The following is a 56,959-nucleotide window of genomic DNA, read 5'->3' on the forward strand; positions in this document are numbered from 1 at the left end:
CGCCAGAAAGTCGTCGGGCAGCAACGGGGTGGTCAGCCGCCCGGCACCCTGCCAGACGGGCCGCGCCAGGTGCCGCAGCGCACCGACCATTCCGCATCCCCTTCCTCGTCACTCTCCGATCACCTACGCTCACGCAGCCGTGGCCGACCGGCAACCCGGGTTGCTCCTTCCCCGACAGGCGTCACGGTGGCGCTACCCGCGGACTCCGGCGGCCGATCCCCGGCATGCGTTGTGGCGCAGGTCCGCGGTCCATTCCTCCACTGCGAGTGCTGAGCCTGCGGATCAGGGCGGTTCCGGCTCAGTGCGGCCGGGCCGCGGCCATGGCGGGGATCGCTGCCATGGTGAGCCGTCTCCGTGGGTCCCGACTCCCTCGGCCCGAGGGCAAGGGCCGTCGCGCTCAGTGGTGGGAGTGCGGCGGTGGTGCTCAGGCCCCGCCGTCCGTCTCCCACGCGTCCTCCGCGCTTCGGGCGTCGGTGACGTCGCCGGTCGCCTCCTCGTCGGTCATCAGCCGGTCGGCCGTGCGCGCGTCGCCGACGGTCGCCGCGGCGGACATCAGTCGCGCGGCGGGGGCCGCATGCCGGTGGCGGTGTGCGCCTACGGTCACCGGGTGTGGCCGTCTCCTGCGGCGGGCTGCCGGTCCTCAGCCGTCACCGGCGGCGCCGGGCACGCCTCGGGCAGCCCGTACCGCGCTGGTAGATGTCGGGGATGCCGTCGGCGTCCTCGTCGAGGTGCTCCGCCTCCCACAGCCTGCGGTAGATGCTGTTACGGCGTTTGACCAGCAGCGCGGCCATGCCGGCGGCGAGCAGTGAGCCGAGCAGTACGGCGGCCTTGATCCGCTCGGTGTAGGCCGGGTCAGCGAAGGAGACCTCGCCGATGAGCAGGGCGACCGTGAACCCGATTCCGGCGAGAACCGCGAGGGCGAAGACGTCGGCCCAGGCCAGGTCGGGGTTGAGCCGGGCCCGGGTGTACCGGGCGGCGAGGTAGGTTCCCGCGAAGATCCCCACGGCCTTGCCGACGACCAGGCCAAGCACCACGCCCAGCGGCTCGGGACGGGTGAACACCTGGCCCAGCACGGGAACGGAGATGCTCACCCCGGCGGCGAACAGGGCGAACAGGGGGACGGCGACACCGGCTGATACCGGACGCAGCAGGTGCTCGGTGCGCTCCCCGGGCGAGGCGTCCTCCCCCGTACTCTGGTCGTGGGCGCAGCGAAGGATCAGTCCCATCGCCACCCCGGCCACGGTGGCGTGCACCCCGCCGTTGTACATCAGCGCCCAGATGACCACAGCCAAGGGCACGTACCACCACCATCCGCGCACCCTGAACCGTTGCAGCAGGTAGAAGACGACCAGCCCGCCGACAGCCCCTCCGAGGGCTGCCGGGTTCAGGCGGCTGGTGAAGAACAACGCGATGACCAGGATCGCGCCCAGGTCGTCGACGACCGCCAGGGTGAGCAGGAAGGCCCGCAATGCGGTCGGCATGTGGGTGCTGAGCACGGCGAGGACCGCGAGTGCGAAGGCGATGTCGGTCGCCATCGGCACCGCCCAGCCGTCGGCACGGCCGCCACCGGCAGCGGCCGTGGCCAGGTAGATCGCCGCGGGCACCACCATGCCGCACACCGCGGCGACCATGGGCAGGACCGCGGTGGCCGGGGTGCGCAGCTGGCCGGCCACGAGTTCGCGTTTGAGCTCGATCCCCGCGACCAGGAAGAAGACGGTGAGCAGTCCGTCGGAGGTCCAGTGCTGCACCGACAGATCCAGCCCGAGTGCCGCTACCCCGAAGTGGACGTTGCGCAGCGCCTCGTAGCTCCCGCGCCACGGGGTGTTCGCCCACACCAGTGCCACCAGGGCGGCGATCAGCAGCACCAGGCCGCCGACCGTCTCCGTTCGCAGGGCCCGGGCCACCTGTACGCGTTCCGGCCAGGGCAGCAGTCCGAGGAAGACCGAAGGCTCGCGCGGGGCAGCAGGCATCGGGAGGACCTCCGGGCCGCGGGCAACGGGCTAGGCACGAGCCCTCCGGTGCCGACCGGACGTCCCGGTGCGATCGTGCCCTTATGGTGCATTCGTCACATCTCATCCACCGTAGCCCGCCCACAGCCGCCCGGTGCGGGACCACCAGGGGACTGCGCGAGGCGGCACCGGAGCTGTCGTCGGCGCGCCGCACCCGGGTCATCCCTGAACGGGCCGAATCCCGGGAGGAGCTGGCCGACGCCTGATCCGCACAGTCCAGGGTCCTCCCGGTCGGAGATCACCTCCGGCGGCCACCGTGGTGTCTCCCGCCAGCCGGAATCGGGCGCGGTTGCGCGTGCATATCCCACGGCTGCGGAGCAGCACGCCGGCCTCGGCGGCCACTTCTGTGCCCCATCGCGCCCAGTGGCCCTCGCCCCGTTCAAGGAACCACTCAGGGTGTGTTGACAGGGCGGGCCTCACGCAAGAGCAGCCTGCATCACCTCAAGGAGCTGCCGACTCGTTCCGCCCTGCTGCTCCTCGGCGGCGACAAGGCGGGAAACTGGGAGCGCTGGTACCGCGGCAACATTCCTGCTGCTGAACAGCTCTACCGCGACTACACCGGCGGCACGGAAGGATCAGGAGTAGGCATGCCCAAGAAGGCCCCGCAGGACTGGGAGACCCTGGGGCAGGAGCTGTACTCGGCCGGTGTGGAACCCACCGAGGTGAAAGCTGGTTCGCGCCGTCTGCCGGCGGGAGCCCATGGGCATCAACTCGCCGAGGCGCGCAAGCAGTGCGGGCAGGCCCAGAGGGACGTGGCTGCCCGCATGGGTGTGAGCATCGCTCGTGTATCCCAGATGGAGCACGGTGAGGGCGCTACTTTCGATGTCATCGCACGTCACATCGAGGCGCTCCGCGGCAGGTTGGACCTGGTTGCCGACTTCGGTGATCAAACGCTGCGGATGCCGGCAAGCGGTGATCAGGGCCACGCGGCGGCATAGCCGGCCCGAAGGCTTTGGGGTGGTGCCATACAGCGCACCGCCGGAAGCGTTCTTACGGGAACAGCAGGCTGAGGGCTCTCCTTATGTGATCTCGCACTGCTCGGCGTGATCGGGGCCGACCTGGCCGTGTTCGTTACGACCACGCGGTTCAGCCGTCCTTCCGAGAAGTTTGCGCTGCAGCACAAAATCATCGCCGTGCACCGGGATCACCTCGGGCTGTGGAACAACGGGGCCTCCTTGCCGTCCCTGAGCGAGGTGAACGGCCAAGGACAGGGCGACTCCCGTCACCGAGCGCGCTGGAAGCAGACGTATGGGAAGTGACCGGCCTCGTGGGGCGAGGCCGCATCACGCTCCTCAGATCCCACTGCGAAATCGGACGCCGACGGCTGTTCTGGCGTGTGCCCTACGCCGGTGTGTCTGCCGCTGGTGCTCGCCCGACTATGTAGGAAAGCTCGCCGCGATACGTCGTGCCCAGTGCGCTGACGACCCCGATCGTCGGCCCTGGCCCATCCTTCATGCGACTCACGTAGTTCTCCGGAATCAGCACACGATCGCCTACTTCAAGGCGACCGCTCCCACGCCAGCGGTAGGCGTATCTACCGACGCTCACGACCTGGTCGCCAGCGATCTCATACACACGCGTGGCATCGTCGAGGCGCTGCTCGAGTTCCTTGACCCGCCGCTCCAGCCACTCGATCTTGAGCTGTGCCGAGCTGGACCCGGACTTGCAACCTTGCTCGTATCCCTCGCGCCAACCCCGCTGATGCGCCGCCGCGACTGCGCGATCCTCGTCTGTCGCATGCGTGCCGCATGCCACGTCTGATCCGTAGATCCGCACCCGGCACGGCTTGCCAGAACGGGTCGGCCGACCGCACGTCCGCTGTTCCGGTGTGCTCACCGCACTGCTCCCCTCAGTCGGCTGGTGCGACGAAGCTAGCCCTTCACCCAAGCCAGGCGCGTGCGATCACGCCAAATGAGACCAGGAACCAGTGGGTCGGAGCCGACTCACAGGCCCGTGACGGGCTGACCGGTGAGTGCTTGGGCGATCTGCCAGAGCTGGCCACCACGTGACGCCTTCACGAGAACAACGTCGCCGGGGCGGAGGATGGACTGCAGGTAAGCGGCGGCGGTGGCATTGTCCCGACCATCGCGATGTTCGGCACGCCCGCCGCGCCCGCCGCGAGGGCGAGTTGCTTGGCAAGGTCTCCGCCGACTGCCACGACGAGATCGACGCCGTTCTCGGCTGCCATGCGCCCGACCTCGCGATGGGCGTCCACGGCCTCGTCTCCCAGCTCCAGCATCTCTCCGAGTACGGCGATCCTCCGGCCGCCTGCGGCCTCGGTCGTGTCGCCGTCTGCCTCGGTCATCAGGACTCTCCGTTGTGAATCAGGGGCGCGAAGGTGATCGCGCGGCCGGTGTAGGAAGGGGACACGCGGCTGAGGGGGACGCGATCGTGCGTCTGGCCCCAGGCTGACGGGTCCCGGATGAAGACCGTCGGGTCGGAGCCGTCCTCGTAGCCACGAAGGATGACGAGGTGACCGCCCCTACGGCCGTCATCGGGGAACTGCTCGGTCACCGACACGATGACCGGTGCGTCCTCGAGTCGGGTGACAAGGTCTTCGACGGGCACGGGCTCCGCTGCCGAGGGGACTCCGAGATCGGTCGCCAGGCCCGCGATCCCCGCGTGGAGTGCTCCACGCGGGGTCAGAACCTCATGCTTGACCGCGAGTTTCAGGAGCTCCGTGACCGTGGGTGCCTCGCTCCGGTAGGCGAGGAGGATCGCTCGCAGCGATGCCAGGCCGCACGCCCGGTTGGACCATTCGGTCCTGTCCCCGAGCGCCCATCCTCCGTGGAGATCCCACTCGGCGGGAGCGATGAGCTGACGGCACATGGGGACATCGTGGACTCGCGGCACAGCGGCGGGCTCCTACGGCGAGACGGCAGCCTCCCGAGTCGGTGTGGTGCTGGAGAACGCGGGAGTGGGCAGGGGGACATCGTATGGCGGGCGGACCAGGGCCTCATGGAGCATCGCCAACACGACGTCCGTGTGCGTGAGTCCGACCATCGCCGCCCCCACCGCGAAGTTGCTGTCACGGGACATGCCCGGTGTGGTGTTGACCTCCAGCACGTACGGCTCGCTGTCCTCAGAGCTACCGCTACATGAAGAGCGATGACCTTCGGCAGGTGGCCGAAGCGGGACCCGTGGTGGTCACGGCCCTTCGCGAGGCACTGGGCGATCTGGTGCCTGCCTAGAGCGAACGGCGGGGCGCGGTCGTCCACATCAATCGATTGACGCACCTGGATCAGGCGAAGAGCAACGTCGCCCACGGGCGGGCGGGAACCACGCCACCGTGGTGGGAACAGGCACCTTGTCGTCCGATGGACGTGGAAGGCCAGCCGTCACGGCAGTGCGCGGCCGAAGGCATCACCACCTGGCTGACTTCCGAAGGGGCCTGCTCTATACGAGAGGCTTGGTCTATGTAGAGGCCGCCGAAGCACTCCCGGTGGTCGAGGACGACTCGGGCGGCCTGCCCGGCGAGATCGCGTTTCTCGGCGTACGCGGTGGCTATGTCCAGCTCGGTGGCCGACGTGGCGCTGAGATCTCCGAAGTCGTCCGGGAAATCGAGGCCGAGCTGCAGGTTGAGGATGCTCGGGTCTGTGGCAGGCACAAGGGGGATCCGCACCGCCTGCGCCTTGCTGCTCAGCGTGCGCGCTTGGGCCCGGAGCGGGTTGCATGCGGCCTCGTGCTGTTCGTCTTTCCATGAGCCCCACGCGCAGGAGCCCAGGCCGGCCACCAGTGCCAGGGTGACGAGCGCGAGGCCGACGCGGATCCTCCGCCGCTCCCGTTCGGCCCGCTGCCTGGCGTTCTCGGCTCGGGCCTCAGCCTCTGCCACTGTCGCTTCGCGCTCGGCCCGTGTGGCGTGATGGCGGCAGCCGCGGCCGATCTCTTGGGGGAGCTTGCACGGCGTCCCCTTCTGGATGGGGCGCCCGCACCGGGGCGCCGGGCGGCGTCTTCAAGAGCGGCTGTACCTAGTGGACATGTCGCGCATTGTGAACCACCGGCTCGAACCGCCGGGGTGGAACAGGCGAAACAGGGCCCGCGCAGCCGGGGCTCGACTTCATCCAACAAGTCGCCCTTTGCATAAGCGACTCGGCCAGGTCACCGAAAATGCGTCTCATAATTCGAGACGCGCCTGGCGTTGCGGTGCCTGAGTTGGCGCCCGAAGGTCCCTGGGTGGCCCCTTGACCTCGACTTAGGGCACACGGAGGGCACGCCACCCCCAAATTGGCCTAGACAATAAACAAACCCCAGGCCGCGGACCTGGGGTTTCTCTCTGGAGCGGGTGACGAGAATCGAACTCGCGCTCTCAGCTTGGGAAGCTGATGTTCTACCATTAAACTACACCCGCGTAAGACACCGACCAAGGTCGGCGTCGGAATGCTCGCCCACTGTACCTCATCGCTGGCCCCCGGTGCTCAAACCGTGGGGCCTGTGGCTTGTTCCGGGGGAGGGATGTGGCTGCGGGGGAACGGAGTTGGGGCGTACGGTGGTGGGGTGGGAGAGGGGTTGGGCGGGTCCGGAGTGCCGCCTGGAGGGGCATCCCTTTCGTCCCGTAATGTGGCCTTCCTCGTCAGGGCACCAAGCCAGACGCGGCTCTTTGGGGAAGGGACTTCAGGACTTGATGGAGCGCACCGTCGTCCGTTGTGCCGATGGGCACGTGTTCACCACCGCTTCGCTTCCGATGCAGCAGGCCGAGCGCCTCGGCCCGGGGCGGCTCGTCCGCTGTCCGCGATGTGCGCGGTTGCGCATTGTCGTACCGGTGAGCCTCGAGAAGCAGTAGCGGTATCCGTTCAGCAGTGGCGCGCGGAGTCGTCACGATTGTCGTGGCTCCGCGCGCCTTGCGTATCCTCGGGGCGTGCTTCTCTCAGACAAGGACATCCGGGCCGAGATCGACGCCGGGCGGGTGCGGATCGATCCCTACGACGAATCCATGGTGCAGCCGTCGAGCGTCGATGTGCGGCTGGACCGGTACTTCCGGGTGTTCGAGAATCACCGGTACCCCCACATCGACCCTTCCATCGAGCAGGCCGATCTGACGCGGCTCGTGGAGCCGGAGGGGGACGAGCCGTTCATTCTCCATCCCGGGGAGTTCGTGCTCGCCTCGACGTTCGAGGTGATCACGCTGCCTGATGATCTTGCCTCCCGGCTGGAGGGGAAGAGCTCGCTCGGGCGGCTCGGGCTCGTGACGCACTCCACCGCCGGTTTCATCGATCCGGGGTTCTCCGGGCATGTGACGCTGGAGCTGTCCAATCTCGCGACGCTGCCCATCAAGCTGTGGCCGGGCATGAAGATCGGGCAGCTGTGCCTGTTCCGGCTCAGCTCGCCGGCCGAGTTCCCGTACGGGAGTGAGCGGTACGGGTCGCGGTACCAGGGGCAGCGGGGACCCACTGCCTCGCGGTCCTTCATCAATTTCCATCGGACGCAGGTGTGAGCCCGGCATGAGCGACGTACGAGAGAACCTCAGCTACGAGCAGTTCGGGGTTGCCGTGCGCGAGCTTGCGCAGGCCATCGCCGATGACGGGTACGAGCCCGACGTGGTGCTGTCGATCGCGCGGGGTGGTGTGTTCGTCGCCGGCGGGCTCGCCTACGCCCTCGACTGCAAGAACATTCATCTCGTGAACGTCGAGTTCTACACGGGAGTGGGGACCACGCTCGAGATGCCCGTCATGCTCGCGCCCGTCCCCAACGTCGTCGACTTCTCCGACAAGAAGGTCCTCATCGCCGACGACGTCGCCGACACCGGCAAGACGCTCAAACTGGTGCGGGACTTCTGTCTCGACGCGGTCGCCGAGGTGCGGTCCGCCGTCATCTATGAGAAGTCCCACTCGCTGGTGCAGTGCGAGTACGTGTGGAAGCGGACCGACGAGTGGATCAACTTCCCGTGGTCCGTTCAGCAGCCCGTGGTGAAGCGCGCCGGGCAGGTGCTCGACGCCTGAGCAGCAGCGTCATAGTCACTCATAGTCATCAGTTGTAGTCATATGACAGGGCCCCGGCTGCGCCCAGCGCGCCGGGGCCCTGTCATGTCGTGCCGGTCCTCAGAACGTGCCCAGCTTCACGATCGACAGCAACGCGATCAGCTGGATCGCGGACGCGCCCAGGGCCTTCGGCCACGGCAGGTCGTGGGAGCGACTGACCATGAGGGTGAGGAGGGCGCCGCCGGCGACCCAGGTGGCCCAGCCCAGGATCTGGACGAACGGGGCGTCGCCGCCCATGAACATCGCGACGACCAGGCGGGGGGCGTCCGAGAGGGACATGATGAGCATGGAGAGGCCGACCGTCGGCTGCCAGGCGCCGTCGCCGCCGAGCTGGCGGGCCAGGGTGTGCGTGACCACGCCCAGGACGAAGGCGCTGATCACCATGGCCACGGCCGTCGTCAGGACGATCGGTATCGCGTTGGAGAGGGTGGCGTTGATCGCGTCCTCGCGGGCGCCGTCGAAGCCGAAGACCGCGAGCAGGCCGTAGAGGAAGCTCACGACGAGGGCGGGGACCCACATCGTGTAGTCGCGCATCCGGAGGAAGGTCTGGTTGGGGGCGAGGACGATGCCCCTCAGCAGGTCCTTCCAGTGCAGACGCGGGCCGATCGGGGCGGCCGGGGCCGAGCCGGCGCGGTAGGTGTCGCCCTGGCTGTAGGGGTCCTCGCCGATGGAGAACGCCTGGGTGTGGCCGGGGTTGTTGGCGGCGTACGGGTCCGGGGCGCCGTGCCGGTGGCCGTCGTCGCCGAAGTACTCCGGTTCGCCGCCGCCCTGAGGGCCGTAGCCGCCGTTCGACTGCGGCCACTGGCCGCCGCCGTAGCTCTGCTGCCCCGGGTGCGGGTGCCGCTGCGGCGCCGGGGGATAGCCGTACGACGGTCCCTGCGGCGCCTGCTGTCCGTACGGGGGGTGTTGCGGTCGCGTGTGCGGGGCGCGGTTGTCCCGGCCGCCGCGTCCGATCCTGAATCCAGCCACGTCATCGAACGTACCTGGTCCCGGAGATCCGCGTGCCGGGCCCGGGGGTGCGGGCCCGGCTTTGCGGCCGAGCTGTGACATCCCTTACGGGGAGCACCGCGGGATACCGGCGCCTGCCCCTAAGGGGCGTCCCTCAGGGGCAGTTGGCCGGTCACTGCAGAATGCCCTGGCCCAGTCGCGGGTAGCCGGTCGCCGGGACGCCCACCGACGCCGGTCCCCAGCTCGTGGCGCCCTTCGTCGTCACGCCCGACGACGATCCGCGCAGGCTCCATATGCCGCCGTCCGCGTCGTTCTCGCCGTCGGCGCCGGCGAACAGGTCCGCGCGGCCGTCGCCGTTGACGTCGGTGAGGCGGACCGTCCAGCCGAAGCGGTCGGCGGTCTCTGCGGTGCCGGGGACGCCGGCGGTGTTCTGGGTGAGGGACTGGGCGCCGGTCGTGGTCAGGCCGTCCGGCGCGCCGCGCAGCACGGTGACGCTGCCGGCGAGCTTCGCGGTGCCGATGGTCTCGAAGTTGGCGGAGACCGCCAGGTCGGCGTAGCCGTCGCCGTTGATGTCGTCGACGGAGAGCCAGTGTCCGAACCAGTCGTCCGGCTCGTCGGCGCCCGGTACGCCAGGCGTGTCCTGGGTGATGGTCTGGGCGGGCTGGGTGCGCGTGCCGCTGCTGCTGCCGAGGTACACGTTGACGGAGCCGCCGTCGCCCTCCCGGACGGAGCCGGGGGGCGCGCCGGTGACGATGTCGTCGTAGCCGTCGCCGTTGAGGTCGCCCACGGCGGCGGCCGTCTGCCAGCTGTCGCTGCGCAGGACGGTCTGCCTGACCGGGCCGGAGGACGAGCCCAGGTAGACGTGGGTGGCGTCGTAGTACGTGTACGGGTCCTCGATCAGGTACGTGCCGGTGATGACGAGGTCGTCGGTGCCGTCGCCGTTGACGTCGCCGGAGGTGAGCGCCTCGGCGCCGTGGGTCAGGCCCGGGTAGAGGTCCGGGGTGAGCTTGACACTGGACGCGGGGGCGACGTTCTTGCCGATGCCGTGGTGGATCCAGATGTCCTTGCCCGTGCTGCCGACGGCGAGCTCGCTGCGCCCGTTCCCGTCGAAGTCGCCGACGGCCAGGGACATGCCGTAGGAGTCGTGCGAGGAGCGGGCCGGGTCGGCGATCGACTGGCCGCCGGACAGGCCGCTGCGGCCGCCCCAGACGACCACGACCGCGCCGCCGTCCTTGTCGCCGTCGACGTCCTCGTCCTCGGCGCCGATCACCAGGTCGGCGTAGCCGTCGTTGTTGAGGTCGCCGGAGGTGAGCCGCTTGCCGAAGTTGTCGTCCGTCTCGGCCGATCCGGGGATGCCCGCGGTGTTCTGCGAGATCACCGTGCGGCGGCTGGTGCTGATGCCGGTCGCGGAGCCGTACTGGACGACGACGGCGCCGGCGCGCGTCACTGCGCCGACGGTCGCGTAGGGAGCGGCGGTCACCAGGTCGCGGTAGCCGTCGCCGTTGAAGTCGTCGGCGTGCCGGGCGGGCGCGGCAGCGGCCGGGGTGGTGGGCAGGGCGGTGAGCAGGCCGGTGGTGAGGGTGGCGGCCAGGAGGAGGGTGCGCTTGCGCAAGGTAGGGCTCCGCAGGACTGGGGGAGGGGCCGGGCCTCGGTCGCCAAGGCCCGGCCGCTGGGTCGTACGGGGGGTCAGTCGGCGAAGTTCGCGCCGAAGTACGGTGTGCCGGTCGTCGAGACGCCCGAGGTGCTCGGGGAGACGGTGCGGGAACCGGACGTGGTGATCTTCGTGCCGGTGGACGGCAGGTAGGTCACCGCGCCGTTGCCGGCGTTCTCGGTGGAGCCGACGACGAGGTCGGCGCGGCCGTCGCCGGTGACGTCGTCGAGCTTGACGTCCTGGCCGAAGTAGTCGTCGTTCTCGTCGCTGCCGGGGACACCGGCGGTGCTCTGGGCGAAGGACTGGGCGCCGGAGCCGGTGTTCAGGCCGGTGGCGCTGCCGTAGAGGACGGTCACCGTGCCGGTGTTCACGGCGCTGCCGATGTTCTCGCCGGCGACGCCGATGGCCAGGTCGAGGTAGCCGTCGCCGTTGATGTCGCCCAGGTCGAGTTCGTAGCCGAAGAAGTCGTTGCCCTCGGCGGTGCCGGGCACGTTGCCGGTGTCCTGGGTGATGCCGGTGGCGTCGGTGGTCAGGGGGCCGCCGTCCGAGCCGTGGGTGACCCAGACCTTGCCGCCCTTGCCGGAGTCGGGGACCGGGGTGCCGTCCTCGGTGGTGGTGTTCCAGTACGCGCCGCTGACCACGTCGCCGTAGCCGTCGGCGTCGATGTCGCCGATCGCGGTGATCACGCCGGGCTTGAGGGTCCTGGCCCCGGAGATGCTCAGGCCGCTCGCGGTGCCGGGGACGTAGTAGTTGCGGTTCCAGCCGTACTCGGAGGAGTTCTCGTAGCCGTCGACCACGAGGTCGGTCTCCGGGCCGCCGTTGATGTTGCCGGCGGTCAGGTTGAGCGGGCCGCCCGCGTCGGTGCCCATGATCGGGGGCTTGATCGTGTAGCGGCCGCCGGGCGTGCCGGAGGAGCTGAAGCCGCCCTTGAGGACGTAGATCGTGGCGGTGTTGCTGCCGACGGCCAGGTCGGCCCTGCCGTCGCCGTCGAAGTCGCCCGCGGCGAGGTTCTTGCCCCAGTAGTCGTGGGACGTGGGGGCCGGGTCGGCGACGGTGACGCCCTTGCCGGTGATGCCGGACGCCGAGCCCCAGAGGATGGCCAGAGAGCCGCCGTCCTTGTCGCTGCCGACGTCCTCGGCCGGGGAGCCGACGGCGACGTCGTCGTAGCCGTCGCCGTTGAAGTCCGCGTAGGCGGTCTCGGCGCCGAAGGCGTCGCCGGCCTCCGCGCTGCCGGGGGTGCCGGTGGCGTTCTGGCTGATGGTGGAGCGCTTCGCGGACGAGACGCCGGTGGACGTGCCGTAGAGGACGACCAGCTGGCCGGCCGCCTGCTTGCCACTGACGTAGGCGCCGCTGGCGGAGAAGGCGACATCGCCCTTGCCGTCGCCGTTGAAGTCGGCCTGCGGGACGTGCGTGGAGTCCGCGGCCGTCGCCGTCGCCGCGGAGAACGTGAGCAGACCGCCCGTCAGCGCGGCCGCGGTGGCCGTCGCGAGGGCGAGTCGCAGGGTGTGCTGCATGCGGGGTCTCCTGCTGCATGCGGGGATGCCTGGCGGGCATCCGCAGTCAATGAGGTGCGGACCGTCTGCGTTTGCCGGGAGTTTCACTGGGGTTCACGTGACGGGCGCCGATCAAGAGACCTGCGTGGACGGGCAAGGGTTGTACGTGAGTTCGGTCACTTTTGAGCCGGCTGTGAGGGAGTGAACGCAGGCCCATCCGGCGCCGGATGGGCCTGCCTTGCCTGGGTCCTAGCCCGCCAGGTCCACGCCGAACGCCCCGCCCTGGGCCGTCGACAGGCCGAGCTTGGTCGGGGAGAAGGTGAAGGAGCCCGTGGCCGCCGCCTTCGGCAGGAACCAGGCCGCGCCCGCCGGGCTGTTCTCGCCGACACCGATGGCGGTGAGGTCGGCGCGGCCGTCGCGGTTCACGTCGGAGGCGAGGAGTGTGGCGCCGAAGCCGTCGCCCCACTCGTTCGTGCCGGGGACACCGGAGCTGTCCTGCGTGAGGCGGACCGCCCCCGTCGTGGTCAGGCCCGACGACGAGCCCTTCAGCAGCGTGATCGAGCCCGGGTCGGCGTCGCCCGGCGCGCCGACCGCCAGGTCGCCGTAGCCGTTCTTGTCGAAGTCGCCGATCGCCAGCGCCCGGCCGAACTCGTCGCCGTACGCGGAGGAGTCGGGGACCCCCGCGGTGTTCTGGGTGAGGGAGACCCGCCGGGTCGAGCTCGGGCCCGAGCCGGTGCCGTAGATGACGTGGATCTTGCCGCCGGTGGAGGCGGACGGCTCGGTGTCGGGGTCGGCCGGGTTGCCGAGGACGATGTCGCCGTAGCCGTCCTTGTCCAGGTCGCCGATGGCCGCCGTCGAGGCCGTGCGCAGGCTCGCCGCCTTGCTCAGGCCGCTCGAGGTGCCGCGGTAGTAGGCGGCGGTGGCAAGGGGCTGGTCCCCGGTGGGCTTGAGGCCGGTGACCACGAGGTCGGCCTTGGTGTCGCCGCTGACGCGGCCGGCGGTCAGGAGGGGCCGGTCGATGCCCGGTGCGTACGACGAGACCGCGCCCGTCGTGCCGGACTTGGTGAACGGGCCGCGGATCAGCCGGATCCGGTACGGGGAGGTGCCCGAGTCGCTCTGCGCGGAGATCGCGAGGTCCGGCTTTCCGTCGCCGGTGAAGTCGGCGGCGGCGATGCTCAGGCCGAAGTAACTGCCGTACAGCGGCTGGGGGTTCTTCACCGTCGTACCGCCCGACAGCCCGCTCGCGGAGCCCCAGACCACGACGACCGTGCCGGCGTGCTCCTGTTCGCCCGCCTTCTCGTACTGCGCGCCGACGATCAGGTCGCAGTAGCCGTCACGGTTGAGGTCGGCGGCGGCGACCTGGTCGCCGAACTGGTCGTCCTTCTCGGCGGTGCCCGGGATGCCGGCCGTGTTCTGGCTGATGACCGTGCGCTTGGCCGGGTCCGGCCCGCTCGCCGTGCCGTAGACCACGGCCACCTGCCCGGCCCACGCCTTGCCGGAGACGGCAGCGGCCGGGGCGGCGATGGCCACGTCCCGGTAGCCGTCGCCGTTGAAGTCGCCCTGGAGACCGGAGGGGGCGGCGGAGGCGGGGGTGGTGGTCAGAGGGGTCAGGGCCGCGGTGAGGAGAGCCGCGGCCAGGAGGCTCGTGCGCGTGCGCAAGGGGGCTCCAAGGGTCGGTGGAATCCGAGTGCGTGAGGGGTCGCGATCGGGAGACTCCTGGGACAGGGCGTGGGTTGTACGGGTGTTCGGTGAACTCTTGGGGTGGGTGGGGAAGTCGCCGGGAACCGGGCTCGGAAACAGCGACGCTCCCACGCCGCCGAGGGCGTGGGAGCGTCGGCCGTAGGGATCGGGTCGGTTACTTCACCGGCTCCGGTTCCGATTCCGTCTCCGCGTCGGACGAACCCTCCGGGGCGGCCGGGGTCTTCACCGACTCCAGCAGCAGCTGGGCGACGTCGACGACCTGGATGGACTCCTTCGCCTGGCCGTCGTTCTTCTTGCCGTTGACCGAGTCGGTCAGCATCACCAGGCAGAACGGGCACGCCGTCGACACGATGTCGGGGTTGAGCGAAAGCGCCTCATCGACACGCTCGTTGTTGATGCGCTTGCCGATCCGCTCCTCCATCCACATTCGCGCACCACCGGCGCCACAGCAGAAGCCGCGCTCCTTGTGGCGGTGCATCTCCTGCTGGCGCAGGCCCGGGACGGCGGTCATGATCTCGCGCGGAGGCGTGTAGATCTTGTTGTGCCGGCCCAGGTAGCAGGGGTCGTGGTACGTGATGAGGCCCTCGACCGGCGTGACCGGGATCAGCTTGCCCTCGTCGACGAGGTGCTGGAGCAGCTGGGTGTGGTGGATGACCTCGTAGTCGCCGCCGAGCTGCGGGTACTCGTTGCCGAGGGTGTTGAGGCAGTGGGGGCAGGTCGCGACGATCTTCTTCGCCGACTTCGGCTTCCGGGTCGACTCGTCCTCGTCGTCCTCGCCGAACGCCATGTTCAGCGCCGCCACGTTCTCCATGCCGAGCTCCTGGAACAGCGGCTCGTTGCCGAGGCGCCGTGCCGAGTCACCCGTGCACTTCTCGTCCCCACCCATGATCGCGAACTTCACGCCCGCCATGTGGAGCAGCTCCGCGAAGGCCTTCGTGGTCTTCTTGGCGCGGTCCTCGAGGGCGCCCGCGCAGCCGACCCAGTACAGGTACTCGACCTCGGACAGGTCCTCGATGTCCTTGCCGACGACCGGCACCTCGAAGTCGACTTCCTTCGTCCACTCCAGGCGCTGCTTCTTGGCCAGGCCCCAGGGGTTGCCCTTCTTCTCCAGGTTCTTGAGCATCGTGCCCGCCTCGGACGGGAACGCGCTCTCGATCATCACCTGGTAGCGGCGCATGTCGACGATGTGGTCGATGTGCTCGATGTCCACCGGGCACTGCTCGACGCAGGCGCCGCAGGTGGTGCAGGACCACAGGACGTCCGGGTCGATGACGCCGTTCTCCTCGACGGTGCCGATCAGCGGACGCTCGGCCTCCGCGAGGGCGGCCGCGGGGACGTCCTTGAGCTGCTCCTCGGACGCCTTCTCCTCGCCCTCCATCGTCTTGCCGCCACCGGCCAGCAGGTACGGCGCCTTGGCGTGTGCGTGGTCGCGCAGCGACATGATCAGCAGCTTCGGCGAGAGCGGCTTGCCGGTGTTCCAGGCGGGGCACTGCGACTGGCAGCGGCCGCACTCGGTGCAGGTGGAGAAGTCCAGCAGGCCCTTCCAGGAGAACTGCTCGACCTGGGAGACACCGAAGACGTCGTCCTCGCCGGGGTCGGTGAAGTCGATCGGCTTGCCGCCCGACGTCATCGGCTGAAGCGCGCCGAGCGCCGTCTCACCGGTGGCGTTGCGCTTGAACCAGATGTTCGGGAAGGCCAGGAAGCGGTGCCAGGCCACGCCCATGTTGGTGTTCAGCGAGACCACGATCATCCAGATGAACGAGGTGCTGATCTTCACCATCGCGACGAAGTAGACCAGGTTCTGCAGCGCGGTGACGCTCAGGCCCTTGAAGGCCAGGACCAGCGGGTACGAGGCGAAGTACGCGGCCTCGTAGTGCTCCACGTGGTGGATCGCACCCTCCAGGCCGCGCAGCACGTAGATCGCGAGGCCGATGGTGAGGATGACGTACTCGACGAAGTACGCCTGGCCGGACTTGGAGCCTGCGAAGCGCGACTTGCGGCCCGCTCGGGACGGCAGGCTCAGCAGGCGGATGACCATCAGGACGGCGATGCCCAGGACGGTCATCACGCCGATGAACTCGATGTACAGCTCGAACGGCAGGAACCCGCCGATGATCGGCAGCGTCCAGTCGGCCTGGAAGAGCTGGCCGAAGGCCTGGGCGAGGGTCGGCGGCAGCGTCAGGAAGCCGACCGCCACGAACCAGTGGGCGACGCCGACGATGCCCCACCGGTTCATCCGCGTATGGCCGAGGAACTCCCGCACCAGCGTCACGCTGCGCGCGTAGGGGTTGTCGGTCCGGCTGCCGGCCGGGACCGGCTGGCCCAGTCTGAAGTACCGGACGAACTGGCCGATGGCGCGCGCGAGCAGCGCAACGCCGACCACGGTCAGGACCAGCGACACGATGATCGCGGCGAGTTGCATTGGGGGCTCCTCGGGCCTGCGAGGGGGGAGATCAGTTGATTACTAAGCGGTAACTTATGCAGTCCGTCTGAGACTACCCATTTCCTCGGTCGCACTGTAGCCAGGGGCTCGGTGATCTGCGTCGCTGAGGCATACCTGACCGTATGGGACACGGCGCGTCGGACTGATCTCAGTATTCCTCGCACATCATGACATTCCGTTTACCTGGGGGCTGTGCTCTACGGGGCTGACGGTGAGGGTCACCGGACGGGTGAACGCAACCTCGGTCCGCCCCGCTGCGTCTCTGCAGGTCACCGGGCAGTTGCGCGTAAGGAACGGATAAGAGTTGAGTCGGATCGACTCAGGTCTGTTGACCCGGCGGCGGGCGTCATGCACACTTGAGTCCGTTCCACTCAAGTCAGCTGGAGGAATCAACCATGGCACGTGCGGTCGGCATCGACCTGGGCACGACTAACTCCGTCGTCAGCGTTCTGGAGGGCGGCGAGCCCACCGTCATCACCAACGCCGAGGGTGCCAGGACCACGCCGTCCGTCGTCGCCTTCGCCAAGAACGGCGAGGTGCTGGTCGGCGAGGTGGCCAAGCGGCAGGCCGTGACCAACGTCGACAGGACCATCCGGTCGGTCAAGCGCCACATGGGCACCGACTGGAAGATCAACCTCGACGGCAAGGACTTCAACCCGCAGCAGATCAGCGCCTTCGTGCTGCAGAAGCTGAAGCGGGACGCCGAGGCCTACCTGGGCGAGAAGGTGACCGACGCGGTCATCACCGTCCCGGCCTACTTCAACGACGCCGAGCGCCAGGCCACCAAGGAGGCCGGTGAGATCGCCGGTCTGAACGTGCTGCGCATCGTCAACGAGCCGACGGCCGCCGCCCTGGCGTACGGCCTCGACAAGGACGACCAGACCATCCTCGTCTTCGACCTCGGTGGCGGCACCTTCGACGTGTCCCTCCTGGAGATCGGCGACGGCGTGGTCGAGGTGAAGGCCACCAACGGTGACAACCACCTCGGTGGTGACGACTGGGACCAGCGCGTCGTCGACTACCTGGTCAAGCAGTTCCAGTCCGGCCACGGCGTGGACCTGAGCAAGGACAAGATGGCGCTGCAGCGCCTGCGTGAGGCCGCGGAGAAGGCCAAGATCGAGCTGTCCTCGTCCACCGAGACCTCGATCAACCTGCCCTACATCACCGCCTCCGCCGAGGGCCCGCTGCACCTCGACGAGAAGCTGACCCGCGCCCAGTTCCAGCAGCTGACCGCGGACCTGCTGGAGCGCTGCAAGACGCCGTTCCACAATGTCATCAAGGACGCCGGCATCCAGCTGAGCGAGATCGACCACGTCGTCCTCGTCGGTGGCTCCACCCGTATGCCCGCCGTCGCCGAGCTCGTCAAGGAGCTGACCGGCGGCAAGGAGGCCAACAAGGGCGTGAACCCGGACGAGGTCGTCGCCATCGGTGCCTCGCTCCAGGCCGGTGTCCTCAAGGGCGAGGTCAAGGACGTCCTGCTGCTGGACGTGACCCCGCTGTCCCTCGGTATCGAGACCAAGGGCGGCATCATGACCAAGCTGATCGAGCGCAACACGACGATCCCGACGAAGCGTTCGGAGATCTTCACCACGGCCGAGGACAACCAGCCGTCGGTGCAGATCCAGGTCTACCAGGGCGAGCGCGAGATCGCGGCGTACAACAAGAAGCTCGGCATGTTCGAGCTGACCGGTCTGCCCCCGGCGCCGCGCGGCGTCCCGCAGATCGAGGTCTCCTTCGACATCGACGCCAACGGCATCATGCACGTCACGGCGAAGGACCTCGGCACCGGCAAGGAGCAGAAGATGACCGTCACCGGCGGCTCCTCGCTCCCGAAGGACGAGGTCGACCGGATGCGCCAGGAGGCCGAGCAGTACGCGGAGGAGGACCACCGCCGCCGCGAGGCCGCCGAGACCCGCAACCAGGGCGAGCAGCTCGTCTACCAGACCGAGAAGTTCCTCAAGGACAACGAGGACAAGGTCCCCGGCGACGTCAAGACCGAGGTCGAGGCCGCCGTCGAGGAGCTGAAGACCGCGCTGAAGGGCGAGGACACCGCCGAGATCCGCACGGCCACCGAGAAGGTCGCCGCGGTCTCCCAGAAGGTGGGCCAGGCCATGTACGCCGACGCCAATGCCGCGCAGGCCGCGGGCGGCCCCGAGGGTGCCACCGCCGGTGGGGCCAAGCCGGCCGACGACGACGTCGTGGACGCCGAGATCGTGGACGACGAGCGTAAGGACGGTGCCGCGTGACGGAGGAGACCCCGGGCTTTGAAGAGAAGCCCGACGTCCCCTCCGGCGCCACTCCTGACGACGCCGAGCCGCAGGCCGCTCCCGCAGAGGGGGCGGCCCCGGCCGGGGACGCAAGCGCAGATGCCGGTCTGCTGGCCCAGCTGGACCAGGTGCGCACCGCGCTCAACGAGCGCACCGCGGACCTCCAGCGGCTCCAGGCCGAGTACCAGAACTACCGCCGCCGGGTCGAGCGCGACCGGATCACGGTCAAGGAGATCGCCGTCGCGAACCTCCTGACCGAGCTCCTGCCCGTGCTCGACGACATCGGACGCGCGCGGGAACACGGCGAGCTGGTCGGCGGCTTCAAGTCCGTCGCCGAGTCGCTGGAGACCGTGGCGGCCAAGATGGGCCTGCAGCAGTTCGGCAAGGAGGGCGAGCCCTTCGACCCGACGATCCACGAGGCCCTGATGCACAGCTACGCGCCGGACGTCACGGAGACGACCTGCGTCGCGATCCTCCAGCCGGGGTATCGCATCGGCGAGCGCACCATCCGCCCCGCGCGGGTGGCCGTCGCCGAGCCGCAGCCGGGCGCGCAGACGGTAAAGGCCGAGGAACCGGCCGAGGGCGACGACAAGGAGAACGGTGGCCCGGACGAGGGCTGACGTTGAACTGACGAGGAAGGAGGGACGTCGGGGATGAGCACCAAGGACTTCATCGAGAAGGACTACTACAAGGTCCTCGGCGTCCCCAAGGACGCCACCGAGGCCGAGATCAAGAAGGCGTACCGCAAGCTCGCCCGCGAGTACCACCCGGACGCCAACAAGGGAAACGCCAAGGCCGAGGAGCGCTTCAAGGAGATCTCCGAGGCGAACGACATCCTCGGCGACCCCAAGAAGCGCAAGGAGTACGACGAGGCCCGCACCCTGTTCGGCAACGGCGGCTTCCGCCCGGGCCCCGGCGCGGGCGGCGGCTCGTTCAACTTCGACCTGGGCGACCTCTTCGGAGGCGGTACCCAGGGCGGGGGCGGGGCCGGCGGCTTCGGCGGCGGACTCGGTGACGTCTTCGGGGGCCTGTTCAATCGGGGCGGCACGACCGGGACGCGGACGCATCCGCGCCGCGGCCAGGACATCGAGTCCGAGGTCACCCTCAGCTTCACCGAGGCGATCGAGGGCGCGACGGTGCCGCTCAGGATGTCCTCCCAGGCACCGTGCAAGGCCTGCTCGGGCACCGGCGACGCGAACGGCACACCACGCGTGTGCCCGACGTGCGTCGGCACCGGCCAGGTGGCGCGCGGCTCGGGCGGCGGCTTCTCCCTGACCGACCCGTGCCCGGACTGCAAGGGCCGCGGCCTGATCGCGGAGAACCCCTGCGAGGTCTGCAAGGGCAGCGGCCGCGCGAAGTCGTCCCGCACCATGCAGGTCCGCATCCCCGCCGGGGTGTCGGACGGCCAGCGCATCCGCCTGCGGGGCAAGGGCGCACCGGGCGAGCGGGGCGGCCCGGCGGGCGACCTGTATGTCGTCGTGCACGTCGACGCCCACCCGGTGTTCGGCCGCAAGGGCGACAACCTGACCGTGACCGTCCCGGTGACGTTCGCCGAGGCGGCACTCGGCGGCGAGGTCCGGGTCCCCACCCTGGGCGGCCCGCCGGTCACCCTGAAACTGCCGCCCGGTACGCCCAACGGCCGCACCATGCGGGCCCGGGGCAAGGGCGCGGTCCGCAAGGACGGCACCCGCGGCGACCTCCTGGTCACCGTCGAGGTGAGTGTCCCGAAGGACCTGACGGGGAAGGCTCGTGACGCACTCGAGGCGTATCGCGAGGCGACCGCGGGCGAGGATCCGCGGGCGGAGTTGTTCCAGGCCGCGAAGGGAGCATGAGTCAGATGGACGGCCGTCGACGCAACCCGTATGAACTGACCGAGGAGACCCCGGTCTACGTCATCTCGGTGGCGGCCCAGCTGTCCGGCCTGCACCCGCAGACACTGCGCCAGTACGACCGCCTGGGCCTGGTGTCTCCGGACCGCACGGCCGGCCGGGGCCGCCGCTACTCGGCCCGCGACATCGAACTGCTGCGCACCGTTCAGCAGTTGTCGCAGGACGAGGGCATCAACCTGGCCGGCATCAAGCGCATCATCGAACTGGAGAACCAGGTCGCGGCCCTCCAGTCCCGGGTGGCCGAGCTGGAGGCCGCCCTCGACGGTGCCGCCGCGGCGATGCAGCAGCGCGAGGCCGCGGTGCACGCCTCGTACCGGCGCGACCTGGTGCCGTACCAGGAGGTGCAGCAGACCAGCGCGTTGGTGGTGTGGCGGCCGAAGAAGGCCAAGGACTAGGCACATACGTGTGAGGAAGGGCCCGGAGATCTCCGTGATCTCCGGGCCCTTCGCCGTCCGTGGTGCCGTCAGTAGCTGACGGCGACGTCCTCGGACGCCTCCGACTCCGTGCCGTCCGCGTACACCACGGTGAGGCGGTAGTACACCGTGGTGGCGGCGGGCATCGTGCGGTCCAGCCAGTACCCGGTGGAGGAGTTGTCCTCGGGCTCGGTGCCGATCAGCTCGTACGCACCGGTGGTGCGGTTCCAGCGGTAGATGTTGAAGCCGGTGACCGGGCTGTCGGCGGCGTTGGTGTCGGCGCCCAGGGCCCAGGCGAGCCAGCCGTCCGACGCCGCGCTGAAGTACGCCACCGGCGCCCCCGCCGCGGCCGGGACGGTCGGCCTCAGGTCCAGTTCCGTCAGGTCGACCACGGGTGCCTCGACGCCCGGGGTGAGCTGGTTGCCGTACTGGTCGACGGCGACGACGCTGTAGCGCACCTGCTCGCCGTCGGCGGGGGTGCGGTCGTGATGGCTCGTCGCCGTGATCTGCCACGGCTTGAAGTCGGCCGGGTGCTCCAGCGGTTCGTAGACCCACTCGCCGTCGACGAGCGTGCCCCGGTACACCAGGTAGTGGTCGAAGCCGGGCTCGTCGCTCGCGTCGTCCCAGGACAGGGCGACGCCGTCCTCCTTCGCAACCGCGCTCAGTCCGGTCACCGCGGCGGGCGCGGTGGTGTTCCCGGCCGGGGTGACGACGACGTCCTGCGAGACCGGCCCCCAGTTCCCAGCGGCGTCCACGGCATGCACCCAGTAGTAGTACGTCGTACCGGGCTGCGGGGCCGGGTCGAGGGCGGCGGTGCCCTTGACACCCGTGGCGACTTCCCAGGCGGCGGACCCTGCGGACCGCGGCTTGAGCGACCGGAAGACCTTGTAGCCGACGAAGTCGTCCCCGCTGCTCACCTCGGAGGCGTCCCAGCTGATCGTGACGCCCGCCTCGTCCTCCGTGGCACGGGCGTTCAGGGCGGTCTCCACAGGGGGCGTCCGGTCGAGCGTCTCGAACGCGGCCGGCTTCGAGGGCGCGGACTCCAGGCCGTGTGTGTCGACGGCGGTGACGACGTAGTAGTACCAGTCGCCGGTCTGCGGTACGTTCTCGCCCCAGCCGGCGCCGAGCACCGGATCACTGCCGCTGACGAGGTTCTCCGGGGTAACGGCCACGGGCGTCCGGGTCGACCGGTACACGCGGTAACCGGCCAGGTCCGGCTCGGTGTTCCCGTTCCAGTACAGGTGCACCTTCGAGACGGTGCCGATGGCCCAGTTCTCCTCCACACCGGTCGGCGCGGCGGGTGCCATGGTGTCGACGGTGGTGACGGACTGGCCGGCGGTGCCGGCCGACTCGTTGCCCGCCTTGTCATAGGCGCGGACCTCGTAGTAGTAGATCGCGCCGTTCTTGGCGAGGGTCTCCGTGAACGAGGTGCCCGCCGTGGTGGTGCGCTTCGACCAGGTGCTGCTGCCCTTGAGCCGACGGTAGACGCGGTAGCCGGCGAGGTCCATCTCCTTGTTCTTCGCCCAAGTGGCCTTCGCGGCACCGGTGGTCTTGTCGTACGTGACCGAAGCGCCGGTCGGGGCGAGGGGCTTGACCTTGTCGACGGTGGCGGAGGTGCGCGGGGCGTAGGTGAACTTGACTTTGGCGGCGCCGGTCCAGTTCACGTAGTCGATGCGCAGGGTGTGCTTGCCGGAGGGGATGGTGAGGTTGACGCTCTTGGAGCGGGCGGTGTCACCGGTGCCCTTCCAGAGGTCGATCTTGCGGGCGTTGGCTGCCCCGGGGTCCAGGTAGACGCGGACGCCGTCGGTGGCGGAGACGGTGAACGTGAAGGGGCCGCCGGAGCCGAAGTCGCGGGTCACCGACCAGCGGACACCGAAGTTGTTCGACGGCACGCCGGAGACCGGGCTGCCGGACCAGCTCTGGCTGATGGTGCTGTCGCAGTCCGTTTTCTTTGGTGTGCCCGAGAAGCTGGTGTTCGCGAAGAACTGCCGCTTGAACACGGGCGAGGTGCAGGTGGTCGCGGCGGATGCGGGCACGGCGACAGCGGTGAGCAGGCCGCCCGCGGTGGCGAGCACGACCGCGGTTGCTGCCGCGGCGGTCGTGCGTCTGGCTGGGTTCATTCGGTCCTCTGGTCGCATCAGGAGTGGCGGAAAACAGCCCTCGCGATCACGACTCGCGGGGAAAGCGGTTGGTTGTACGGATCTTCGTCCACGCTCCAGCTCCCCGTGGATGGAGGGGTAGTGAGGGGCGTCGGGAGGGCGTTTCGCGGCGTGTTCACGGGCTAAGCGGAACGTGATGTTGTCATCTCGTTAAGTAGTTTCGCTTGACGCTGGGGGGCGCCGACGCGTTGGCTTTCCAGTCATCCGGGCCGCAGTGTCGCGGCCATGTCCGGAAGGCAGTAGAAGTGAGCTCCCGTATGCGTCGTCGTATCGCCATATCCGTGGTCGCATCGTCGTTGACCCTGTCGCTGGCAGGCTGTGGCGTGCTGGGCGCGACGGGCGACAGCGCCGACGCGAGCCCGACCAAGGGCAACGACGTCACGGTGGGCCTGCTGCTCCCGGAGAAGGCCAACACGCGCTACGACAAGTTCGACTACCCCATCATCAAGGAGCGGGTCGCCGCCCTCACCAAGAACAAGGGCAAGGTCCAGTACGCCAACGCCGACGCGAGCGCGACCAGGCAGGCGGACCAGCTCCAGCAGATGATCGACGACCAGGTCGATGTCATCCTGCTGGACGCCGTCGATGCGCACGCCATCGCGAGCAGCGTCGAAAAGGCCAAGGAAGCGGGCATTCCGGTCATTGCCTACGACCGGCTCGCCGAGGGTCCCATCGACGCGTACATCTCCTTCGACAACGAACTCGTCGGCGAGGTCCAGGGCCGCTCTCTCCTCGAGGCGCTCGGCAGCGACATCGACACCTCCGACAAGATCGTCATGATGAACGGTTCGCCCACCGACCCCAACGCCAAGCAGTTCAAGCAGGGCGCGCTGTCCGAGCTGAACGGCAACGTGACCATCGCCCAGTCCTTCGACACCAAGGACTGGAAGCCGGAGAACGCCCAGGCCAACATGGCCGAGGCCATCGAGGCGATCGGCAGGGACAACATCGCCGCCGTCTACGCCGCCAACGACGGCATGGCCGGCGGCGTCATCGAGGCCCTGGAGGACGCCGGCGTGACCGAGCTGCCGCCGATCACCGGGCAGGACGCCGAGCTCGTGGCCGTGCAGCGGATCGTCACCGGTGAGCAGTTCATGAGCGTGTACAAGTCCTACCCGCAGGAGGCCGAGGCCGCCGCCGAGATGGCCGTGGCCAAGGTCCAGGGCAAGGACATCCAGTTCGACGCCCTCACCCGCGACAGGGTCGACAGCCCCACGGACAAGGACATCCCCGCCCAGCTCGTCACCGTCACCGCCCTGACCCAGGAGAACATCAAGGACACGGTCGTCGCGGACGGCATCTACAAGGTCTCGGAGATCTGCACCGCCGAGTACAAGGCGGCGTGCACGGCCATCGGGCTCAAGTAGCCCTGCACAGTCCTGCACAGAAGGGGGCTCGCGTCGTCGGCGCGAGCCCCCTTCGGCGGTTGCAGGTTGTTGCAACGGAACAGCCTGGGGTGGGGGGCGAATCCGGCCATACCGGTGGTTTCCCTCGGTCATCGGGGAGTGAGCCGTGTTGCGGAGCAGGTCCCGTCCGCGCATAGTTGCGCTGCGGAAGACGCTGGAACCGGGGGTGGGATGGGCCATGGCCGGGCACGGGACGGACGAGCATCCACATGGTGCTGACCGACTGTGCGAGGCCGGGGATCGTGTGTATTCCCGGGCCGTGCGGCGGGGACGCGTGTCGCGCCGCGATGCCGACGCGGTGCCCTGCTTGCTGGAACTCGCCCTGCTGCACCCCGACCCCGACGACATGGACTGGCTGGTGCCGACCTCGCCGCAGGAGGTCATGACCCGGCTGCTGCGCGGGGTGTACGACGAGATCAGCGCCAGCCAGCGGCGGATGGGCTCGGCGGTCACGGCCTTCGAGTGGTACGCCGGTCTCGGCGGGCGCACGTCCACGGCGGGAGCCGGCGAGGGCACCGCCATCCGGGTCCTGGACGGCTCCTCCCGCATCCAGGCGGCCCTGGACAAGGCGACCGAGGAGTGCACGACGGAGGTCCTCACCGTCCAGCCGGGCGGCATCCGGCGCGAGCACGAGCTCTCCGAGGGTCTGCACCGGGCGCTCGCGCTGCGCGGCCGGGGTGTGCGCATGCGCGACCTGTACAACCATGTGGCCCGGCACGGGCAGGGTCTGCTGAACTACCTCGACCTGATGGGCGACGCGGTTCAGGCGCGCACCCTGGACGAGGTCATCGACCGGCTGATCCTCTTCGACCGCACGGTCGCCTTCATCCCCGCGAACGCCGACCGCACGATGGCGCTGGAGCTGCGTCACCCCGCGCTCGTCGAGTACCTGGTGACGGTCTTCGACCGCCTGTGGCGCCTCGCGATCCCCCTGACCGCCCCCCTCCCCGACACCGGCATCGAGGGCATCTCCCACCGCGAGCAGTCCATCGCGGCACTCCTGGCGGAGGGCCACCAGGATGCGGTGATCGCGGAGCGGCTGGGGATCAGCGTCCGTACCTGCCGGGCACACATCGCGCGGCTGTCGGAGACGCTGGGGGCGGCGAGCCGGACGCAGCTGGGCGTACGGATAGCCCAGGTCGGCCTCGACGGCCCCGCCCGGCCCCTGTCCGCCGCCGAACTCACCCTGCCTGATCAAGGATCCCCGACTGCCCGATGAGATAGCCGAGTTGGGCCCGGCTTTCGCTGCCGAGGGTGGTGGCGAGTTTGGCGATGTGGACGCGGGCGGTGCGGACGTTCATGCCGAGGCGGTCGGCTATGACGGCGTCCGTATGGCCCTCGACGAGGAGACCAGCGATGGCACGTTGGCGGGGCGTGATGCCGTTGACGGACGGGCGCTGGACTGGTTGGGGGTACATCGGGGTGGCCAGGCGCCAGAGGCGGTCGAAGGTGGTGACGAAGTACGAGATCAGCGCCGGCTGGCGGACTTCCAGGGCGTGGGTGCCGTCCTCGTTGGCGGGGAGGAAGGCGACGGTCCGGTCCACGACGATCAGGCGGTCGGTGACCTCGTCGAGCGTGCGGGCCTCGGCGTCGCCCCTGAGCTGCTCATAGCGGGCGAGGACGATCGGTATGTGGCGCTGCGTGTGCTGGTAGAGAGTGCGGATTCGGCCGCCGCGGTCCAGCAGTGCCTGATCGCGGGTCATGGCGACGCTCTGCGCGCGCTGGCCCCGCGGATTGCTGTAGTTGATGTTCGGCTGGACGCAGAGGACTTCCTGCGTCGCCTCTGCCATGGCCTCGGTGATGGCCTGGTTGATCTCTTCGGTGCCGCTGAGAACCCTGATGCTCGGGATGTCGGCCGCCGCCGGGCGTCGGTCGTCCATCCGCAACAGAGGCTCGAACACCTCGGTCAGCCGGGCCTCGTGTCGGCGCTCCTCGGCGATGCGCTCCGCCGAGCCGCGCAGCAGCCGGTGCAGGGCCGTGGTCGGCGCCACCGCCGCCAGCAGGCCGATGTCCTCAACGACCGGCCGCAGCAGACCGAAGGCGACCAGACAGGGCGCCCCCTCGGCGTCTGCGGCGGCCACGTGCCCTTCGCGCAGGGCACGGGCGTACAGTTCCGTGCCCGCCTCGCACAGGTCCTCCACGCCGTGCTCCGGATGGGCCGGTGCCGTCACGTGTACGCCTCCCCCTGTCGCATCAGTTCTCCTGTTTCAGGATCCCCGACTGCGCTATGAGGTAGCCGAGCTGGGCGCGGCTGCCGCTGCCCAGGGCCGAGGCCAGCTTGGCTATGTGGGCTCGGCAGGTGCGCACGTTCATGCCCAGGCGGCGGGCTATCGCCTCGTCGACGTGGCCTTCCACGAGAAGCTTGGCGATGGAGTGCTGGATGTCGGTGATGCCGTCGGGGGCGGTTTCGTAGGGGGCGCCGGCGCTCAGCGGGACGGCGCGGTTCCACATGAACTCGAAGACCTTGATCAGGTAGCGGACGAGCCCCGGGTGCCGAAGCTCCAATGCGACCTGCCGGTCGTCGCGGACCGGGATGAAGGCGACGGTCTCGTCGCAGATGATGAGCCGCTCGACCAACTCGTCGATCGTGCGGTACTCCGCCTTCCCATCGGCGAACTGCTCCATGTAGGCCAGCCGCTCCGGACTGTGCCGTGCAGTGTGCTGGTAGAGGGTCCGGATCCGCACTCCCCGCTCGATGAGCGGCCGGTCGCGTTCCAATCCCTCGATGAGCCTGTTTTCGGGACGTCGGCCACGGCTCGGCTGGACCGTGAGCACTTCCACCTGGCACTGGGCCGTGGCCAGGTCGAGCGCGGAGTTGATGCGATCGAGGCCCTCGAGGACCGTGATTGAGTGCGCGGGCGTGACCTGCTGGGCGCTGAGGGCCATGAACGGCTCGAAGGCGTCTGCCAGCTCGATCGACATGCGCCTGCGCTCGGTGATCTCGCGCTCAAGGGGATTGAGCCGCTGGGCCAGGGCGACCGACGGCGGAAGGGGTACTAGCCAGTCCGGGTCGTCCGGATCAGGGCGGAGAAGGGCGAACTCCATCAGGCAGGGAGCGGATTCCACATCTGTGCGGGCGATACGTCCAGTACGGAGAGCGTTGGCGTAAAGCTGACCGCCTTCGTCGCACAGCTCGGTCACCGCATGGGGATGCGTCGCCTTAGTCCCATTTGTTGTCAAATCTCCACCCCCCAGGGTCCTGAACATGCAGGAACATGATGCATCGATTGTGTGGCCATGACGTGCCTGAATGAGCCATCGTCTTATCGGACGGGGGAAGAGGGGACCTTCAAGTGAGGACGAAGCCGACTATGCGTAAGAGAATGCTTCGCTCGGTGCTTGTCGCCGCCTTCTCCGCCGTTGTGGCCTTCGGAACGCTGAGTGGCCTCTCGAGCGTGAAGAGTGATGCGTCGGCGGACGGTGTGCGGTCAGCGTCAGCAGTGTCCAGTGTGACGTCCGGCGGTGGGGACACCACCGCGTTCCCGGCTGACACCGTCTGGGACTGACATGACTACTCCACCCGACGACCGCTCCTTCCGCCGCGAAATGGCCACCGCCTACCGCTCCGGCTGGCACTTCATCGACCTGGCCACCGCCATCCCCCACAACGGTGACTCGCTGATGGTGACCGTCTTCGGCGAGCCCGTGGTGGTGACCCGGGACGATGACGGCGACGTGCGGGCGTACCGGTGTCTGCGACGGCCTCGGGGGGCGCCGCAGCCCGTGCGATGTGCCATTCGGTACGGAATGATCTTTGTGAACCTGGACCAGCGTGACCATCGGCTGGCGGAGCCGGAGCCCTCCGATTCGATGACCATCTCGGCCACCCCCCGCAGTGCCTGACGCGATTCCCCCGTCGTAACAGATCGCTCAGGTGCTTCCCCCCGCAGCGGCGTCACCGTGACCTGAACACGGTGACGCCGCTGCAGTTTTTCCCGGACATTTCCGGGTGTCGACGCATTTTCGACGGTGGCTGGAAGTGGCCGTTCCCGCGATCCCGCCGCGTCCTCTCCTTGAGTGGAATAGACTCAACTTTGTGTACGTTGCCTGAGTCACGCAGGCTCACGCAAGGAGGAGAACGGATACCGTGGACGCCGAGCTGACCAACCGGAGCCGGGACGCGATCAACGCCGCCGGCAACCGGGCCGTGACCGAGGGGCACCCCGACCTCACCCCCGCTCACCTGCTCCTCGCTCTGCTCCAGGGGCAGGACAACGAGAACATCACCGACCTGCTGGCCGCCGTCGACGCCGATCAGGCAGCCGTACGCGCCGGTGCGGAGAAGGTTCTCGCCCAGCTGCCCAGCGTGACCGGGTCCACGGTCGCGCCGCCGCAGCCGAACCGCGAACTGCTCGCCGTGATCGCCGACGCCCAGGCCAGGGCCCAGGACCTCGGCGACGAGTACGTCTCCACCGAGCACCTCCTCATCGGTATCGCCGCGAAGGGCGGCGCAGCCGGCGAGGTGCTGACCCGGCAGGGCGCCGACGCCAAGAAGCTGCTGGAGGCCTTCCGCAAGGCCCGCGGCGGGCGCCGGGTGACCACGGCCGATCCCGAGGGGTCGTACAAGGCCCTGGAGAAGTTCGGGACCGACTTCACCGCCGCCGCCCGGGACGGCAAGCTCGACCCCGTCATCGGGCGGGACCAGGAGATCCGGCGGGTCGTGCAGGTGCTCAGCCGCCGCACCAAGAACAACCCCGTCCTCATCGGTGAGCCAGGCGTCGGCAAGACCGCCGTCGTCGAAGGACTCGCCCAGCGGATCGTCAAGGGCGACGTCCCCGAGTCCCTCCGCGACAAGCGGCTCGTCGCGCTGGACCTCGGCGCCATGGTCGCCGGGGCCAAGTACCGCGGTGAGTTCGAGGAGCGGCTGAAGACCGTGCTCGCCGAGATCAAGGACTCCGACGGGCAGATCATCACCTTCATCGACGAGCTGCACACCGTGGTCGGCGCGGGCGCCGGCGGCGACTCCGCCATGGACGCGGGCAACATGCTCAAGCCCATGCTCGCCCGCGGTGAGCTGCGCATGGTCGGCGCCACCACCCTCGACGAGTACCGCGAGCGGATCGAGAAGGACGCGGCCCTGGAGCGGCGCTTCCAGCAGGTGCTGGTCGCCGAGCCGACCGTCGAGGACACCATCGCCATCCTGCGCGGACTCAAGGGGCGCTACGAGGCCCACCACAAGGTGCAGATCGCGGACAGTGCGCTGGTCGCCGCCGCGACCCTGTCCGACCGGTACATCACCTCCCGCTTCCTGCCCGACAAGGCCATCGACCTGGTCGACGAGGCGGCCTCCCGGCTGCGTATGGAGATCGACTCCTCGCCCGTCGAGATCGACGAACTCCAGCGTGCCGTCGACCGGTTGAAGATGGAGGAGCTGGCGCTCGCCAAGGAGACCGACCCCGCCTCCCGGGAGCGCCTGGAGAAGCTGCGCCGCGACCTCGCCGACAAGGAGGAGGAGCTGCGCGGCCTGACCGCCCGCTGGGAGAAGGAGAAGCAGTCCCTCAACCGGGTCGGTGAGCTGAAGGAGAAGCTCGACGAACTGCGCGGACAGGCCGAACGCGCCCAGCGCGACGGCGACTTCGACACCGCGTCCAAGCTGCTGTATGGCGAGATCCCGGCCCTGGAGCGCGATCTGGAGGCCGCCTCGGAGGCCGAGGAGGAGGCCGCACGGGACACCATGGTCAAGGAGGAGGTCGGCTCCGACGACATCGCCGACGTCGTCGCCTCCTGGACCGGGATCCCGGCAGGCCGGCTCCTGGAGGGCGAGACGCAGAAGCTGCTGCGCATGGAGGACGAGATCGGCAGGCGGCTGATCGGCCAGACCGAGGCCGTGCGGGCGGTGTCCGACGCCGTACGGCGGTCCCGCGCCGGGATCGCCGACCCGGACCGGCCCACCGGCTCCTTCCTCTTCCTGGGCCCGACGGGCGTCGGCAAGACGGAGCTGGCCAAGGCCCTGGCGGACTTCCTCTTCGACGACGAGCGGGCGATGGTCCGGATCGACATGTCGGAGTACAGCGAGAAGCACAGCGTCGCCCGCCTGGTCGGCGCCCCGCCCGGCTACGTCGGCTACGAGGAGGGCGGCCAGCTGACCGAAGCGGTGCGGCGCAGGCCGTACAGCGTCGTGCTCCTCGACGAGGTGGAGAAGGCCCACCCGGAGGTCTTCGACATCCTGCTCCAGGTGCTGGACGACGGGCGGCTCACCGACGGCCAGGGACGGACCGTCGACTTCCGCAACACCATCCTGGTGCTGACCTCGAACCTGGGCAGCCAGTTCCTGGTCGACCCGATCAGCAGCGAGGAGGAGAAGAAGGAACAGGTGCTGGAGGTGGTCCGCGCCTCCTTCAAGCCGGAGTTCCTCAACCGGCTCGACGACCTGGTCGTCTTCTCGGCCCTGTCCAAGGACGAGCTGAGCCGGATCGCCCGCCTCCAGATCGACCGCCTCGCCAAGCGGCTGGCCGAACGCCGGCTCACCCTGGAGGTCACCGACGAGGCCCTGGCCTGGCTCGCCGACGAAGGCATGGACCCGGCGTACGGCGCCCGCCCGCTGCGCCGCCTCGTCCAGACCGCCATCGGCGACCGGCTCGCCAAGGAGATCCTCTCCGGCGAGATCAAGGACGGCGACACGGTCCGGGTGGACACTTTCGGGGAGGGGCTGATCGTGGGACCGGCGACGGGCAAGTCGCTGTAGTGAATCTCTCCGCCGACCGGCCAGATCATGTCGGCCGACGGCGGACAGGTTCCGTCGGGGGTTGCCACCCCCCTCCCCGCATGAGGGAGGATGGCGGAATCCGTACGAAGGGAAATTCACGGTGACCATCGACCCGTCCTCGATTCCGAACTTCGGGGGCCAGCCCCAGCCGCAGCCCCAAGGACCGGCGGGCCCCGTCGTCCCGGATCAGGACCTTGTGAAGCAGCTCCTCGACCAGATGGAGCTGAAGTACGTCGTCGACGAAGAGGGTGACCTCGCGGCGCCGTGGGAGCAGTTCCGTACGTACTTCATGTTCCGTGGCGAGGGTGACCAGCAGGTCTTCTCGGTGCGGACGTTCTACGACCGCCCCCACCCCATCGACGAGAAGTCGCAGCTTCTGGAGTCCATCGACGACTGGAACCGGCGGACCCTGTGGCCCAAGGTCTACAGCCACACCCACGATGACGGCACCGTCCGCCTCATCGGCGAGGCCCAGATGCTGATCGGCACCGGCGTGAACCTGGAGTTCTTCGTCTCGTCGACGGTGAGCTGGGTGCGCGCGGCCATCGAGTTCGACCGCTGGCTGGTCGAGCAGCTCGGCCTGGAGAAGGAGATCAACGACGCGGAGAAGCCCGAGGACGGCGAGTAGGCACACGGCCGGAACCCGCCCAGAGCCCGGCCGGGGCACGGACCACCAGTCACATGCCCCGGTCGGGCTCTTGCCGTTTTGCGCGCTGACCGATTGCGGACAAGCGCATTGCCCACCCCGGTACGACCCGGTAAATAAAGGCCCGATAAATAAACGCGAGGGCATTCACGATTCCGAGTACGCCGGCCCGCGCGAAAAGAGCGGCGCGGATTTCATTCCGCACCCCGGGCTTCTGGCCCCTGCCGCCCCTACAGCGCCCCGAGCCGCTTCACCGCCTCCTGAAGCACCTCCGTCCGCTTGCAGAAAGCGAACCGCACGAACGGTGTGCCCGCCTCGCGGTGGTCGTAGAACACGGCGTTCGGGATGGCGACGACGCCTGCGCGTTCCGGCAGGCCCCGGCAGAAGGCGAAGCCGTCGGTCTCGCCGAGGGGCCGGATGTCGGTGGTGACGAAGTACGTGCCCGTGGGCCTGAAGACCCCGAAGCCGGCCTCCGTCAGCCCCGCCACCAGCAGGTCCCGCTTCGCCTGCAGGTCGTCCCGGAATGCCGTGAAGTAGCTGTCGGGAAGGGCGAGGGCCTCGGCCACCGCGTACTGGAAGGGCCCCGACGCCACGTACGTCAGGAACTGCTTGGCCGAACGGACGGCCGTGACGAGACCGGGCGCGGAGGTGATCCAGCCGACCTTCCAGCCGGTGAAGGAGAACGTCTTGCCGGCGGAGCCGATCGTCACCGTCCGCTCCCGCATGCCCGGGAAGGTGGCCAGGGGGACATGCTCGGCGTCGTCGAAGACCAGGTGCTCGTACACCTCGTCGGTCACGACCAGCAGGTCCCGCTCCACGGCCAGTTCGGCGATCGCGGCCAGTTCCGCACGGGTCAGTACGGTGCCGGTCGGATTGTGCGGGGTGTTGATCAGCAGCAGCCGGGTGCGGTCGGTGACCGCGTCGCGCAGCTCGTCGAGGTCCAGCCGGAACGAGGCGCTTTCCCCGAAGTGCGGCCGCAGGGTGACCGGCACCCGTGTGCCGCCTGCCAGGGCGATGCAGGCCGCGTAGGAGTCGTAGTACGGCTCGAGGGCGATGACCTCGTCGCCGGGCTCGACCAGCGCCAGCAGCGCCGCGGCGATCGCCTCCGTGGCGCCGGCCGTGACCAGGACCTCGGTGTCGGGGTCGTAGGTGAGCCCGTAGCGCCGCTGCTGGTGCGCGGCGACGGCGGTGCGCAGTTCGGGGATGCCCGGGCCCGGCGGGTACTGGTTGCCGCGTCCGTCGCGCAGGGCCCGTACGGCCGCCTCGCGGACCTCCTCCGGGCCGTCGGTGTCCGGGAAGCCCTGGCCCAGGTTGATCGAACCGGTGCGCAGGGCCAGCGCGGACATCTCCGCGAAGATCGTCGTCCCGAACTCGGTGAGGCGGCGGTTCAGGAAGGGGCGCGAGGTGTCGGTCATGGCGGTCATCCTGCGCCCAAGCTCTGGACTTCCTCAACTCTGCTTTGGGGCGCGCAAGGCGTGGGCATTTCCCGGTCACGCACCACACGAGGCGCCCACGGGGGGCCGCTTCGGGGGAACTGGAAGGAGGGTGACGCCATGGTCATCGGCATCATCCTGGCCGTGATCGCGGTCGTGCTGGCACTGGTGGTGGCGGGGGTACGGGGCAGCGCGACCCGTTCACGGCGCCCGGCGGCGCGGGGGCGCAGCCGGAGTGGTTCGGACTCCGGCGGCAGCTGGTGGGCCGGCGGCGGGGGAGACGCCGGCTCGTCGGGCGACTCCGGGGGCGGGCACTCCTGCGGGGGCGGCTCGTCCTGCGGAGGCGGCGGGGGTGGATGCGGTGGAGGCAGCTGACACGGGGCAGCTGAGCTCCTGAACGGGGAAGCGCATCCACGCCGGCGCCCGCCGGGACTTCACTCCCGGCGGGCGCCCTTGTCGCCTCTTCGCGCCCCCACTCCGGCGTACGCCGTATCGCTCAGGCGTACGCCGTGGTTGAACAGTTGAGCTGTGGAGCCCTCTGAGGGATGGAAATCCTACGAAGTTGGGTAAAAACACTGTGGCGGCGCCACAGTTCATGATTCCCTCTAAATCCCGACGCAGCCCTCGGACGTCCTGCGGACACCCTTCCTGACCGGGCTGACGGGCCGATCGCCCGGTGTCGACCGGGGCGCGCCGGACCACCCCGCCTTTCTTCTGCGTGCTAGCGGAGCCGACCCATGCTCACGACTCTGAACACTTCCTACACCGATACGCGCGCGGCCGACCTCGCCTGGGCGCTGGGCCGTGAACCGCTGCCCGCCCTTGCCACCCTCGACCTCGAACTGGCCGGGGCGAAGCTCCAGTTGAGACTGCTCGGCGCATCCCACCAGGTGCTCCTGCAGGAGGAGCAGGTCAGTTGCTCGGAGACGGTGGCGTGCATCCCCGGCAGCAGCACACCCCTGCCGCTGGGCGTCGCCAAGCGGGTCGGTGACTGGGAGTACGAGTTCGCGGCCCGCGTCGAGGTCCTCTCTCCCGGCTCCTTCGCGGGCCGCGCCCAGGAACTGCTGGCCCTCGTCTCCGACCACCCGCACGGTCTCGCCGGCGTCTTCCCCGGCAGCCCGCACGCGTTCACGGCCCTGCTCGCCCAGCGCCACGAGGGCCAGGTCCACTGGCGCACCTGGCACGCCTACCCACAGGACGGACAGCTGGTGGCGACACGGACGAGGGTGGGCGTCAGGGCGCGGGCGCGCAACGCCGACCCGTCCGGTGTGTGATGCCCGGCCCGTCCGGTGGGGCGCCCGGGGAAACCCGGAGTGCCTGTACGACCGTTGGTTCCACGCGTGTGGGTGACGAAGCGTGCCATTCCTGTGACGTAACGTCGCAGTCGTGATCGACCCGTACGCACCGGCCCCGCCCGGCACGCCGCCCTCCTGGCGCACGCCCGCGCGGATCCCCGTGCGGCAGGCGACCGGACGGTTCCTGGTCCTCGCGGGCGTCTTCGTCTGCGCGGCCTGCGGGCTCGTGTACGAACTCGAACTCGTTGCGCTCGCCTCGTACTTGACCGGCGACTCCGTCACCCAGGCCTCCGTCGTCCTGTCCGTCATGGTGTTCGCGATGGGCATCGGTTCCCTCGCCGCGAAGCGGCTGCGCCGGCACGCGGCCGCCGCCTTCGGCGCCGTCGAGGCCGCGCTCGCCCTCGTCGGCGGCTGCAGCGCGATGGCCCTGTACGCCGTCTTCGCCTGGTCCGGCGACTGGGGTGGCCTGTGCGCGGGCGGCCCGCGCTGGCTGCTGGTCGCCTTCTCGCTCGCCATCGGTCTGCTGATCGGCGCGGAGATTCCCCTGCTGATGGAGCTGATCCAGCGCATCCGCCGCCAGGACGCGGGCGGAGCGGTGGCCGACCTGTTCGCCGCGGACTACGTGGGCGCCCTGGTCGGCGGCCTGGCCTTCCCCTTCATTCTCCTGCCTTTCCTGGGCCAGTTGACCGGCGCCCTGCTCACCGGCGCGGTCAATGTCATCGCTGGCGGCGCCCTCGTCCTCGGCCTGTTCCGCCGCGACCTGACCCGGCGCGCCCGCCGGCTGATGCTGGTTGCCAACCTCGCCGTCCTCGGGATCCTGGCCGGGGCCGCCGTACTCGTCGACGACTTCGAACGGGCGGCCCGGCAGGCGGTGTACGGCAGGGACGTGCGGGTGGCGCTGCAGACCGACGTCCAGGAAGTGGTCCTCACCGGCGGCACGGACGGCCGCCCCCTCGACCTCTTCATCGACGGCCGGCTCCGGGTCAGCGGCGACGACGAGCGGCGCTACCACGAAGCGCTGGTCCACCCCGCGATGAACGGCCCCCACACGCGTGTGCTGATCCTCGGCGGTGGCGACGGCCTGGCCGCCCGGGAGGTGCTGCGGCATCCGGGCGTGCGGCGGGTCGACGTCGTCGAACTCGACGCCGAGATGGTGCGGTTGGCGGGCCGGGATCCGGCGCTCTCCGCTCTCAACGGGCATGCGTACGACGACCCGCGCGTGCACGTGACCACGGCCGACGCCTTCCGCTGGCTGCGCGGGGCGCCGACGGCGGTGTACGACGTGGTGATCTCGGATCTGCCCGACCCGGGCATCACGGCGGGCACGAAGCTGTACTCGCAGGAGTTCTACGGTCTGGCGCGCCGCGCCCTGGCCGACGGCGGTCGGCTCATCGTCCACGCCGGCCCGGTCACCTCCCGCCCCCGCGTCTTCTGGACGGTCGACACGACGATCCGCGCCGCCGGTCTGCACACCGCCCCGTACCGCGTCGCGGGCCGCGACTCCACATCGGACTGGGGCTTCGTCCTGGCCGCCTCCGAATCCACCCCGCCCCTGGACCCCGACAGACGCGCCCCCACCCCTCGGCTCACGGGACTGCCACCGTCGACGCTGATGCACCCGAGGTACTGAAGCGCCATCATCACGCCCCCACCAACACCGGGACGAGTTACGGCCGAGGGGAGGATAAGACCCGCCCACCACGAGTAGGCTCCGCAGACATGGAGCATGAGGTGTTCGTTCCGGTTCCCGCAGACCGACTGAGCGCGGTGCTGGCCGACCCCGCGCGGGTCGCCCGGGCGGTCCCCGGGCTCCAGCAGGAGGCGGGGGCGGAACCCGTCGCCGGGCGGCTCAAGGTCCGGGTCGGGAACACCACCATCACCTACCGGGGCACCGTGCGTGTCTCCGCGCAGGAGGACGGCACGTACGCCGTCGAGGGCGACGCCACCGAGACCCGCGGCACCGGCTCGGTCAAACTCGCGCTCACGCTCCGCGTCCGCGACACCGACGGCGGCTCCACCCTCACCTTCGACGGCACCGCGTCGGCGGACGGCCGCGTCACCGAACTGTCGGCGGAGACGGTCGCCGCCGCCGTGACCCGGCTCCTGAACCGCACGGCGGAGCGGCTGGGCACGGAGGCTCAGACGCCGGAAGCTCCCGCCCCGGAGACCGCGGCTTCCGCGCCCCCTCAGGAGCACACCTCCGTCTTCGACACCGAGGTCCCGCCCCCCTCCCTCGCCCCGGACGCCGATGACGAGCCGGACGTCGCCGATGAGCCGGACGCCGACGACACCGGCGCCGAGGAGGAATCGGACGTCACCCGTGACTTCGAGGACGCCTCCGAACCGCCCGCCGAAGCGGCCCACGCACGCCGGACGATGATCGGCCGCAGTGCGGAGGAAGTGGACCACGCCCCGCCGCGCGGCCGTTACGCCCCCGTACCGGCCCCGCAGACCGTCGCCTCGAACAGCACCCTGCGCTGGGCGGCCCCGGCAGCGGCCCTGGCCCTGGCCTCGGCGATCATCCTGGGCCGAGCCCTCCGCCGCCGTCACTGACCCCGACCCCCAACCCTTGATCGGCCCAGTAGGGTCGTCCCGTGAGTAACGAAGACATCACGCTGACCGCGGGCGACGCGGAGGTGGCGCTGCAGCCGGAGAACGGCGGCCGGGTCTCAGGGCTGCGCGTCGGTGGGGTCGAGCTGCTGCGGCAGGGCGAGAGGTTCGGGTGCTTCCCGATGGTCCCCTGGTGCGGACGGATCCGGGACGGCCGGTTCCGGGACGGGGCCGCCCTGCGGCAGATGCCCCTCAACGCCCCGCCGCACGCCATCCACGGCACCGCCCGCGACGGCGCCTGGCGCACCGCCCGCGTCGCCGCCGACGAGGCGGTGCTGACGTACGACCTGGTCGATCCGTGGCCGTACTCCGGCCGCGTCACCCAGGCGGTCGCCCTCACCCCGGACTCCCTGACGCTCACCATGTCCGTCGAGACGTACGAGTCCTCCTTCCCGGCCCAGATCGGCTGGCACCCGTGGTTCAACCGCACCCTCCGGGGCAGCGACGTACAGCTGGACTTCGCCCCCGCCTGGCAGGAGGAGCGAGGCGACGACCACCTGCCCACCGGCAGGCGGACCGACCCCCGGCCCGGCCCCTGGGACGACTGCTTCGGCATGCCCGGTGGCGTCGACGTCACGCTCACCTGGCCGGGGCTGCTGGAGCTGAAGGTCACCAGCCCCGAGGAGTGGGTCGTCGTCTACGACGAGCAGGAGGCCGCCGTGTGCGTCGAACCGCAGACCGGTCCCCCCAACGGCCTCAACACCCTCCCGCGCCTGGTCACACCCCTGGAGCCGCTGGAGGCGACGACCACCTGGAGCTGGCGCCGCCTTTAAGCTGGCCGGTATGACGACGGACGTACGTGGCGCACTGCTGCAGCAGATCAAGGACAAGGCCGTGGTGCACGGCAAGGTGACCCTCTCCTCGGGTCTGGAGGCCGACTACTACGTCGACCTGCGTCGCATCACCCTCGACGGGGAGGCCGCGCCGCTGGTCGGGCAGGTGCTGCTGGATCTGACCGCCGACCTGGAGTTCGACGCGGTGGGCGGTCTGACCATGGGCGCCGACCCGGTGGCCGCCGCCATGCTGCACGCCGCCGCGGCGCGCGGGAAGCGGCTCGACGCGTTCGTCGTGCGGAAGGCCGCGAAGGCGCACGGGCTGCAGCGGCGCGTCGAGGGCCCCGACATCAAGGGCCGCCGGGTGCTCGTCGTCGAGGACACCTCCACCACCGGCGGTTCGCCGCTCACCGCCGTGGAGGCGGTGCGCGAGGCCGGCGCCGAGGTCGTGGCCGTCGCGACGATCGTCGACCGGGCCACTGGCGCCGCCGAGAAGATCCAGGAGGGCGCGGGGGTGCCGTACCTGTACGCCTACTCGAAGGACGAGCTCGGCCTCGACTGACCGCGGGGTCGACCATTCGGCCAGGTCTGGGAAGATGGGGCCGACGATGACGTCGCACCCAAGGTCTAGGTCAGGGCCGTAAGCACGCAGAACGCCAACCCGCACATACAAGGAGCGGACAGATGCCCATCGCAACCCCCGAGGTCTACAACGAGATGCTCGACCGGGCGAAGGCAGGCAAGTTCGCCTACCCGGCCATCAACGTCACCTCGTCCCAGACCCTGCACGCGGCACTGCGCGGCTTCGCCGAGGCCGAGAGCGACGGCATCATCCAGATCTCGACCGGCGGCGCCGAGTTCCTGGGCGGCCAGCACAACAAGGACATGGTCACCGGCGCGGTCGCCCTGGCCGAGTTCGCGCACATCGTCGCCAAGAAGTACGACGTGACGGTCGCCCTGCACACGGACCACTGCCCGAAGGACAAGCTCGACGGGTACGTACGTCCGCTGCTCGCCGTCTCGGAGGAGCGGGTCGCGCGCGGCGAGAACCCCCTCTTCCAGTCCCACATGTGGGACGGCTCCGCGGAGACCCTCGCCGACAACCTGGCCATCGGCCAGGAGCTGCTCGCCCGCGCCGCCGCCGCGAAGATCATCCTCGAGGTGGAGATCACCCCCACCGGCGGTGAGGAGGACGGCGTCACCCACGAGATCAACGACGAGCTGTACACGACCGTCGACGACGCCATCCGTACGGCCGAGGCGCTGGGCCTGGGCGAGAAGGGCCGCTACCTGCTCGCCGCCTCCTTCGGCAACGTCCACGGCGTGTACAAGCCGGGCAACGTCGTCCTGCGTCCCGAGCTGCTGAAGGAGCTGAACGAGGGCGTCGCCGCCAAGTACGGCCGCCCGGCCGACAGCAAGCCGTTCGACTTCGTCTTCCACGGCGGTTCCGGCTCCACCGAGCAGGAGATCCTCACCGCGCTGGAGAACGGCGTCGTGAAGATGAACATCGACACGGACACGCAGTACGCCTTCACGCGTCCCGTCGCCGACCACATGTTCAAGAACTACGACGGCGTCCTGAAGGTCGACGGCGAGGTCGGCTCCAAGAAGACCTACGACCCGCGGACCTGGGGCAAGGTGGCCGAGGCGTCGATGGCCAAGCGGGTCGTCGAGGCCTGCCAGAACCTGCGGTCGGCCGGCAACAGGCTCAAGTAACCGCCGGCTTCCCGTGAACCCGGCGCTGTAGTGCACGGGTGGGTCGCGCGGCTCGGCGCTGATGAGGTGCCGCCCGCGCCCACCCGTGCCGCCCCTGGGGGTCCCCCCTCTGGGGGAGGCACGACTGCCCGCGGTTGGGCGGATGGGTGTGATCCCCAGTGACTGTGCGGCTGGCCTCCCCGCAGGGGAAGTGGATCCTGCTCACCACGGTGCTCGGCTCCAGCATGGCCATGCTGGACTCGACCGTCGTCAACGTCGCCCTGCCCCGCATCGGCCGTGACCTGGACGCCGATCTCGCCGCGCTCCAGTGGACGGTCAACGCGTACATGCTGACGCTGGCCGGGCTGATCCTGCTGGGCGGTTCGCTCGGCGACCACTACGGCCGCCGCAAGGTCTTCGTCGTCGGTGTGGTGTGGTTCGCGGCGGCCTCCCTGTTGTGCGGCCTCGCGCCGGGCGCCGAGGTTCTCATCGCCGCCCGCGCCCTTCAGGGTATGGGCGGCGCGTTGCTCACGCCGGGGTCGCTCGCCCTCATCCAGGCCTCCTTCCATCCCGACGACCGGGGCCGGGCCGTCGGGCTGTGGTCGGGGTTCGGGGGCATCGGGGCCGCCGTCGGGCCGTTCGTCGGCGGCTGGCTGGTGGACGGGCCGGGCTGGCGGTGGGTCTTCCTGCTCAATGTCCCGCTCGCGCTGGTCTGCATCCCCGTCGCCCTGCGGCACGTCCCCGAGTCGGCCGACGGCAAGAGTCACGGCCGCTTCGACGTGCTCGGCGCGGCGCTGGGAGCTCTGGCGCTCGCCCTCGTGACGTACGCGCTGATCGAGGCCCAGGAGGGCTCCGTGGCCGTCGCTGTGACGGCCGTCGCGGGCGTCGCGGCCGGCATCGCCTTCGGCTACGTCGAGAAGCGCCGCCCGGACCCGATGATGCCGCTGGACATCTTCCGGTCCCGCCAGTTCACGGCGGTCAACCTGGTCACCCTGTGCGTGTACGCGGCCTTCGGCGGCTTCTTCTTCCTCGCCGCGCTCCAGCTCCAGGTCGTCTCCGGCTACTCGGCCCTCGCCGCCGGTACGGCCCTGCTGCCGACGACCGTCCTGATGCTGCTGTTCTCCGCCCGCTCCGGCCAGCTGGGCGAGCTCATCGGCCCGCGCATCCCGCTCACCGTCGGCCCGCTGCTGTGCGCGGCCGGGATGCTGCTGATGCTGCGGGTGGGCCCCGACGCCTCGTACCTGAGGGACGTCCTGCCCGCGCTGCTGGTGCTGGGCCTCGGCATGGTCACCCTGGTCGCCCCGCTGACCGCCACCGTCATGGGCTCCGTCGACGCCGCACGGGCGGGCCTGGCCAGCGGCATCAACAACGCCGCCGCACGGGCGGCGGGCCTGCTCGCGGTCGCCGCGCTGCCGCTGCTCGCGGGGATGGGACCGGAGGCGTACCGCTCGGCGGACGCCTTCAACGCCGCGTTCCGGCGCGCGATGCCGCTGTGCGCGGTGGTGCTGGTGGCGGCTGCGGTCCTCGCCTTCGCGTGCGTACGACGGCCGGCCCCGGACTGCACGCGCCCCGAGTGCCGTATGCACGGCCATGTGGTGAGCCCGCCGCTGGAGCGGCCACCGCAGCCGCAACCCGGGTCGATCGCCTCGTAGCCCGCCGTCGCGGGTCGACCGGGATGCACGAGACTGGACCCATGACGATTCACGAGAACCTCCTCGGGGGACCGCCCCCGACCCACCTCCCCGACGACCCGGAGCCGCGCGAGCTGCTCGCGAACGGTGCCGCACCCGCCGACGTCGCGGCGCAGTACCCGACGTCCTCGCTGGCCTGGGCCCAGCTGGCCGACGAGGCGTTCGAGCGGGGCAGCGTCGTGGAGTCGTACGCCTATGCCCGTACGGGCTACCACCGAGGCCTGGACGCGCTGCGCCGCAGCGGCTGGAAGGGCCACGGCCCCGTGCCCTGGGAGCACGAGCCGAACCGCGGCTTCCTGCGCGCCCTGCACGCGCTCGCCCGGGCGGCGGGGGCGATCGGTGAGCAGGAGGAGTACGAGCGCTGCACGCAGTTCCTGAAGGACTCCTCGCCGACGGCGGCGCAGACGCTCGGCTGACATTCCGAGTGACTTTCCGAGTGCGTGAGGCCCGCCCGGTGTGACCAGGCGGGCCTTGCGAGGCCCCCGGGCGATCCCTGAGGATGCGGGTGGGGACCGGGGCCCCCGTGTCGGTAACGGCAGGGGCGGACCGCTACCCGGAGTTACAACAGGAGACAGCGATGTCCCACGAGGCTCACGAGCCCGAGACCCCGCATCTCGATTTCAAGGGCACGACGCCGTACGAGGACTACGTCAAGGCGGATGTGCTCACCCACCTCCAGCACACCCTCTCCGACGATCCCGGAGAGATGGTCTTCCTGGTCACCACCCAGGTGATGGAGCTGTGGTTCACCGTCATCGTCCATGAGTGGGAGACCGCCGCGAAGGCGCTCCGCGAGGACCGGGTGCCGGTGGCGATGGACGCGCTGAAGCGTTCCGTACGGGAGCTTCAGGCGCTGAACGTCTCATGGAAACCGCTCGCGCACCTCACGCCGGCCCAGTTCAACTCGTACCGCTCCGCGCTCGGCGAGGGCTCCGGCTTCCAGTCGGCGATGTACCGCCGCATGGAGTTCCTGCTGGGTGAGAAGTCCGCGTCCATGCTGGTCCCGCACCGGGGTGCCCCGCGCGTGCACGCCGAACTGGAGAAGGCGCTGCACGAGCCCAGCCTGTACGACGAGGTGCTGCGCCTGCTCGCGCGGCGCGGCCACGCGATCCCGGAGGCCGTCGTGATGCGTGACGTGTCGCAGCGGTACGAGGCGTCGCCCGAGGTCGAAGCGGCCTGGACGGCCGTCTACTCGGGGGATCCCGGTGACGAAGTCGCCCGGCTGGGTGAGGCGTTGACCGACGTCGCCGAGCTGGTGTGGCGCTGGCGGAACGACCACCTGGTCGCCACGCGCAGGGCGATGGGCGCGAAGCCCGGGACGGGCGGTTCCGCCGGGGTGGCCTGGCTGGAGAAGCGCGCGCAGAAGAACGTTTTCCCCGAGCTGTGGACGGCGAGGTCCCATGTCTGAACTGGCCGTCAAGGCGGAGAAACTGGACGCGGTGGACGAACTGGCCGTTCTGCGTGAGCGGTTCGTGCTCGACGACGTTGTGTACCTGGACGGCAACTCGCTGGGCGCGCTTCCGGTCTCCGTGCCGGGCCGGGTCGACGACGTGGTCCGCCGCCAGTGGGGTGAGCTGCGCATCCGGTCCTGGGAGGAGAGCGGCTGGTGGACGGCGCCCGAACGGATCGGTGACCGGATCGCTCCGCTGGTGGGAGCGGCGCCCGGGCAGATCGTGGTGGGTGACTCCACGAGCGTGAACGTGTTCAAAGCCCTGGTGGCGGCGGTGCGGATGGCGGGCGCCGGGCGCGACGAGATCGTCGTCGACGCGACGACCTTCCCGACGGACGGGTACATCGCCGAGTCGGCGGCCCGGATGACGGGCTGCACGCTGCGGCCGGTGGTGCCGGCGGAGGTGCCCGGTGTGCTGTCCGGCCGTACGGCCGCGGTGCTGCTGAACCACGTGGACTACCGGACGGGCCGCCTGCACGACCTCCCCGGCCTGACGGCCGCCGTGCACGAGGCGGGCGCGGTGGTGGTCTGGGACCTGTGCCACAGCGCGGGCGCGCTGCCGGTGGGGCTGGACGAGCACGGCGTGGATCTGGCGGTCGGGTGCACGTACAAGTACCTCAACGGGGGCCCGGGCTCACCGGCGTACCTCTACGTCCGTGCCGATCTGCAGGACCGCTTCGACTCGCCCCTGCCGGGCTGGAACTCGCACGAGGACCCCTTCGGCATGCGCACCGCCTACGAGCCCGGCGCGGGCGCCGTACGGGGCCGGGTGGGCACGCCGGACATTCTCTCCATGCTCGCCCTGGAGGCCGCACTGGAGGTGTGGGACGACGTCTCCGTCGATGCCGTGCGGGCGAAGTCCCTCGCGCTGACGGACTTCTTCCTGGAGTGCGTCGGGGAGTACGTCCCCGAGGGCCGCGTCGAATCACTGACACCGGTGGCGCACGAGGAGCGCGGCAGCCAGGTGGCGCTGCGGTGCGAGGATGCCGGGGATGTGATGAAGGCGCTCATCGAACGGGGCGTGGTCGGCGACTTCCGCCACCCGGACGTACTGCGCTTCGGCTTCACGCCGCTGTATGTGGGGTTCGGGGATGTGGAACGGGCGTCACGCGTTTTGGGAGAGGTGACGTAGCTGCGGGCAGTCGTGCCGCTGGGGCGATGAGGGTCCCCCCGCTCGAGCGAAGCCGAGAGTGGGGGAGGGTGGGCGCAGCGGCACCTCGTAGCGCCGGGCTGCGCAACCCACCCCAGCCCGTCTCAGCGCACGTCACCCGCCTGATACCGTCCCCGCCAACGGCCGTCATCCCACCTGGTCCGTCCAAACCCGTTTCACCGCTGAGAGGTTGGAGCATGCCGGACAACGTCCCAGCAGCCCGGGCCGCCGCCGAGGAGGAGTCGGCCTTCTCGCACCCGCCCGTCGACCCCGACGCCGTCGCCGCGTACGGCGACCACCCCGACCAGGTGATCGACTTCTACGCGCCGCGCGGCGAGGCCGACCCGGGCGGCCTGGCGCCGCTGGTCGTCGTACTGCACGGCGGGGCGTGGCGGGCTCCGTACGACCGTCGGCATGTCACGCCGTTCGCGGATTTTCTGGCCCGGCGGGGTTTCGCCGTGGCCAATGTGGAGTATCGGCGCGGGGCGGAGGGCGCGGACAGCTCGGCGGATCCTGGTGGGGGCGGCCCGGTCGCCGGACGCTGGCCGGAGACCTTCGACGACGTCGCCGCCGCGCTGGACGCACTGCCGGCGCTCGTGCGGGAGGCGCTCCCGCAGGCCGATCCGCGCCGGACCGTGCTCACCGGCCACTCGGCCGGCGGCCACCTGGCCCTCTGGGCGGCGGCGCGCCATGTCCTCCCGGCGGACGCCCCCTGGCGCACCGACCGCCCCGCGCCCCTGCGGGGTGTGGTCGCCCTCGCCCCGATCGCCGACTTCACGGTCGCCGACAAGCTGGACGTCTGCGGGGGTGCTGCGCGACAACTCCTGGGCGGAGGAGTGGAGTTCGCGGAGCGTCGGCCCTACGCCGACCCCGCGCTCCTGCTCCCGACCGGCATCGCCACGACGCTCGTCCAGGGCCGCACGGACATCGTCGTCCCGCAGGCGGTCGGCGAGTCGTATGCGGACGCGGCGGCGAAGGCGGGGGAGGTGGTCGGTCTGACGCTGCTGGAGGACGTCGGTCACTTTCCGCTGATCGATCCGGCGGCGGACGCGTGTGCGGTGGTGGCGGAGGAGATCGCGCAGTTGGCCTGGTAGTACCTGAGACGGATCCTGAAGGACCCTTCTCACTGGGGACGACGCGACCCCCGCCTCCGCCTACCGTTCTCAACGTGACCGAGACGACCCAGACGCAGACGCCGCCGCCCGGGGGCGCAGGCGCGTCGCGCAGCCCCGAGTACCGGCTGGCCATGGGCGCCCTGAGCGGGCTGCGCCAGGACCTGTTCCACAACGCCTTCGCCTACCGTCCGCTGCCCCGGATGAGCGTCGACGGCCCGCTGACCCGGCGGCTGCCCGGCCGCCTGCGGGAGTACGCGGCCTGGACCCCGCACGCCGTGATCATCGCGGCGGCCCTGCTCACGCTGCCCATTGCCACCATCGACACCGGCGGCCCGGCCCTGCTGGTCGGTCCGCTCTGCGTGCTCCCCGTTCTGCTGACCATGGTGCGGCCCGTCGGAGCGTTCTGGCTGTCGATGGCCGCCACTCCGGTCGCCGGAGTCCTGGGCGGCAGCTGGGGCGAGTGGCCGTGGATGGCCGGCTCCCTCGCCTGCCATCTGACGGTGCTGACGGTCGTGGCCATGCGCACCAGGCCGCGCACGGCCGCGTGGATGTGGGCGCTGACAGCGGCCTACGGCCTCGTGGCCGAGGCCGGTTTCGGCCCGAGCTACTACTACGGCACGAACGTCGGCCCCATGCTGGTCGTCTCCGCGATGGTCCTGCTCTGCGTCGCCGTCTGGCACATCCGCCGTCAGGCCAAGCAGGAGGTCACCGCCCAACAGACCGAGACCGCCCACGAGCGCTCCCGGCGCGCTCTCCTGGAGGAGCGCACGACGATCGCCCGCGAGCTGCACGACGTCGTCGCCCACCACATGTCGGTCGTCGCCATCCAGGCGGAGGCCGCGCCCTACCGGGTGGAGAACCCGCCGCCGGAGCTGGAGCGGGCCTTCGCCACCATCCGGGAGAACGCGGTGGCGGCCCTCACCGAACTGCGCCGCGTCCTGGGCGTCGTCCGCGCCGAGGACTACGAGGCGCCCGAAGCCCCGCAGCCCACGCTCGCCGACCTGGACGCGCTGCTGGCGAATGTGCGGGACGCGGGCCTGACCGTGGAGAAGGCGGTGACCGGAGCGGTGCGCGAACTCCCGCAGGGCGTGGAGCTGTCGGCGTACCGAATAGTCCAGGAGGCCCTGAGCAACACCTTGCGGCACGCGCCCGGTGCGGACGCCCGCGTCGAGATCGGGTACGTCCTCGGCGGCCTCGGCCTGCGCGTAGTCAACGGCCCGCCGCCCGCGCCGGCCCTGGTCAAGCCCTCGCCGGGTGCCGGGCACGGCATCACGGGTATGCGGGAGCGCGTCTCCATGCTGAACGGCGAGATGACGGCGGGCCGGACGGACGACGGAGGCTATGAGGTGGCGGTGTTCCTGCCGGTGACCAGCCCGAGCGAAGGTGACGCATGAGCATCCGCGTACTGATCGCGGACGACCAGATGATGGTCCGCGAGGGCTTCTCGGTCCTGTTGAACGCGATGCCGGACATCGAGGTCGTCGGCGAGGCCGTCAACGGGCGCGAGGCGGTGGAGCGGGTGCGGGAACTGGCCCCCGACGTCGTGCTGATGGACATCCGCATGCCGGAGCTGAACGGCATCGAGGCGACCCGGGAGATCGTCGCGGCGGACGGGGCGGCGAAGGTGCTGGTGCTCACCACCTTCGACCTCGACGAGTACGTGTACCAGGCGCTGCGGGCGGGAGCCTCCGGCTTCCTGTTGAAGGACGCCTCGGCACGCCAACTCGCCGACGGAGTAAGGGTGGTGGCGGCCGGGGAGGCCCTCCTTGCGCCCTCCGTCACCAGGCGGCTGATCACGGAGTTCTCGAAGCTGTCCGACGCCCCGCGCCTGATGTCCTCCGCGCACGCGGCGTACGGGGACCTCACCGAGCGGGAGACGGAGGTGCTGGTGCTGATCGCGCAGGGCCTGTCGAACGCGGAGATGGCCGAGCGGCTGGTGGTCGCCGAGTCGACGATCAAGACCCACGTCAGCCGGATCCTGGTGAAGCTGGGCCTCAGGGACCGTACGCAGGCGGCGGTGTTCGCGTACGAGGCGCGGCTGGTGACGCCGGGCTGAGCGAACGCCCGGCCGTCGGACACCCCTGGTCAGACGGCGGGGTCCCGGGCTAGCGTCCGTTCATGGCAGCTGCTTTTGACCTCGCCTTCGACCCGTGGGACCCGGCGTTCGTCGCCGACCCCTACCCCGCCTACGCGGAGCTGCGGGCTCGAGGCCGCGTGCTCTACTTCGAGCCCACCGACCAGTGGCTGGTCCCGCACCACGCGGACGTCTCCGCGCTGCTGCGCGACCGGCGCCTGGGCCGGACGTACCAGCACCGGTTCAGTCACGAGGACTTCGGGCGCACGCCGCCCCCGCCGGAGCACGAGCCGTTCCACACGCTCAACGACCACGGAATGCTGGACCTGGAGCCGCCGGACCACACGCGGATCCGGCGCCTGGTGTCGAAGGCGTTCACCCCGCGGACGGTCGAGCGGCTGAAGCCGTATGTGGACGGCCTGGCCGGCGACCTGGTCTCCCGCCTGGTCGAGGCGGGCGGCGGGGACCTGCTGACGGATGTGGCGGAGCCGCTGCCGGTGGCGGTGATCGCCGAGATGCTCGGCATCCCGGAGTCCGACCGTGCCCCGCTGCGCCCCTGGTCGGCGGACATCTGCGGGATGTACGAGCTGAACCCGTCCGAGGAGGCGGCGACGAAGGCGGTGCGGGCGTCGGTCGAGTTCTCGCAGTACCTGAAGGAGCTGATCGCCCAGCGCCGCAAGGAACCCGGCGAGGACCTCATCTCCGGCCTGATCGCGGCGCACGACGAGGGTGACCGCCTCACCGAGCAGGAGATGATCTCGACGGCCGTCCTCCTCCTGAACGCGGGCCACGAGGCCACGGTGAACGCCACGGTCAACGGCTGGTGGGCGTTGTTCCGCAACCCCGACCAGCTGGCCGCCCTGCGCGCGGACCACTCCCTGATCCCGTCGGCGGTCGAGGAGCTGATGCGCTACGACACCCCGCTCCAGCTCTTCGAACGCTGGGTGCTGGACGAGATCGAGATCGACGGCACGAGGATCCCGCGCGGCGCGGAGATCGCCATGCTCTTCGGCTCCGCCAACCACGACCCCGAGGTCTTCCGGAACCCGGAGCGCCTCGACCTCACCCGCAACGACAACCCGCACATCTCCTTCAGCGCCGGTATCCACTACTGCATCGGCGCCCCCTTGGCCCGTATCGAGCTGGCGGCCTCGATGCGGGCCCTGCTGGAGAAGGCCCCGACGCTCACCCTGGCGGCGGAGCCGGAGCGCAAGCCGAACTTCGTGATCAGGGGGCTCAACGGGCTGAGCGTCGCGACCTGACCCACTGGACCAGGGCCCAGACGACGAGGCCGACCGCGATCCCGCCGAGGATCGCGAGCGGCAGTTCGGCGTAGAGGACCTTCCAGTCCGGGCCCTGCTCGAACCGCCACAGCCGCCCCCGCACACCGACCGCCCACACGGCGAGCCCCGCACCGGCCCCGGCGGCCACGGTCAGACACCCCAGAGCGGCCTGCGTACGTTCCCCCATGCCCGGGAGGGACGCGCACAGGCCGCCCGAAGGTTCCCACGGTCAGCTGCTGGTCACGTCCCGCCGCCGCAGTCCCGCCAGCCCACCGGCCACCAGCACCACCGCGATCCCGGTCAGGACGGACACCGCGCCCCACTCCATCTCCCCGCCCGGCAGCTTGGGCAGATGCCCGAACGGCGACACGTCCAGCACCGCCTGCGGAACATCCAGCGCGGGCCCGATCCACCCGGTGAGCAGCACCGCCCCGGCAACACCCCAGGCGGCCAGGGCCAGCCGGGGTGACACCCCGTAGAGCAGCACCGCGAGCCCGCCGATCACCCAGATCGCCGGCAGCTGGATCAGACAGGCGCCCAGGATCGGGCCCACCTCCTTGCCGTAACCGGCCGCGAAACCCAGCCCCGCGAGCAGCATGATCAGTGCCGATCCGGCGAAGGCGATCACCAGGTGGCCCGCCGCCCAGCGCAGGCGGCCCACCGCGTTCGCCAGGAGCGGTTCCGCCCGCATCGAGATCTCCTCGCCGTGCAGCCGCAGGACCGACGCCACGATGTAGAGGGCCGCGATCAGGCCGAGCATGCCGACCATCGACGCCAGGAACGCGTCCGTGATGCCGGACTGCCCGCCCATGCGCTGGAAGATCTCGCGGGCGTTCTCGTTGTCGCCCACCAGGTCGGCCACCCCGTCGGTCAACCCGCCGTAGATCACCCCGGCGAGGAAGAAGCCGATGCTCCAGCCGAGCACGCCGCCGCGCTGCAGTCGCCAGGCCAGGGCGCCCGCCGTGCCGAGGCGGCCCTCGGCGGGCCCCGGCCGGGTGGGCAGGAAGCTCATGCCGAGGTCACGGCGGCCGGCGAGTTCGTACGCCACCACGCCCTGGACGACCGCCGCGCCGGCGAAGAGCAGCAGCACCCACCAGCGTTCGTCCGCGAAGGGCCGCAGGTTCTCCAGCCAGCCCAGCGGCGACACCCACGTCAGCACCGACGAACCGTCGTCCGCAGCCGAGTCGCCCGCCGCGCGCAGTACGAACGCCGCGCCCAGCAGCCCGGCCGTCAGTCCCCGGGCCAGCCGGGCGCTCTCCGTGAACTGCGCGACGATCGCCGCCAGCGTGGCGAAGACCATGCCGACCCCGGCGAGGCCGAGCCCGAAGGCCAGTGCCCCGGAGGCGCCCTGGCCGGCGAGTCCGGCCGCCACCAGCAGGGCCAGTACGGCATTGGCGACCGCCGCCGTCAGCAGCGCGGCCGTCAGGGAGGCCCTGCGGCCCACCATCCCGGACGCCACCAGCTCCTGGCGGCCGCTCTCCTCCTCGTCCCGGGTGTGCCGTACGACGAGGAGCAGACTCACCACGGCCGCGAGCGCGCCCGCGTACACGCCGACGCGCCAGGCCGTCAGCGCGCCGATCGAGTCGTCGAAGACCGGGCCGATCAGCGCGCGGAAGGAGGCGTTGGTCGCCGTGTCCTGCACGACGCTCGCGCGGTCGGCCGGGGTGGCGTACAGGTTCTCCAGCGTGTTCGGCATGGAGAGGATCATGAGCGCGTTCACCGCCACCCAGACCGGGATCATCACCCGGTCGCGGCGCAGTGCGAAGCGCAACAGCGTTCCCGTACCGGCCAGTTGGCGGCTGCCACCGGATCGTACGGCGAAGTCCGTGGTCGCGGCAGTCATCGGGCCACCTCGCTCACGTCCGCCTGGTAGTGCCGCAGGAACAGCTCCTCCAGGGTCGGCGGCGTCGACGTCAGCGACCGTACGCCCGACTCGCTCAACGACCGCAGTACGGCATCGAGTTTGTCGGTGTCGACCTGAAGCCGGACGCGACGACCCTGTACGTCGAGGTCGTGGACCCCCGGCAGATGTGACAACCCGTTGGGCGGACCGGCCAGTTCGGCCGTGACGCTCGTCCGCGTCAGGTGGCGCAGGTCGGCGAGCGAGCCGCTCTCGACGGTACGGCCCTTGCGGATGATGCTGACCCGGTCGCAGAGTTCCTCGACCTCGCTGAGGATGTGCGAGGAGAGCAGGATCGTGCGGCCGCGTTCGCGCTCCTCCTCGACGCAGCGCTGGAAAACCTCCTCCATCAGCGGGTCCAGGCCCGAGGTCGGCTCGTCGAGGATCAGCAGGTCCACGTCCGAGGCGAACGCGGCGACGAGGGCGACCTTCTGGCGGTTGCCCTTGGAGTACGTCCGGCCCTTCTTCGTCGGGTCCAGCTCGAACCGCTCGATCAGTTCGGCCCGGCGCCGCTTGTCGAGGCCTCCGCGCAGACGGCCGTACAGGCCGATGACCTCGCCGCCGGAGAGGTTGCGCCACAGGGTGACGTCGCCGGGGACGTAGGCGATGCGGCGGTGCACCTCCACCGCGTCCGTCCAGGGATCGCGGCCGAGCACCTGGGCGGCGCCGGAGTCGGCGCGCAGCAGACCGAGCAGGACGCGGATGGTGGTGGACTTGCCGGCGCCGTTGGGGCCGAGGAAGCCGTGGACCTCGCCGGTCTCGACGTCCAGGTCGAGGCCGTCGAGCGCATGTGTCTTGCCGAACGACTTGTGCAGTCCGGAGACGGTGATTGCCTTCGTCATGCTTCAGAACGTACGCTTTTTTCAGAAACTTGTGAAGTTAAGGAAGTGTATAAATCCCGATAGGATGAGCGCATGACGGAATCAGTGGAGGTCGGACGGGACGCGGAGGCCGTGTCGAAGTTCGTGGAGTCCTTCGCGGCGCAGCTCGTCGAGGCCGGGATGCAGCGCATGGCCGCCCGGGTCTTCGCCGCGCTGCTCGCCTCCGACCAAGGCGTGATGACCTCCGCCGAACTGAGCGAACAGCTCCGGATCAGCCCTGCCGCGGTCTCCAGCGCGGTGCGCTACCTGGCCCAGACGCACATGGTGTCGCGTGAGCGGGAGCCCGGCTCGCGCCGGGAGCGCTACCGGGTGCACGGCGACCAGTGGTACGAGGCCCTGACCAACCGCGAAGCCGTCCTCAAGCGCTGGGAGGGGGCTCTGCGCGAGGGCGTCGCCAGCCTCGGCGCCGACACCCCGGCAGGGCGCCGCATGGCCGAGACGCTCGCCTTCTTCGAGTTCATCGAGGGCGAGGTCGCGGCCATGATGGAGCGGTGGCGGGCACACCGGGAGAAGACCTTCGGCAAGTGAGCCGCCGCTCCGAGTCGCGGCTGGTCCGCATCAAGGCGCCGCCGGCACCGTAAGCCCCCACGCCCCCTCCCGAACCGTCCAGGTCCGTGTCCGCACCGGCCCCGACACCGCTGCATCCGCCCGGTACCGGAAGTGCGCCCCGGACACGGTCACCGTCCGCCCCACCGCCCGCAGCGGTGAAGCCTCCGCCCCCACCGAAACCGGCCGCACCTCCACCTCGGCCGCGCCTGCGGGCCCCGGCATCACCGACACCCCTTCCACCGGCTGGTCGAGGTCCACCAGCGTCTCCCCGTCGACCTCGACCCGCAGCCGCGAGGGCCCGGGCACGGCAGAGGAGGTGCCCCGCGCCGGCACCAGCGTCCGTACGAGCGACTGACACGTCCGCAGCCATGGCCGCCCGGCACCCGGCTCCACCGCGGTGGCCCCAGCCGGCGCTGCAGGGTCCCGCAGCGGCGGGATCCGCAGCGCGCCCAGCACCACCCCGTCACTGTCGTCCACGAGCAGATCCAGCCGCCGCTCCACCCCGTCCAGCACCGCCCGGGCCGCAGCGACCGCCCCCGTCGGCACCCCGAGGGATCCGGCCAGCGACAGCGAGCCCCCGACCGGCACCACCGACAGCACGCATTCGGCCAGCTCCCGCTGCCGGTGCAGCAGCGACACGGCCCGCATCAGCGCGCGGTCGTCGCCCACGACCACCGGCCGTCGCGACCCCCGTCGAGCCAGTGCCCGGGCGAATTCGTCGGGCCCGTCCGGCAGGCACACTTTCGTCGCCGCACCCGCGCTGAGCACGTCTTTCGCGATCCGCACGGACTCCCCGTCCGTCCTCCGGGCGACCGGATCGATCACCACCAGCAGCTGATCGGACATCGCGAAAGTCGCCACCTCGGTCATGCCTCGCTTCCTCGGGTAGCATCTTTGTGCAAGAGCCCCTTGCGCTATTGCGCCAGGGGCTTCGTCTATTCCGGGGCATCCGGTCCGACAGGTTGCGGCCGACGAAGGTCGCCGGTGTACGAGGCACAGGCCGTGCCGCGTACGCCCCTGACCTTGGACATGCCCCGCCCGGAAGGGGTGTACGCGCGTGCCCGCACTTGTGCTGCTCGGTGCTCAGTGGGGTGACGAAGGCAAGGGAAAGGCCACGGACCTGCTCGGCGGATCCGTCGACTACGTGGTGCGTTACCAGGGCGGCAACAACGCCGGCCACACGGTGGTCGTGGGTGACCAGAAGTATGCCCTCCACCTGCTCCCTTCCGGAATCCTGTCCCCCGGCTGCACGCCGGTCATCGGCAATGGCGTCGTCGTCGACCCCTCGGTCCTGCTCTCCGAGCTGAGTGGGCTGAACGAGCGCGGCGTCGACACGTCCAAGCTCCTGATCAGCGGCAACGCGCACATCATCACGCCATACAACGTCACCGTTGACAAGGTGACGGAGCGCTTCCTCGGCAAGCGCAAGATCGGGACGACCGGCCGCGGCATCGGTCCGACCTACGCGGACAAGATCAACCGTGTCGGCATCCGGGTCCAGGACCTGTACGACGAGTCGATCCTCCAGCAGAAGGTCGAAGCCGCCCTCGACGTCAAGAACCAGATCCTCACCAAGCTCTACAACCGCCGCGCGATCGCCGTCGAGCAGGTCGTCGAGGAGCTGCTGGGCTACGCGGAGCAGATCAAGCCGTACGTCGCCGACACGGTCCTGATCCTCAACCAGGCACTGGAGGACAACAAGGTCGTCCTCTTCGAGGGCGGCCAGGGCACGCTCCTGGACATCGACCACGGCACGTATCCCTTCGTGACGTCGTCGAACCCGACCGCGGGCGGCGCGTGCACGGGCGCAGGGGTCGGCCCCACGAAGATCAGCCGCGTCATCGGCATCCTGAAGGCGTACACGACCCGAGTCGGCGCGGGCCCGTTCCCGACGGAGCTCTTCGACGAGGACGGCGAGGCGCTGCGCCGCATCGGCGGCGAGCGGGGCGTGACGACCGGCCGTGACCGCCGCTGCGGCTGGTTCGACGCGGTCATCGCCCGGTACGCGACCCGGGTCAACGGCCTGACCGACTTCTTCCTGACGAAGCTGGACGTCCTCACGGGCTGGGAGCAGATCCCGGTCTGCGTGGCGTACGAGATCGACGGGCAGCGCGTCGACGAGCTCCCGTACTCCCAGTCCGACTTCCACCACGCCAAGCCGGTCTACGAGATGCTCCCCGGCTGGTCGGAGGACATCTCGAAGGCGAAGACCTTCGCCGACCTCCCGAAGAACGCCCAGAGCTACGTCAAGGCGCTGGAGGAGATGTCCGGCGCCCCGATCTCCGCGATCGGCGTGGGCCCGGGCCGGGACGAGACGATCGAGATCAACTCGTTCATCTGACATCCGATCCCTGGACTCTTTGCACGGCATCCCCAACTGCCCCGTTTGCACGGGTAGTTGGGGATGTTAGTTTTGCAGTGACAGTTGCGGTTGGGTACTGGTGTTCTCCAGAGGGAGCAAGGTGCGCATCACACTGGCCGTTGACACGGAAACCGGCGACCGCGCCGGCGCCACGGACGACCTGTACGACTGGCTGCGTCAGGATCCCCAGTTGCTGAGTCTGGTCCGGCGGGAGTCCCCGGTCGGCGTCCCGGCGGGGGCCATGGGGGCGTGGAGCGAGGTGCTGACGCTGGTCCTGGCGCCGGGCGGGCCGACGGCGGCCGTCGGAGCGGCGGTGGTGGTCTGGCTGCAGAACCGCCGGGGCAACCAGACCGTCACCATCAATCAGCCGGACGGCACCCAGGTCGTCGTCTCCTCCGAGAAGGTCCGCGGGCTGACGGCGGAAGGCGCGAGCGAACTGGCCCAGCAGGTCGCCGAGGCCCTTCGCCGGCGACCGGCCACCGACGGGACGGAAGACCGGGCCGGGCAGGGAGACTGACCATGCCGTCACGGGGGAGGCCGGACCTGACGGGGCCCGGCTGCCGGGCGGTGGTGGTCGGCACCGGAAGCCACCCGGGCGATCGGCTGACCGCGCTCCCGTCCGCCGTACCGTCGGCGAAAGCCCTGGCCGAGGCGCTGGCCACGGAGTGCGGCATGGGCGACCGGGTCCGGCTGCTGTGCGACCCCGAGTCACCGAGCGAGGTCCTCGCGGCACTCGCCGAGGCCGTGGACCTCGCCGGACCGACGCAGGGCCGGTACGAGAGCGGAGCCGTCGTCTTCTGCCACGTCGGCCACGGACTGCGCGGGCCGGGCGGGCGGCTGTATCTGGCGACGGCGGCGACCAGGTCCCTTACCGACACCGCGCACTCCGTCCCGTACGACGAGATCGAGCGCTACCTCAGCGACGGGCCCGCAGATCCGCTCGTCATCCTCGACTGCTGCTTCGCCGGAAACGCCCGGGAGCCGAGCCGCCCGCCGGCCTCGGACCCGTTCGGCGGCAGCCGACCCCAGGGCAGCTATCTGCTCGCCTCCGCGCTGCGCGACACCCTGGCGTACGCTCCCGAGGGTGCCGAGTACACCCTGTTCACCGGTGAGCTGCTGAACCTGCTGCGGGAAGGCGACGCAGGCGGCCCGCGCCGGCTGACGCCGGGCAGCCTCTACCGGCTCCTCGACCAGCGGCTGCAGGGCGGACCCGCGCGGCCTTACGGCGGCGGCACGGCCCGCATGGCGGAACGGGTCCTCACCGCCAACCGCCGCTACATGCCGAGCCCCGAGACTGCCTCCACCCCCGATGACCCGGACGCGGTCAGCCCCTACCCGGGCATCGTGCCGTTCCTGCCCGAGCAGCATCACCTCTTCTTCGGCCGCGAGAAGGTGACCCGCGAGCTGCTGCGGCGCGTCGCGCAGACCCGACCCGGTGAGCCGCTGGTGGTGATCGGCACCTCGGGCGTCGGCAAGTCGTCACTGCTGCGGGCCGGGCTGAGCGTGGCGGCCGAGGACGCGGGGCTGGGGAGCGTACGGATCGTGTCCGCGCCGGGCGCGCAGCCGTTCCGGGCGCTCGCGGAGGCCTGGGCGGCAGCCGTGGACCGGCCGCTCACCGAGGTCGTACGGGAGCTGGAACAGGGCCGCTTCAGCGGCCCCGCCTCCGACGCCAAGGCAGTACGGGCGCCGGGAGTCCTGGTCGTCGACCAGCTCGAGCAGTACTTCACGCACGGAGCCGACGCGACCGAGCAGCAGCGCTTCGCCGCCGCGCTCACCGCCGCCGACGGCCCCCGCATCGTGCTGGCCCTGCGAGCCGACTACCACGACGACGCCCTGCGCGACCGTCATCTGGCCCCGCTCGTGGCACGGGACCACTTCACCGTGCCCGCCCTCGACGACGCCGAGGTCGAGGCGGCCATCGTGGGACCCGCCCGGTACGAGGGACTCCAGTGGGAGGAGGGCGTCCCGCAGATCCTGCGACGCGAGGTGAACGAGGAGCGGGCAGGCGGCGGGCCGGGCGACGCGGCCGCGCTGCCGTTCCTGGCCCACGTGCTGCGGGAGATATGGCTGCGTCGGCGCGGTACGACACTCACCTACGCCGCCTACCAGCAGGCCGGCGGCATTCGGGACGCCGTCGCCCGCACCGCCGAGGGCATCTACGCAGACCTCGACGACGAGGGCCGGACCCGACTGCGCCGACTGATGCTGGCGATGGTCCAGGTCGCCGACGGCGAGGGACGGCTGGTGCGCCGCCGGATCCCGCGGGAGGAACTGGCCGGCTCCGAGGACCTGCTGCGCCGCCTCGCGGACGCCCGCCTCGTCGTCGTGGACGAGCAGGGCGGCGCACAGCTCGGCCACGACTCGCTGCTCTACGCGTGGCAGCGGCTGCAGGACTGGATCGCCGAGGTGCGCGGCGATCTGCTGCGGCTGCGGCGGCTGACGGAGGCGGCGGAGTCGTGGTCCGTCCATGGCAGTGGGCTGTGGACGGGCACCAGCCTGGACGAGGCGAGGGCGCTGGTCGCCGCCGAGGAGTCGGCCCGGCTCCCCGTCCGACAGGTGGTGCGGGACTTCGTCACCGCCGCCGACCAGGCGCAGCGGCGCAGGCGATCCGTCACGCGGGCCTGGATCGCGGGGTTGTCCGCCCTCGCCCTGGTGGCCGGGGTGTTGGCGGGCTGGGCGTTCTACGAGAACGGCCAGGCGGCGGATCGGGAGCGGAGCCTGATCGCGCGGGAACTGGCCATCAAGGCCGACATCATGCGCGAACGCGACCCGCAGAAGGCGCTGCAGCTCAGCCTCGCCGCGTACCGCACGGCGAAGACCTCGGAGACGCGGTCGAGCCTGTACGCGGCGGCAACTACGGTGGCGCCGGCGCACCTGTCGCCGGCTCAGGGAGAGCGCAAGCCGGTGCTCAATCTTGCCTACAGCCCGGACGGTGAGGTGCTGGCCGCCAGTCACCGAGGCGGGCGGGTGCGGTTGTGGGATGTGTCGAAGC

The 56,959-nt window shown here is 70.3% G+C and carries 51 protein-coding genes, 1 tRNA gene and 1 pseudogene (1 of these 53 cut by a window edge); 32 read left to right on the top strand and 21 right to left on the bottom strand.

The window, feature by feature from the left end:
- Positions 1-424: 424 nt before the first annotated feature.
- Complete coding sequence (locus tag ACFVJQ_RS34780; protein ID WP_385514689.1) at positions 425-604, bottom strand: hypothetical protein; 180 nt, start codon at positions 602-604, stop codon at positions 425-427.
- A 43-nt stretch (positions 605-647) separates the two neighbouring features.
- Positions 648-1,970 (bottom strand): Na+/H+ antiporter NhaA, encoded by a 1,323-nt coding sequence (gene nhaA / locus ACFVJQ_RS34785; RefSeq protein ID WP_385789654.1) that lies wholly within the window; start codon positions 1,968-1,970, stop codon positions 648-650.
- Between the two features lie 437 nt (positions 1,971-2,407).
- On the opposite strand from nhaA, the gene ACFVJQ_RS34790 reads away from it, so the two are divergent.
- On the top strand, positions 2,408-2,947 hold the full coding sequence (locus ACFVJQ_RS34790; protein WP_385789656.1) for a helix-turn-helix domain-containing protein: 540 nt from the start codon (positions 2,408-2,410) through the stop codon (positions 2,945-2,947).
- A gap of 403 nt (positions 2,948-3,350) precedes the next feature.
- On the opposite strand, the gene ACFVJQ_RS34795 is transcribed toward ACFVJQ_RS34790, so the two are convergent.
- The 6 genes and pseudogenes from ACFVJQ_RS34795 to ACFVJQ_RS34820 all read right to left on the bottom strand — a co-directional run bounded on the left by ACFVJQ_RS34795 (position 3,351) and on the right by ACFVJQ_RS34820 (position 6,357).
- The gene (locus tag ACFVJQ_RS34795) at positions 3,351-3,845 is read right to left on the bottom strand and encodes a hypothetical protein (protein WP_385514693.1); all 495 of its coding nucleotides are present in this window, start codon (positions 3,843-3,845) and stop codon (positions 3,351-3,353) included.
- Between the two features lie 107 nt (positions 3,846-3,952).
- Positions 3,953-4,314: pseudogene (locus ACFVJQ_RS34800) on the bottom strand (glutamate ligase domain-containing protein).
- On the bottom strand, positions 4,314-4,838 hold the full coding sequence (locus tag ACFVJQ_RS34805; RefSeq protein ID WP_385514694.1) for a C39 family peptidase: 525 nt from the start codon (positions 4,836-4,838) through the stop codon (positions 4,314-4,316). Before ACFVJQ_RS34805 ends, ACFVJQ_RS34800 begins: the two are co-directional and overlap by 1 nt.
- 36 nt (positions 4,839-4,874) lie before the next feature.
- On the bottom strand, positions 4,875-5,048 hold the full coding sequence (locus tag ACFVJQ_RS34810) for a hypothetical protein (protein ID WP_385514695.1): 174 nt from the start codon (positions 5,046-5,048) through the stop codon (positions 4,875-4,877).
- Between the two features lie 202 nt (positions 5,049-5,250).
- Positions 5,251-5,841, bottom strand: a complete 591-nt coding sequence (locus tag ACFVJQ_RS34815; protein ID WP_385789659.1) for a DUF3761 domain-containing protein — start codon at positions 5,839-5,841, stop codon at positions 5,251-5,253.
- A 442-nt stretch (positions 5,842-6,283) separates the two neighbouring features.
- Positions 6,284-6,357: transfer RNA gene (locus ACFVJQ_RS34820), tRNA-Gly, on the bottom strand.
- Positions 6,358-6,864: 507 nt separating this feature from the next.
- On the opposite strand from ACFVJQ_RS34820, the gene dcd reads away from it, so the two are divergent.
- Positions 6,865-7,440 carry a dCTP deaminase gene (gene dcd / locus ACFVJQ_RS34825; protein WP_224739795.1) on the top strand — a complete coding sequence of 192 codons (576 nt, stop codon included), beginning with the start codon at positions 6,865-6,867 and terminating at the stop codon, positions 7,438-7,440.
- A gap of 7 nt (positions 7,441-7,447) precedes the next feature.
- Positions 7,448-7,945 carry a phosphoribosyltransferase gene (locus ACFVJQ_RS34830; protein ID WP_385514697.1) on the top strand — a complete coding sequence of 166 codons (498 nt, stop codon included), beginning with the start codon at positions 7,448-7,450 and terminating at the stop codon, positions 7,943-7,945.
- A 99-nt stretch (positions 7,946-8,044) separates the two neighbouring features.
- Here the strand turns inward: ACFVJQ_RS34830 and ACFVJQ_RS34835 are convergent, their stop codons facing one another.
- The 5 genes from ACFVJQ_RS34835 to ACFVJQ_RS34855 form a co-directional block, all read right to left on the bottom strand.
- On the bottom strand, positions 8,045-9,034 hold the full coding sequence (locus tag ACFVJQ_RS34835) for a YIP1 family protein (RefSeq protein ID WP_385789661.1): 990 nt from the start codon (positions 9,032-9,034) through the stop codon (positions 8,045-8,047).
- Between the two features lie 70 nt (positions 9,035-9,104).
- Positions 9,105-10,544 carry an FG-GAP and VCBS repeat-containing protein gene (locus ACFVJQ_RS34840; protein ID WP_385789663.1) on the bottom strand — a complete coding sequence of 480 codons (1,440 nt, stop codon included), beginning with the start codon at positions 10,542-10,544 and terminating at the stop codon, positions 9,105-9,107.
- Positions 10,545-10,618: 74 nt separating this feature from the next.
- Positions 10,619-12,097 (bottom strand): FG-GAP and VCBS repeat-containing protein, encoded by a 1,479-nt coding sequence (locus ACFVJQ_RS34845; protein WP_385514700.1) that lies wholly within the window; start codon positions 12,095-12,097, stop codon positions 10,619-10,621.
- A 228-nt stretch (positions 12,098-12,325) separates the two neighbouring features.
- A complete protein-coding gene (locus ACFVJQ_RS34850) occupies positions 12,326-13,735 on the bottom strand; it encodes an FG-GAP and VCBS repeat-containing protein (RefSeq protein ID WP_385789665.1) in 1,410 nt (469 codons plus the stop codon).
- Positions 13,736-13,931: 196 nt separating this feature from the next.
- Positions 13,932-16,199 carry a (Fe-S)-binding protein gene (locus tag ACFVJQ_RS34855; RefSeq protein WP_385789667.1) on the bottom strand — a complete coding sequence of 756 codons (2,268 nt, stop codon included), beginning with the start codon at positions 16,197-16,199 and terminating at the stop codon, positions 13,932-13,934.
- Positions 16,200-16,615: 416 nt separating this feature from the next.
- Between ACFVJQ_RS34855 and dnaK the strand changes: the two genes are divergently transcribed.
- Genes dnaK through ACFVJQ_RS34875 form a run of 4 tightly spaced genes read left to right on the top strand, consistent with a single transcriptional unit; the run spans position 16,616 to position 20,771 of the window.
- Positions 16,616-18,466, top strand: coding sequence for a molecular chaperone DnaK (gene dnaK, locus ACFVJQ_RS34860; protein ID WP_224739787.1), 1,851 nt, complete (start codon positions 16,616-16,618; stop codon positions 18,464-18,466).
- Positions 18,463-19,107, top strand: a complete 645-nt coding sequence (grpE, locus tag ACFVJQ_RS34865; protein WP_224739786.1) for a nucleotide exchange factor GrpE — start codon at positions 18,463-18,465, stop codon at positions 19,105-19,107. Before dnaK ends, grpE begins: the two co-directional genes overlap by 4 nt.
- A gap of 33 nt (positions 19,108-19,140) precedes the next feature.
- On the top strand, positions 19,141-20,319 hold the full coding sequence (gene dnaJ / locus ACFVJQ_RS34870) for a molecular chaperone DnaJ (RefSeq protein ID WP_385514703.1): 1,179 nt from the start codon (positions 19,141-19,143) through the stop codon (positions 20,317-20,319).
- Between the two features lie 5 nt (positions 20,320-20,324).
- A complete protein-coding gene (locus ACFVJQ_RS34875; protein WP_385514704.1) occupies positions 20,325-20,771 on the top strand; it encodes a heat shock protein transcriptional repressor HspR in 447 nt (148 codons plus the stop codon).
- Positions 20,772-20,839: 68 nt separating this feature from the next.
- Here the strand turns inward: ACFVJQ_RS34875 and ACFVJQ_RS34880 are convergent, their stop codons facing one another.
- On the bottom strand, positions 20,840-22,909 hold the full coding sequence (locus ACFVJQ_RS34880; protein ID WP_385789670.1) for a fibronectin type III domain-containing protein: 2,070 nt from the start codon (positions 22,907-22,909) through the stop codon (positions 20,840-20,842).
- Positions 22,910-23,205: 296 nt separating this feature from the next.
- Between ACFVJQ_RS34880 and ACFVJQ_RS34885 the strand changes: the two genes are divergently transcribed.
- Positions 23,206-24,315 (top strand): sugar ABC transporter substrate-binding protein, encoded by a 1,110-nt coding sequence (locus ACFVJQ_RS34885; protein ID WP_385514706.1) that lies wholly within the window; start codon positions 23,206-23,208, stop codon positions 24,313-24,315.
- Between the two features lie 217 nt (positions 24,316-24,532).
- Positions 24,533-25,573: a response regulator transcription factor gene (locus ACFVJQ_RS34890; RefSeq protein WP_385514707.1), complete on the top strand. Its 1,041-nt coding sequence runs from the start codon at positions 24,533-24,535 to the stop codon at positions 25,571-25,573.
- Here ACFVJQ_RS34890 and ACFVJQ_RS34895 read toward each other — a convergent pair.
- Together ACFVJQ_RS34895 and ACFVJQ_RS34900 are read right to left on the bottom strand one after the other, a co-directional pair.
- Positions 25,536-26,525, bottom strand: a complete 990-nt coding sequence (locus ACFVJQ_RS34895) for a LuxR C-terminal-related transcriptional regulator (RefSeq protein WP_385514708.1) — start codon at positions 26,523-26,525, stop codon at positions 25,536-25,538. The genes ACFVJQ_RS34890 and ACFVJQ_RS34895 overlap by 38 nt on opposite strands.
- Positions 26,526-26,547: 22 nt before the next feature.
- Positions 26,548-27,534 carry a helix-turn-helix transcriptional regulator gene (locus tag ACFVJQ_RS34900; RefSeq protein WP_385514709.1) on the bottom strand — a complete coding sequence of 329 codons (987 nt, stop codon included), beginning with the start codon at positions 27,532-27,534 and terminating at the stop codon, positions 26,548-26,550.
- A 143-nt stretch (positions 27,535-27,677) separates the two neighbouring features.
- On the opposite strand from ACFVJQ_RS34900, the gene ACFVJQ_RS34905 reads away from it, so the two are divergent.
- From ACFVJQ_RS34905 to ACFVJQ_RS34920, 4 genes are all read left to right on the top strand, one after another.
- On the top strand, positions 27,678-27,860 hold the full coding sequence (locus ACFVJQ_RS34905) for a hypothetical protein (protein WP_385514766.1): 183 nt from the start codon (positions 27,678-27,680) through the stop codon (positions 27,858-27,860).
- Position 27,861: 1 nt separating this feature from the next.
- A complete protein-coding gene (locus ACFVJQ_RS34910; protein ID WP_129799060.1) occupies positions 27,862-28,197 on the top strand; it encodes a hypothetical protein in 336 nt (111 codons plus the stop codon).
- A 244-nt stretch (positions 28,198-28,441) separates the two neighbouring features.
- Positions 28,442-31,039, top strand: coding sequence for an ATP-dependent chaperone ClpB (gene clpB, locus ACFVJQ_RS34915; protein WP_385514710.1), 2,598 nt, complete (start codon positions 28,442-28,444; stop codon positions 31,037-31,039).
- A gap of 121 nt (positions 31,040-31,160) precedes the next feature.
- Positions 31,161-31,688 (top strand): YbjN domain-containing protein, encoded by a 528-nt coding sequence (locus ACFVJQ_RS34920; RefSeq protein ID WP_129799062.1) that lies wholly within the window; start codon positions 31,161-31,163, stop codon positions 31,686-31,688.
- A gap of 248 nt (positions 31,689-31,936) precedes the next feature.
- On the opposite strand, the gene ACFVJQ_RS34925 is transcribed toward ACFVJQ_RS34920, so the two are convergent.
- A complete protein-coding gene (locus ACFVJQ_RS34925) occupies positions 31,937-33,130 on the bottom strand; it encodes a pyridoxal phosphate-dependent aminotransferase (protein WP_385514711.1) in 1,194 nt (397 codons plus the stop codon).
- A 129-nt stretch (positions 33,131-33,259) separates the two neighbouring features.
- Between ACFVJQ_RS34925 and ACFVJQ_RS34930 the strand changes: the two genes are divergently transcribed.
- From ACFVJQ_RS34930 to ACFVJQ_RS35000, 15 genes are all read left to right on the top strand, one after another.
- Complete coding sequence (locus ACFVJQ_RS34930) at positions 33,260-33,514, top strand: hypothetical protein (protein ID WP_385514712.1); 255 nt, start codon at positions 33,260-33,262, stop codon at positions 33,512-33,514.
- A 362-nt stretch (positions 33,515-33,876) separates the two neighbouring features.
- The gene (locus tag ACFVJQ_RS34935; RefSeq protein WP_385789674.1) at positions 33,877-34,413 is read left to right on the top strand and encodes a DUF2617 family protein; all 537 of its coding nucleotides are present in this window, start codon (positions 33,877-33,879) and stop codon (positions 34,411-34,413) included.
- A 112-nt stretch (positions 34,414-34,525) separates the two neighbouring features.
- Positions 34,526-36,064, top strand: coding sequence for a polyamine aminopropyltransferase (locus ACFVJQ_RS34940; RefSeq protein ID WP_385789676.1), 1,539 nt, complete (start codon positions 34,526-34,528; stop codon positions 36,062-36,064).
- Positions 36,065-36,153: 89 nt separating this feature from the next.
- Positions 36,154-36,987, top strand: a complete 834-nt coding sequence (locus tag ACFVJQ_RS34945) for an SRPBCC family protein (protein WP_385514715.1) — start codon at positions 36,154-36,156, stop codon at positions 36,985-36,987.
- Between the two features lie 41 nt (positions 36,988-37,028).
- On the top strand, positions 37,029-37,817 hold the full coding sequence (locus ACFVJQ_RS34950) for an aldose 1-epimerase (protein WP_385514716.1): 789 nt from the start codon (positions 37,029-37,031) through the stop codon (positions 37,815-37,817).
- 10 nt (positions 37,818-37,827) lie between these two features.
- The gene (gene pyrE, locus ACFVJQ_RS34955) at positions 37,828-38,379 is read left to right on the top strand and encodes an orotate phosphoribosyltransferase (protein ID WP_224735852.1); all 552 of its coding nucleotides are present in this window, start codon (positions 37,828-37,830) and stop codon (positions 38,377-38,379) included.
- 122 nt (positions 38,380-38,501) lie between these two features.
- Positions 38,502-39,533 carry a class II fructose-bisphosphate aldolase gene (gene fbaA, locus ACFVJQ_RS34960; protein WP_129799069.1) on the top strand — a complete coding sequence of 344 codons (1,032 nt, stop codon included), beginning with the start codon at positions 38,502-38,504 and terminating at the stop codon, positions 39,531-39,533.
- A gap of 158 nt (positions 39,534-39,691) precedes the next feature.
- Entirely contained in the window at positions 39,692-41,164 is a 1,473-nt protein-coding gene (locus ACFVJQ_RS34965) for an MFS transporter (RefSeq protein WP_385514717.1), read from the top strand.
- Positions 41,165-41,205: 41 nt separating this feature from the next.
- Complete coding sequence (locus ACFVJQ_RS34970; RefSeq protein WP_129799070.1) at positions 41,206-41,619, top strand: DUF3151 domain-containing protein; 414 nt, start codon at positions 41,206-41,208, stop codon at positions 41,617-41,619.
- 161 nt (positions 41,620-41,780) lie between these two features.
- Entirely contained in the window at positions 41,781-42,611 is an 831-nt protein-coding gene (locus tag ACFVJQ_RS34975) for a tryptophan 2,3-dioxygenase family protein (RefSeq protein ID WP_385789680.1), read from the top strand.
- On the top strand, positions 42,604-43,785 hold the full coding sequence (gene kynU / locus ACFVJQ_RS34980) for a kynureninase (RefSeq protein ID WP_385514719.1): 1,182 nt from the start codon (positions 42,604-42,606) through the stop codon (positions 43,783-43,785). The genes ACFVJQ_RS34975 and kynU overlap by 8 nt, the downstream gene beginning before the upstream one ends.
- A 215-nt stretch (positions 43,786-44,000) precedes the next feature.
- Complete coding sequence (locus ACFVJQ_RS34985; protein ID WP_385514720.1) at positions 44,001-44,897, top strand: alpha/beta hydrolase; 897 nt, start codon at positions 44,001-44,003, stop codon at positions 44,895-44,897.
- 74 nt (positions 44,898-44,971) lie between these two features.
- Positions 44,972-46,312, top strand: coding sequence for a sensor histidine kinase (locus ACFVJQ_RS34990; RefSeq protein WP_385789683.1), 1,341 nt, complete (start codon positions 44,972-44,974; stop codon positions 46,310-46,312).
- A complete protein-coding gene (locus ACFVJQ_RS34995; RefSeq protein WP_385514722.1) occupies positions 46,309-46,974 on the top strand; it encodes a response regulator in 666 nt (221 codons plus the stop codon). The genes ACFVJQ_RS34990 and ACFVJQ_RS34995 overlap by 4 nt, the downstream gene beginning before the upstream one ends.
- Positions 46,975-47,036: 62 nt before the next feature.
- The gene (locus tag ACFVJQ_RS35000) at positions 47,037-48,254 is read left to right on the top strand and encodes a cytochrome P450 (RefSeq protein WP_385789685.1); all 1,218 of its coding nucleotides are present in this window, start codon (positions 47,037-47,039) and stop codon (positions 48,252-48,254) included.
- Here ACFVJQ_RS35000 and ACFVJQ_RS35005 read toward each other — a convergent pair.
- From ACFVJQ_RS35005 to ACFVJQ_RS35015, 3 genes are read right to left on the bottom strand one after another with little or no spacing between them, the layout of a single operon-like run.
- Positions 48,229-48,462, bottom strand: coding sequence for a hypothetical protein (locus ACFVJQ_RS35005; RefSeq protein WP_385514724.1), 234 nt, complete (start codon positions 48,460-48,462; stop codon positions 48,229-48,231). The two genes, ACFVJQ_RS35000 and ACFVJQ_RS35005, sit on opposite strands and share 26 nt — an antisense overlap.
- Before the next feature lie 42 nt (positions 48,463-48,504).
- The gene (locus ACFVJQ_RS35010) at positions 48,505-50,118 is read right to left on the bottom strand and encodes an ABC transporter permease (RefSeq protein WP_385514725.1); all 1,614 of its coding nucleotides are present in this window, start codon (positions 50,116-50,118) and stop codon (positions 48,505-48,507) included.
- The gene (locus ACFVJQ_RS35015) at positions 50,115-51,017 is read right to left on the bottom strand and encodes an ATP-binding cassette domain-containing protein (protein WP_385789687.1); all 903 of its coding nucleotides are present in this window, start codon (positions 51,015-51,017) and stop codon (positions 50,115-50,117) included. Before ACFVJQ_RS35015 ends, ACFVJQ_RS35010 begins: the two co-directional genes overlap by 4 nt.
- 72 nt (positions 51,018-51,089) lie before the next feature.
- Between ACFVJQ_RS35015 and ACFVJQ_RS35020 the strand changes: the two genes are divergently transcribed.
- Positions 51,090-51,584: a GbsR/MarR family transcriptional regulator gene (locus ACFVJQ_RS35020; protein WP_385789689.1), complete on the top strand. Its 495-nt coding sequence runs from the start codon at positions 51,090-51,092 to the stop codon at positions 51,582-51,584.
- A gap of 30 nt (positions 51,585-51,614) precedes the next feature.
- Here the strand turns inward: ACFVJQ_RS35020 and ACFVJQ_RS35025 are convergent, their stop codons facing one another.
- Positions 51,615-52,475, bottom strand: a complete 861-nt coding sequence (locus ACFVJQ_RS35025) for a diacylglycerol kinase (protein WP_385789691.1) — start codon at positions 52,473-52,475, stop codon at positions 51,615-51,617.
- Between the two features lie 187 nt (positions 52,476-52,662).
- Here ACFVJQ_RS35025 and ACFVJQ_RS35030 point away from each other — a divergent pair, with 187 nt between their 5' ends.
- The 3 genes from ACFVJQ_RS35030 to ACFVJQ_RS35040 form a co-directional block, all read left to right on the top strand.
- A complete protein-coding gene (locus ACFVJQ_RS35030; RefSeq protein ID WP_129803702.1) occupies positions 52,663-53,946 on the top strand; it encodes an adenylosuccinate synthase in 1,284 nt (427 codons plus the stop codon).
- A 121-nt stretch (positions 53,947-54,067) separates the two neighbouring features.
- Entirely contained in the window at positions 54,068-54,484 is a 417-nt protein-coding gene (locus ACFVJQ_RS35035; protein ID WP_385514729.1) for a hypothetical protein, read from the top strand.
- Positions 54,485-54,486: 2 nt separating this feature from the next.
- Positions 54,487-56,959: the 5' portion of a hypothetical protein gene (locus ACFVJQ_RS35040; protein ID WP_385789694.1), read on the top strand. Its footprint extends 2,060 nt past the window's final position; the window shows 2,473 of its 4,533 coding nt (coding positions 1-2,473); it begins with the start codon at positions 54,487-54,489; the stop codon falls past the right edge of the window.

This window comes from Streptomyces sp. NPDC127197 (genome assembly GCF_042672405.1).
In the GTDB taxonomy this organism is placed as follows: domain Bacteria; phylum Actinomycetota; class Actinomycetes; order Streptomycetales; family Streptomycetaceae; genus Streptomyces; species Streptomyces flavusporus.

Excerpts from the sequence above, each read along its gene's own strand:
- ACFVJQ_RS34810 (WP_385514695.1), bottom strand. The coding sequence starts at position 5,048 with ATGTCCCGTGACAGCAACTTCGCGGTGGGGGCGGCGATGGTCGGACTC.
- fbaA (WP_129799069.1), top strand. The coding sequence starts at position 38,502 with ATGCCCATCGCAACCCCCGAGGTCTACAACGAGATGCTCGACCGGGCG.
- ACFVJQ_RS34970 (WP_129799070.1), top strand. The coding sequence starts at position 41,206 with ATGACGATTCACGAGAACCTCCTCGGGGGACCGCCCCCGACCCACCTC.
- dnaK (WP_224739787.1), top strand. The coding sequence starts at position 16,616 with ATGGCACGTGCGGTCGGCATCGACCTGGGCACGACTAACTCCGTCGTC.
- ACFVJQ_RS34935 (WP_385789674.1), top strand. The coding sequence starts at position 33,877 with ATGCTCACGACTCTGAACACTTCCTACACCGATACGCGCGCGGCCGAC.
- ACFVJQ_RS34985 (WP_385514720.1), top strand. The coding sequence starts at position 44,001 with ATGCCGGACAACGTCCCAGCAGCCCGGGCCGCCGCCGAGGAGGAGTCG.
- ACFVJQ_RS34945 (WP_385514715.1), top strand. The coding sequence starts at position 36,154 with ATGGAGCATGAGGTGTTCGTTCCGGTTCCCGCAGACCGACTGAGCGCG.
- ACFVJQ_RS34910 (WP_129799060.1), top strand. The coding sequence starts at position 27,862 with ATGACTACTCCACCCGACGACCGCTCCTTCCGCCGCGAAATGGCCACC.
- ACFVJQ_RS34805 (WP_385514694.1), bottom strand. The coding sequence starts at position 4,838 with ATGTGCCGTCAGCTCATCGCTCCCGCCGAGTGGGATCTCCACGGAGGA.
- ACFVJQ_RS34845 (WP_385514700.1), bottom strand. The coding sequence starts at position 12,097 with ATGCAGCACACCCTGCGACTCGCCCTCGCGACGGCCACCGCGGCCGCG.
- ACFVJQ_RS35025 (WP_385789691.1), bottom strand. The coding sequence starts at position 52,475 with ATGACCGAGGTGGCGACTTTCGCGATGTCCGATCAGCTGCTGGTGGTG.
- ACFVJQ_RS34890 (WP_385514707.1), top strand. The coding sequence starts at position 24,533 with ATGGCCGGGCACGGGACGGACGAGCATCCACATGGTGCTGACCGACTG.
- ACFVJQ_RS35010 (WP_385514725.1), bottom strand. The coding sequence starts at position 50,118 with ATGACTGCCGCGACCACGGACTTCGCCGTACGATCCGGTGGCAGCCGC.
- pyrE (WP_224735852.1), top strand. The coding sequence starts at position 37,828 with ATGACGACGGACGTACGTGGCGCACTGCTGCAGCAGATCAAGGACAAG.
- ACFVJQ_RS34855 (WP_385789667.1), bottom strand. The coding sequence starts at position 16,199 with ATGCAACTCGCCGCGATCATCGTGTCGCTGGTCCTGACCGTGGTCGGC.
- ACFVJQ_RS34830 (WP_385514697.1), top strand. The coding sequence starts at position 7,448 with ATGAGCGACGTACGAGAGAACCTCAGCTACGAGCAGTTCGGGGTTGCC.
- ACFVJQ_RS34905 (WP_385514766.1), top strand. The coding sequence starts at position 27,678 with ATGCTTCGCTCGGTGCTTGTCGCCGCCTTCTCCGCCGTTGTGGCCTTC.
- kynU (WP_385514719.1), top strand. The coding sequence starts at position 42,604 with ATGTCTGAACTGGCCGTCAAGGCGGAGAAACTGGACGCGGTGGACGAA.
- ACFVJQ_RS34885 (WP_385514706.1), top strand. The coding sequence starts at position 23,206 with ATGCGTCGTCGTATCGCCATATCCGTGGTCGCATCGTCGTTGACCCTG.
- ACFVJQ_RS35015 (WP_385789687.1), bottom strand. The coding sequence starts at position 51,017 with ATGACGAAGGCAATCACCGTCTCCGGACTGCACAAGTCGTTCGGCAAG.
- ACFVJQ_RS34995 (WP_385514722.1), top strand. The coding sequence starts at position 46,309 with ATGAGCATCCGCGTACTGATCGCGGACGACCAGATGATGGTCCGCGAG.
- ACFVJQ_RS34930 (WP_385514712.1), top strand. The coding sequence starts at position 33,260 with ATGGTCATCGGCATCATCCTGGCCGTGATCGCGGTCGTGCTGGCACTG.
- ACFVJQ_RS35000 (WP_385789685.1), top strand. The coding sequence starts at position 47,037 with ATGGCAGCTGCTTTTGACCTCGCCTTCGACCCGTGGGACCCGGCGTTC.
- ACFVJQ_RS35005 (WP_385514724.1), bottom strand. The coding sequence starts at position 48,462 with ATGGGGGAACGTACGCAGGCCGCTCTGGGGTGTCTGACCGTGGCCGCC.
- ACFVJQ_RS34925 (WP_385514711.1), bottom strand. The coding sequence starts at position 33,130 with ATGACCGCCATGACCGACACCTCGCGCCCCTTCCTGAACCGCCGCCTC.
- ACFVJQ_RS34835 (WP_385789661.1), bottom strand. The coding sequence starts at position 9,034 with ATGTCACAGCTCGGCCGCAAAGCCGGGCCCGCACCCCCGGGCCCGGCA.
- ACFVJQ_RS34880 (WP_385789670.1), bottom strand. The coding sequence starts at position 22,909 with ATGAACCCAGCCAGACGCACGACCGCCGCGGCAGCAACCGCGGTCGTG.
- dnaJ (WP_385514703.1), top strand. The coding sequence starts at position 19,141 with ATGAGCACCAAGGACTTCATCGAGAAGGACTACTACAAGGTCCTCGGC.
- ACFVJQ_RS34875 (WP_385514704.1), top strand. The coding sequence starts at position 20,325 with ATGGACGGCCGTCGACGCAACCCGTATGAACTGACCGAGGAGACCCCG.
- ACFVJQ_RS35020 (WP_385789689.1), top strand. The coding sequence starts at position 51,090 with ATGACGGAATCAGTGGAGGTCGGACGGGACGCGGAGGCCGTGTCGAAG.
- nhaA (WP_385789654.1), bottom strand. The coding sequence starts at position 1,970 with ATGCCTGCTGCCCCGCGCGAGCCTTCGGTCTTCCTCGGACTGCTGCCC.
- ACFVJQ_RS34975 (WP_385789680.1), top strand. The coding sequence starts at position 41,781 with ATGTCCCACGAGGCTCACGAGCCCGAGACCCCGCATCTCGATTTCAAG.